We start from the raw sequence: 57,671 nt of genomic DNA on the forward strand, positions 1-57,671 counted from the left end.
GGTCTGTGCATCCAAGGCCTCTATGGCCTTGGTGATAGCATCCGTATCGTCCTGCCCTGCGACCACCACCAATTGGGTCATGGCCGCATCGATCGCCTCACGTTCGGCGGCATCGAGCAAGTCACCGTCTTTATGCAGCGCCGCATTGAGCGACTCCAGCACCCTGGCGGCCTCGACTTGTTGCTCGGCCAGCATGCGCCTGGCGATGTCGTCCTTGGCATGTTGCATCGAATCTTTCAGCATGAGGGCAATTTCCGTGTCGGATAAACCGAACGAAGGCTTGACCTGAATGCTGGCCTGCACCCCGGTGGATTTCTCCATGGCGGTGACGCTCAGCAAGCCGTCGGCATCCACCTGGAAGGTCACTCGGATATGCGCCGCCCCGGCCGCCAGCGGCGGTATGCCCTTGAGGGTAAAACGCGCCAGGGAGCGGCAATCTGCTACCAGCTCACGCTCGCCCTGCACCACATGGAAGGCCATGGCCGTTTGCCCATCCTTGAAGGTGGTAAACTCCTGGGCCCTGGCGACCGGAATGGTGGTGTTGCGCGACACTACCTTTTCCACCAGGCCACCCATGGTCTCTATGCCGAGGGATAAGGGGATCACGTCCAGCAGCAACAGATCGGATTCGGGCTTGTTGCCCACCAGAATGTCGGCCTGAATGGCGGCGCCTATGGCGACAACCTTGTCGGGATCGATCGAGGTCAGAGGCGGCTTGCCGAAGAAGTGCTCGACTTGCTCGCGTACCAAGGGCACCCGGGTCGAGCCGCCCACCAGCACTGTCTCCAGCACTTCATCGGCCGTGACGCCGGCATCGCGCAGCGCGCGCCGACAACTGCCTATGGTCTTCTTCACCAGGGAGGCGATCAGGGTTTCGAAATCCGTCTTGGTCACTGTGTGTTGCAACAGGCTGCCATCGGTCAGGGTCAGGCTGGCGAGCACACTCGTCTCTTGCGTCAGCGCCTCTTTCACCCGGCGCGCCTCTATCAGTAACTGACGCCCCAGCTGTGGACTCAGGCCGGGCAATTGCCAGGCTTGCTGCAGATGGTTCTGCAGCAGATGATCGAAATCATCGCCTCCCAGGGCCGAATCCCCCCCGGTCGCCAACACTTCGAACACGCCGCGATTGAGGCGCAGTATCGAGATGTCGAAGGTGCCGCCGCCCAGATCATAGATGGCGATAACCCCTTCCTGCTTGGAATCCAGGCCGTAGGCGATGGCCGCCGCCGTGGGCTCGTTGAGCAGGCGCAATACCTTCACCCCGAGCAGCGCCGCCGCGTCCTTGGTGCCTTGACGCTGGGCGTCATCGAAATAGGCAGGCACGGTAATCACCACCCCCTGGAGTTCGCCGCCCAGGGTTTGCTCGGCGCGCTGAACCAAGGGTCGCAGGATTTCGGCCGAGACCTGCACAGGATTCACTGTGCCCTGGGCCGTGACAAACAGGGGTAAACCGTTATCGCTGGCAGCAAACTCATAAGCGAAGCTCTGGGGACCAGACTGAATATCCTCCAGGCTACGACCCATGAAACGCTTCACCGAGACTATGGTGTTATGGGGGTCTTGGGCCGAACTCAAGGCGGCCTGATAACCCACTTCGATCGCATCCTGGGTATAGCGCACTATGGAAGGCAGTGAATGCCTGCCCTGCTCATCGGCCAGGGTCGCAGTCTCACCACTGCGAACGGTGGCCACCAGGGAATTTGTGGTGCCGAGATCTATTCCCACCGCGAGTCTGTGTTGATGTGGCGCGGCGCTTTGACCGGGCTCGGCTATCTGCAAAAGGGCCATAGGGTTCCAACTTGATCAAGAGCCGGCTTACTACTCAAGCCGGCGAATTACCGGACAAAATCGCCTCAGTCGAACAGGGCATCTTCGGCCCGGGTCAGCTCGTTATGCAATTTTGCCATAAATTTAAGTTTGCGCACCTGATCCGCCGCCAGCAACCAGTCAGCCTGCAGTTCGCTGTCGAGCAAAGCGGCCAGCAGTTGGGTCAGTTCGGCCTGATAGGCGGCGAAAGACTGGTACAACCCGTCGATCATTGGCTCGGGCACCTGGCTGTGACTTATGTCTTCCAGGGCTTCCCGCCATTCCATCTGCTGCATCAGAAACTGCGTATCTTTGACCGTGGTGGTCTCATGGCTCAAGTCTATCCCCCTGAGCGCCAACATGTGTTCGGCGCGACGGATAGGATCTTTGAGGGTTTGAAAACCATCGTTGATTTGGGCGGTGCGTTGCACAGACAGCAGCTTTTGCTGCTCCGTGTCGTTGGCAAACTTATCTGGGTGCACCGCCCTTTGCAGCTCACGGTAACGCTCGGCAAGCAGGGCGGTGTCGATGGTGAAGGCAGGCGTGAACCTGAACAGCTCGAAATAATTCATGGGTTACTCAGGCCATTAGACGGTGAAACTCTCACCACAACCGCATTCACCCTTGGCATTGGGGTTGTTGAACTGGAAGCCTTCGTTGAGACCTTCCTTGACGAAATCCAGTTCTATGCCCTGCAGATAGATGAAGCTCTTGGCATCTATGATGATATTCACCCCTTCGACTTCATAAACTTCATCGTCGTCGTTGAGGGTGTCAACGAATTCAAGCACATAGGCCATACCCGAGCAGCCAGAGGTTCTCAGTCCCAAACGCAGGCCGAGTCCCTTACCACGGTTCGCCATGAAAGATTTGACTCTGTCAACGGCGGCTGGGGTCATTGTGATTGCCATCTTAACTCCAGGGATTACTGAGCTTGCTTGGATTTGTACTCGTCCAATGCCGCTTTAATGGCGTCTTCGGCCAGAATAGAGCAGTGAATCTTTACCGGCGGCAAGGCTAACTCTTCGGCTATGTCGGTATTTTTAATCGAGGCCGCTTGTTCTACCGTCTTGCCCTTCACCCATTCTGTTACCAGTGAGCTGGAGGCGATGGCGCTGCCGCAACCATAGGTCTTGAACTTGGCGTCTTCTATGATACCGTCGGCACCTATCTTCAGCTGCAACTTCATCACGTCACCACAGGCGGGCGCACCCACCATGCCGGTCACTACTGAAGGATCGTTTTTGTCGAAAGACCCAACATTACGCGGGTTTTCATAGTGGTCTATTACTTTTTCACTGTAAGCCATGATACTGCTCCAAAATGCGCTATCGGTCTTGAGTTAGGTATTAGTGATGAGCCCATTGCACCTGATTAAGGTCGACCCCATCTTTAAACATTTCCCACAGAGGAGACATTTCTCTCAATTTACCAATAGATTGATTAATAGTTTCAATCGCGTGATCTATCTCTTCATCGGTAGTGAAACGGCCGATGGAGAAGCGGATAGAGCTGTGAGCCATCTCGTCGTTCAAGCCCAGCGCCCGCAGCACATAGCTGGGTTCGAGACTGGCCGAGGTACAGGCAGATCCCGAAGAAACCGCCAGGTCTTTGAGTGCCATCATCAGCGACTCACCTTCGACAAAGTTGAAGCTGACGTTGAGGTTGCCGCAATAGCGTTGCTCGGCATCCCCATTGATGTAGGTTTCTTCTATGTTCTTGATGCCATTCCACAGTTTGTCGCATAGGCGACGGATGCGTTCGTTGTCGATTTGCATGTCTGCCTTGGCAATCGCCGCCGCTTCGCCCAGACCGACTATCTGATGGGTCGCCAGGGTGCCGCTGCGCATACCGCGCTCATGACCACCGCCATGCATCTGCGCCTCGAGGCGAATACGCGGCTTGCGACGCACATACAGGGCACCTATGCCCTTGGGGCCATACATCTTATGACCGGAAATGGACATAAGATCCACCTTGGTCGCCTGCACATCGATCGGCAACTTACCGGCGCTCTGAGCCGCATCCACATGGAATATGACCCCCTTGGCGCGGCACAACTCACCTATGGCATCGATATCATGGATGACACCGATTTCGTTGTTAACGTGCATCAGGCTGAGCAATATGGTGTCGGGACGCATCGCCGCTTCCAGCTTATCCAGAGGAATGATGCCGTTGGCCGCAGGCTCGAGATAAGTCACTTCGAAGCCTTCACGCTCCAGTTGACGGCAGGTATCCAACACCGCCTTATGTTCCGTCTTGCTGGTGATGATGTGCTTGCCTTTCTTATTGTAGAAATGCGCAACACCCTTGATCGCCAGGTTATCCGACTCGGTTGCACCCGAGGTAAAGACAATTTCCCTGGGGTCGGCGTTGATCAACTCGGCCACCTGGTTACGGGCGATATCGACAGCTTCTTCAGCCTGCCAGCCGTACCTGTGTGAACGGGATGCCGGATTGCCAAAAATGCCGTCCATTGTCATACATTGGAACATCTTCTCAGCGACCCTGGGGTCGACTGGCGTAGTTGCGGCATAATCTAAATAGATAGGAAGCTTCATAACACACTCCGTACTGAGCAGTCTCTACCGAGGCTACATACAAGGTACATAAATAATTTTATAATTTTAACAAAGAATTACAGCTCAATAGCTAGGCGCTAATCCTTTGTTCCTTCTGTATTTTGTCTTGCTTGAGCGAGATAAACTGCACGTCTCGTTTCTGCATTAAACCGGCAAGACTGATACTATTTAAAAAATCTGAAATCTGCTTACTCAGATCGCCCCACAAAGAGTGAGTTAAACAACGAGTGCCATTCTGGCAATTTGCCTGTCCGTGACAACGGGTCGCTTCCACGGACTCATCGACCGCGTGCACCACCATTCCCACGGAGATTTCATTGGCCTCCAGTCCCAAGCGATATCCACCACCAGGACCGCGCACGCTGGCAACCAGGCCGTGCTTTCTTAATTTTGCGAAGAGTTGTTCTAGATAGGAAAGCGAAATCCCTTGTCTTTCAGAGATATCCGCTAAGGGAACAGGTCCGGATGCAGAATGAATAGCAACATCCAGCATTGCTGTTACCGCATAACGACCTTTAGATGTAAGTTTCATATCGACCACTGCTCCCAAACAGGTATGGGGGAATTTCACCATACCCGAGTAATTTAGTCAAGTATAAAACCAAGTAAAACACTCAAGTATTAGCGGCGAAAGCCGCCTGAATACTCCCACCAATCTGGCGGGGGTATTTAACCTTTTTCCGGCTCAGGATTCAATGCCACGAGGGCAATTAATCGGCGTTTCGGTAAATAAGTGGCGATTTATATGATGGGATCGAATTCATCCAGGGTACTCTGGCGCTTCTCTGCCGCCGCATGCTCGGCCTCGATAAACTCACCCACATCCAACTCGGGCAATTTCTCGGTGCAGACACTGCCGCCCATGGATTGAATCGCCTGGCATAGCTCCTGCACCTTGGAGTCCATCAAGTGCATATGATCCAACATCTGGCCTATGGCATTGGCGACGGGATCCGGATTGTCCGGTGACACCGCATAGGCGTCGAAACCGTATTTCTTGGCCATGGCACTGCGGCGCTCGGTTTTCTCTTTCGAGTGCATGGTGGGCTTGGCCACCACACGCCCGGGAATACCTACTACCGTGGTGTCCTTCTCTATATCTTTGACCACCACAGAGTTAGATCCCACCCGCGCCCCTTCATGCATTGTGATGGGGCCTAGGATCTTGGCCCCGGCGCCCACCACCACATTGTTCTCCAGGGTGGGATGACGCTTGCCCGCCTGCCAGGTAGTACCACCCAGGGTGACCCCATGATAGAGGGTGCAATCGTCACCTATTTCGGCGGTTTCCCCTATCACTACCCCCATGCCATGGTCGATGAAGAAACGTCGTCCTATGGTGGCACCTGGGTGAATTTCGATCCCCGTCAGCCAGCGGGAGAAAGTCGACAGACAACGGGCCGTCAGGCGACAATTTCGCTTCCAGAATTTATGACTGATCCTATGCAGCCAGATGGCATGCATTCCCGGGTAGGTAAGCAGTATTTCAATCGCACTGCGCGCCGCAGGGTCTCGGTGATAAATAGATTCAATGTCTTCTTTTAGCCTAGCTATCACAGCCATGTCTTATTCCACCTTACTTCTGTTTAGGTTCAACCTGTTTGTCTATAGAGGTCAAGATGCCGCGCAGGATATTCATCTCCTGTGCTTCAATTCTGGCACGACTGAACAAACGGCGCAGCTTGGTCATCACCTGTCCCGGATGGTTTTTGATGATGAAACCTGTGCTCAGCAGGGTCTTCTCCAGATGGTCGAAGAACCTTTCCTGATCCGCCGCCAGGGGATACTCGCTCTCAAGCGGCTGGGGCTCGGCGACCAATGCCAGATGGGCGACCCGGGTTTCATAGCAGATGATCTGCACAGCTTGTGCCAAATTGAGTGAACTGTACTCGGGGTTGGCAGGGATAGCCACATGATAGGTACATTGCTGCAGCTCTTCGTTGCTCAGGCCATGGTTCTCGCGACCGAAGACGATAGCCACGGGCCCATTGAGGCTCTCGGTTGCCAGCTTCTGCCCCGCCTCTCTCGGCTCCAGCATGGGCCAGTCCAGGGTGCGACTGCGGGCACTGGTGGCGATCACCAGGCTACAATCTTCGATGGCCTCGGCCAGGGAGTCGACCCGCACCAGATCCTTGAGAATATCCGATGCGCCGGCGGCGAGTGCAATCGAATGGCCGTCGGGTTCAACTCTGGGCTCAGCCAGATACAGGTTTGATAACCCCATGGTTTTCATGGCCCTGGCGGTAGAACCTATATTACCTGGATGGGATGTACCGACTAACACGACACGAATATTACTGAGCATGAAACCACTTAATTTAATTCAAAAAACATGGCAAAGATATTATCACAGCCGAGTGGGAATGCTTATATGAAAATCCGCATTTGATATAACCGGCAAAACCGGTATAATGCGGCTCGCTATTTTATCCGTTCTTTAACATCCAGGGGATTGCAATGCATCCGATGCTGACTATTGCCGTGCGCGCCGCCCGCGCCGCAGGCCAAACTATTATGCGTGCCTATACTGAACTCGACCGTATTGAGGTGAGTGCCAAGGGGATCAATGACTTTGTTACCAGTGTAGACAAGGAAGCGGAAGCAGCTATCACATACCAGATCCGTAAGTCTTACCCTGACCACACCATAGTTGGGGAAGAGAAAGGCGAAAACCGCGGCGATAATAAAGATTATCTCTGGATAGTAGATCCTCTGGATGGCACCAACAACTTCGTTCGGGGCATCCCACATTTCGCCGTTTCTATTGCCATGCAATACAAAGGCAAGACAGAAGTCGCCGTCGTCTATGATCCTGTCCGTGAAGAGCTGTTTACTGCTGTACGTGGTAAAGGTGCCAAACTCAATGATTTCCGCGTCCGTGTCCGCAATGTCAACGACTTGAGCCCTTGCGTGATAGGCACAGGCTTCCCGTTCAAGGCCCGTCAGCACACAGAATCTTATCTGAAAATTTTCGGTGAAGTCTTCAATCAGTGTGCCGATCTGCGCCGCGCCGGCTCTGCCGCCCTGGATCTGGCCTATGTCGCCGCCGGTCGCTTGGACGGCTTCTTCGAAATCGGCCTCAAGCCATGGGACATAGCCGCAGGTGACCTCATCTGCCGCGAAGCCGGTGGCACTGTGACCGACTTCACGGGTAATCATAACTACCTGGCATCGGGCAACATAGTGGCCGGTGCCCCTAAGGTCACCTCTGAAATCGTCAAGATCATGCGTCCACTGCTGAACGAAGGCCTGAAGCGTTAATTCGCCGCAGACCCGACTGAAAACCGCCCTCTGACTACAGAGGGCGGTTTTTTTATGCCTCTCTTGCCCTCCCAGACTTCTCCTCTTTGCCCCAATGCGCCTATCCCCGGCATCAAGTTCTTCGCTTCACAGGAGCAAACCCGCTCTACTATAGTAATGTTATCAGGCTATTCAGTTGGGGAAGAGTGAATGACGGATGACGACTCAGCCAGCTTTGACGAGCAGCGCCGTTCCTTGCGGCTCGACATGGAAGCCGAACCGGTACGGCTCAACTGGTTGGATGCGAACGAGCAAGCCCATGCCAGTGAGGGGCTATGTCTGAATATCGGCCGTCGGGGCATGCTCCTCTGTATGCAACACCCCCTCTCCCTGGGGCAGCTAGTGTACATCACCCTGTCGCCACATACTGAAAGAGAGAATAACCTCAGGGGGCAGGTCGGTCGCTGCAGCGCCGAAGGTAGCTGTCACTTCCGGATAGCGCTGCAACTCTTTTAAGTTCGAAGCCCGGATGGGCTGCGGGCTCGAACCGCCTGTCCTACACTTAATCTCAGGGGTGTGGGCTATGCGGGGACCAGATATGATACTGCTCGTTGGCGGCGAGAGAGACGGCAGCGGCAAGAGCTGTCTCGCCCAGAATCTCGCGGTACAGATCCGCCAGAGTCTCAACGGCGACGTGCTCATGGTCGATTGTGATCCCCAAGGCAGCACCTCGGACTGGGCCCAGCTCCGCAATACCGCACCGCAACTGAGCGCCATGCATTGCATCCAACTCGCAGGCAAGATACGCCATGACTTACTCGGCCTCGAAGACAGGTTCGCGTATGTGATTGTCGACGGTGGCGGCCACGACAAGCTGGCTCTGCAGGCCGCCATGTCGGTGGCCAGCCTGGTCGCGATTCCCCTGCGCCCCAAGCCTGGGGATCTCGACAGCCTGCATCGACTGGGAGACATGCTCGGCATCTGCAGCATGGTCAATCCCCGCATGGTGTCTGCCGTCATCTTGGCTCAGTGTCCTACGGCAGCGACCCAGTACAAACACATAGTGTCCGCCAAGGCGCGGGTGCGGGCCTGCGGGCTCCCAGTGCTCGACAGTGTCAGCTTCAGCCGCCGTATTTATGATGCCAGCGAGGGACGAGGCGCTGCCGTTGTCGAGACGGCACCCAGGAGCAAGGCGGCCGCCGAGATCCGCGCCATCACCCATGAACTCTTGGATTTGACGGCGAGAAAACCACAGAACGCTGACAGCTGAGCGCAGGCCGAAAGCCTTGGCCTCCAAGTCCTGATTCAAAATCCTGATTTCAAAGCCCTGGAGCGTTAGCCGGCCTGGCACAGGGGCTGGGTAAATTATCCCGCTGCGGGGCAGATATTCATCCCAGGCTCTGGCAGAATGGGAGTCACTCTCTCTTAGCCAGCTGCTTGCCCTTATGTCCTTGATCTTGCTCTTAACACAACAGATGTCCCTCTACCTGGTGATAGTCTATCTCCTGAGCAAGACGGCGCTGTTCAAGATCTTTGCCGAGGCGTCGGCCCGCCTGCCCCATAAGATTTTCATCTACCTGGTTTTTTCCGGCTTCTGCATCATGGCCACCTACTTCGGTGAGCACACCAACGACGCGATCGCCAACACCCGGGCCATGGGCGCCGTGCTGGGCGGTTTGCTCGGCGGCCCGGTCACAGGTTTCTTCGTCGGCCTGACCGGCGGGTTGCATAGGTACAGCATGGGGGGCTTTACCGATCTTGCCTGCGCCATATCGACCACACTCGAAGGCTTGTTGGCGGGGATCATAAGCTATCTGCTGCGCAGGGTCGGCAAGAGCGAGCTGATTTTCAACCCGCTGCTGGTCTGCCTGATCACCTTCTGCGCCGAAATGATGCAGATGAGCATCATACTCCTGGTGGCACGCCCCTTGGACGATGCCTGGTCCCTGGTACGGCAGATTGCACCGCCCATGCTGCTGGTCAACTCCATAGGGGCCGCACTGTTCATGAGCATGATCCGCGATCAGAAGACCATGTTCGACAAGTTATCTTCCAGTTTTTCGACCAAGGCGCTCAAGATAGCCGAGCGCAGCGTCGGCCTCTTATCCACTGGCTTCAATCAGCAGAGCAGCAGTGAGGTCGCCAGGATCATCATAGAAGAGACCAAGGTGGGCGCCGTGGCGATCACCGACAGGGACAAGCTGTTGGCTTTCATCGGCATAGGAGACGATCATCACATTCCCGGCACCCAAATCTCTTCACGCATTACCCTGGAGGCCATAGCCCAGAATCGGGTGATGTTCGCCGACGGCGTAGAGACGCCCTACGCCTGCTCCATCGCCAGTCAATGCCGCTTGGGCTCCAGCCTGGTGATCCCGCTGCGCAGTGACAACGAAGTCATAGGCACCATCAAGCTCTATGAGCCGAAGAATAAGTTATTCCTCAATATCAATCGCACCCTGGGTGAAGGCATCGCCAGATTGCTGTCCAACCAGATCCTCCACGGCAGATTCGAGCAACAGCAGAACCTCTTGACCCAGGCCGAACTCAAGTTGTTGCAGGCCCAGGTCAACCCACACTTCCTGTTCAATGCCCTCAATACCATAGGGGCCATCATCAAGCGTGATCCTCAGATGTCCAGGCGCCTGCTGCAGCAATTGGCGCAATTTTTGCGCATCAACCTCAAGCGCACCACAGGCCTCATCAGCCTCGGCGAGGAGCTGGAGCATATAGCAGCCTATCTGGCCATAGAGAAGGCCAGATTCATCGACAGGCTCGAGGTGGAGATCCTCATTCCCAGCGCACTGCATGGGCTCAGGGTGCCGGCCTTTACCCTGCAACCCATAATTGAAAATGCGGTGAAACACGGCACCTCCCACCTGCTGGAGGCGGGTCGGATCCGGGTGACGGGCGAGTTGCAGGGGGAAGAATTGTTGTTGCAGGTGCAAGACAATGCCGGTCTCTATCGCCCGCCACTCGCCGGCTCCGAGGGCCTTGGCATGAACCTGGTGCATAAGCGTATCCAGAATCTGTTCGGCAATCCCTATGGCCTGAGCGTCGACTGCCGGGCCGATGAATTCACCCTTGTCAGCATTCGTCTGCCGGCAACGGCAAACATGAAGGAAAGCTAAGATGATCACCTGTCTCATCGTCGATGACGAGCCGTTTGCCCGCGAGCAACTGGCAGATTTGCTCAAGCCGCTCGCCGACGTTGAGGTTATCGCCCAGGCAGGCAATGCCATAGAGGCCATGCAATGCATCAATAGGGAGAAACCTCAGCTGGTGTTTCTCGACATTCAGATGCCGAAGATCTCGGGAATGGAACTCATCGCCATGCTGGATCCCGAGCAGATGCCGCGCATCGTCTTCGTTACCGCCTTCGATGAATTTGCGCTCAAGGCCTTCGAGCATAATGCCTTCGATTATTTGCTCAAACCCATAGACGAGCTGCGCCTGGCGCAAACCTTGAACAAGGTACGTAAGGATCTGCGGCCTCAGGCGCTGGCGGCCATTACCCCGAGCCAGCTGGAACACCTGCCCTGTTATTCCGGCAGCAAACTCAAGGTGATTGCCACCAAGGAGGTCGAATATGTGTTCAGCGATCTCAGCGGCATACATGTGGCAAGCTGCAAGGGCAAGGCCCACACCCAGTTAACCCTCAAGCTGTTGGAGGAGAAGACCCCGCTGGTGCGCTGCCACAGGCAATATCTGCTGTCGCCCGGCGCCATAGCCGAGATTGAAATACTGGACACAGGCGCCGAAGCCACCATGCATTCCGGCGATAGAGTGCCGGTATCCAGACGCTACCTCAAGAGCCTCAAGACACTGCTGGGGTTTCAATAGCCTCGCCCGCGCCCCGCCGAGCATTGCAGTCGGGCATTAGGCAGCTATGCCTGACCGCTCATGCCGCCATACAACCGCTTAACATTCGATATCTACCTCTGAGATAAATGCGCAGGATCCGTCGACATTTTTCGGCCTACACTGGCGCACACTCAAACTGGGGAGATAATAATAATGATCTGGTTCCTGCTCTGTGTCGGCCTGTTAATCGGCGGATACCTAATCTATGGTGCCTTCGTCGAGAAGATTTTCGGCATCAACAAACAAAGACAAACACCAGCATTCGCCCAGACCGACGGGGTCGATTTCGTGCCCATGTCCAAGGGCAAGGTCTACCTGATCCAACTGCTAAACATAGCAGGGGTCGGGCCCATCTTCGGTCCCATACTCGGGGCGCTCTATGGCCCGGCGGCCATGTTGTGGATTGTCATCGGCTGTATCTTCGCCGGCGCCGTGCATGACTATTTTTCCGGCATGCTGTCCATTCGCAACAGGGGCCAGTCGGTCCCCAACTTGGCGGGTAAATACCTGGGCAAGAGTGCCAAGCATTTCATGAATCTGTTTGCCATAGTCCTGTTGCTCTTGGTCGGAGTGGTCTTCATCTCGGCCCCGGCAGGTTTGCTGGGTAAACTCACGGGCTGGGATGTCAGCATCTTCGTCGGCATCATCTTCGTCTATTACCTGATAGCCACTGTCGTGCCTGTCGACAAGGTCATAGGTCGCCTGTACCCTTTCTTCGGTGCCTTGTTGCTGTTCATGTCTGTCGGTCTGACCCTGGCGCTGGCGGTTTCCAGCGAGTACAGCCTGTTGCCCGGCGTCGAAGTCGGCGACTTCTTCCATAACCTGAATCCGAACGACATGCCGCTGTGGCCGGCGCTGTTCATCACCATAGCCTGCGGCGCGGTATCGGGTTTCCATGCGACTCAGTCGCCGCTGATGGCGCGCTGTGTCGAGAACGAGAGCAATGGCCGGTTCGTGTTTTTCGGTGCCATGATAGGTGAAGGCATCATAGCCCTCATCTGGTGTGCCATCGCCCTGTCTTTCTTCGGGGGCGTTGAGGGGTTGAACCAGGGCATGGCAGGCAACCCGGCCAATGTCGTGTATCAAGCATCGACCGGCCTCTTGGGGGCAGTGGGCGGCTTCATGGCCATTCTCGGGGTGATCATCCTGCCCATCACCTCGGGGGATACCGCCTTCAGATCGGCGCGGCTGATCTTGGCAGAATTCTTCGACATGCCACAGATCTCCTTGCCGAAACGTCTGCTGTTGGCCATCCCCTTGTTTATCTTGGGGGCTATTCTGACTCAGGTCGATTTCGGGGTGATCTGGCGCTACTTCGGCGTCGCCAACCAGACCACTGCGGTATTGATGCTCTGGACCGCCTCGGCCTACCTGCTGCGCCATAATAAGCTGCACTGGATTTGTACCCTGCCGGCCATGTTCATGACGGCGGTCGTCATCAGCTTCCTGCTGAACTCGGCGACCCTGGGTGCCGGCTTGCCCATGACCATCTCGACCCTGGCAGGCGTGATCTCGACCGGCTTCATCACTGCCTTGGTGATCATCAAGAGTAGCGGCAAGGGTGAAGACGATATCGGGGTGAACGAACAGGTCTAGGATAGGTCATCAAGCTCAGAACACGACTAAAAACGCCGTCGGGTCAATGACCCGGCGGCGTTTTTTTATTCCAAATGCCAGGACGCGGACACCAGGGCACGTCACTCCTGCCATCCTCTCTGCCATCACTGCTGTTATCACCCAGGCCGCAGCTGTTATACTTGCCACAAATCTTATTTTCTATCCAGAGTTATGACTCAAGCAAACAATCCCCTGCACGGCATCAAGCTCGAAGCCATCATCAACGACTTGGTCGAACGCTATGGCTGGGAAGAGCTGGGCGTGCGCATCAATATTCGCTGCTTCACCCATGATCCCAGCGTCAAATCCAGTCTGAAATTTTTGCGCAAGACGCCCTGGGCGAGGGATAAGGTCGAATACCTGTACTTGAAGGCCAATAAGCTGCCGTTGCCCAAACCGGCTGGCCATGCCAATGAAAAAGTTGCGGCCAAAACGGCCGGCCCGAGCCAGGCAGTCGGCACCGAAGTCAACGCCCATGTCTGGGGCGCGAAAGAATAATCAAGCTTGGCGGGAGTGGCCCTGACTGGGGAATGGCAGCAACAGCGCGAACCTGGATACAGCATAGATACAACACAGATACGACAAGGGCCCGGCATATGCCGGGCCCTGTTACTTTCTATACTTTCTATACTTTCTATTGGTCGTCATCGGAGAAATGATGCTCAGACATCATGTGTCCCAACTCGGTCGATTTGGTCTTCAAATAGGCCTCGTTATAACGATTCTTGCCTACCTGCAGCGGTACCCGCTCGACAACTTCGATGCCAAACTCTTGCATGGCCTTCACTTTACGCGGATTGTTGGTCATCAGCCTGACTTGGGTGACACCAATTTTCTCCAACATGGGGGCTATCATGTCGTATTTTCGCATGTCGGCGGCGAAACCCAGCTGTTCGTTGGCTTCGACCGTGTTGGCGCCCCTGTCCTGCAACTCATAGGCGCGGATCTTGTTGAGCAAGCCTATGCCGCGTCCTTCCTGACGCAAATACAAGATGAAGCCCTGGCCGTGCTCGGCAATATGCTGCATCGCCGTCTGCAGCTGGAAACCACAGTCACAACGCAGACTGAACAGGGCATCACCCGTTAAACATTCGGAATGAATACGGCCAAGCATGGGACTATCGGCAATCAGGGTGCCGAAGGTTAATGCCACATGTTCTTTGCCCGTCTGAACATCTTCAAAACCATGCATGCTGAACACGCCCCAGGGCGTAGGAAGTTTCGAAGAAGCTATATAGTTAATCGACATGAATCAACCTTAACAACGTGCCCCATATTCCTGAGGCGAATGAAATTCACGTATACAGCAAGCGAGTACAGCATACGTTCCCAATCTCTGCGGACGCCAAAGCCATCGATACCTGGAACATCGGCTTGAGCTAGGATGCGCGCCATGACCCGGACTCGATAGGTTACTCGCTCTCGTTTCAAGCTTGGCCGAGGCAGCTGTTGCCCTGGTCGGCCGCTATGATGCCGGTATTTTACCCCACAGGGTTGGCTCCGGACTCATATCAAACTCGTATAACAAATATCAGAAGGCGCTCGGGGCGTAGCCAGTCACCACAGTCACACCCATTTCACGTCCCAACGCCGTCATGGGATGGACCACTATCAGACCTTTGACCGACTTTTTCAACTTGCCCATGTCGGCCTGCTCGGCTTTGGTCAGGGCCCGGTGGAAAGCCAAGGCCTTCACTTCTGTGCCCTGCTTGCTCAGTACCCGGGTATGCTGGCCTTTCACGCTGGCAATCTGCTTAGTGACGGCGGCAATTTCCCGCTTAAACTGCGCTATGATGGCCGCATCGCCCCGCAGCTCTGCCGCAGCCAATTTGCGACGAAACTTATCTAATTTGTCGTTGAGCTGTTGCAGCTCCTGCTTTAAATTCATGCTGTTACCTTAAATTACCTATGTCAGCCACAGTCATAGTTCGGCACTTGGCCTGAAACTCTGTGTCAAGGTCAGAGATTATAGCAGCAAGTGTGCGATCCTCGTTACCGCTTTTCCTCAAGATAATGAATGATCTGTCGCAAGAACCCTGACCTGGATGACAAGTGCCCCAGGCTGCAGCCTGCGCCCTCTACCCAACTGCGGGGCCCGACTTGAATCGAGCGGCAAGTCGCCAGGTGATCATTCCAAGGCCGCAGCCAATAGATGAGCCACTTCCTTGACCGCCTTCTCCCCCGCGTCAATCGCCTCACCGGCACGGTGGAACTCCATGGTGCCTATGTCGCCCAGGTCCGGCAATATGAAGATGTCCGGCGGATCGCCCATCAGACGCGCACGTTTATGGCGTTGCTCTAAAATCTCCATGGATTGCGACATCACGGCCAGCATGCCGGGGTTCGACTTGGTGCCCAATGAAAACTTGTAGCTCAGATTGGATAGATAGTCCCGCCCGCGGGCCAGCAGATCCATGAAGCCCAAATCCTGCTGCACCTTGGCCAGCACTTCTTCCTCCTCCGAAGGCTTGCTGCTGGTCATGTCTACCGGCAACACCTGCAGGCGACCACGGCGCTGGCCGTTGAGATCCACGGCTATGACGATATCGACCTCCATCGCCCGGCAGACGGAAACAGGAATAGGATTGACGACCGCACCATCGACCAACCAACGCCCGCCCAGTGCAACAGGTGACAAGATGCCCGGCATGGAACAGGAGGCCCTGACGGCCTGGCGCAGATCGCCACGCTGGAACCAAATCTCCTGACCCGAATACAGATCTGTCGCCACCGCGATGAATGGCTTCTTCATCTGTTCGATGGACATTTCCCCCATGCGCTCCTGCAGCATATCGAAGACTTTGTCACCGCCAATAAGCCCCCCCTTGCGCCAACTGAGATCCATCATCCCCAGCACGTCCCAACTGGAAAAGCCGCGCACCCATTGCTCCAAATCCGCCAGCTGGTCGTTGGCATAGGCGGCGCCCACTAAGGCGCCTATGCTGCAACCCGCCACCTTATCCGGCTTGATGCCCAGCTCTGCCAAGCCATTTAACACCCCAATATGCGCCCAGCCTTTGGCGGCACCACTGCCCAGCGCGATCCCGACACTCGGGGAAGCCTTCTTCTTCATTTTCTTTATCCCCTTTCAAACGATACTCGTCTTGGCTGCAATCTGAGGTTCTTGCTCGTCCCAGGTATCAATACGCCCTGGTCATTGCCCCATGGCTCGCCGCCGCACCCGGTAGTAATCAATACCTTAATAACATCCAAAGCGCAGGTTCAGTTAATATACTATAAAAGCTCCCCCTGGTGCCCGGCATGGCTTAACGCCTCATGGCATCTTCCCCGAGGCCGTCACGCAAAATATGGCCGCAACAGACGGCTTATTGGCCAGCTTAAGTCCATTCTGCAGCAAAAGTTGCCCTCTCAGTCACCCAATGCATGGCCGCCGGCCAAAAGCACGCTATAATGGCCGTCCATTTTATCCAGGAGCACTCTCTTTGCAATTTACCGAATTTTCGCTGGACACTCGTCTGTTACAGAGCCTTAAGCACATGGGGATCACTGCCCCGACAGAGATCCAGCAACAGGCGCTGCCCGTCGCATTGGCAGGTAAAGACTTGATGGCCTCGTCCAAGACGGGCTCGGGTAAGACCCTGGCGTTTTTGTTGCCGGCAATGCAAAGAGTGATTTCGACCCGCGCCTTGAGCAAGAGAGATCCCAGGGTATTGATCTTGCTGCCTACCCGGGAACTCGCCCATCAAGTCTACAGCCAATTACGCCTCTTGGTCGCCAACACCCAATACAAGGCCATCAGTGTATTGGGCGGTGAGAACTTCAACGACCAGGCCAAGGCCCTGGCCAGGGAACCGCACTTCATCGTCGCTACGCCCGGACGCATCGCAGATCATTTACAGCAGAAACACTTGTTCCTCAATGGTTTGGAACTGTTAGTCCTGGATGAAGCGGACCGTATGCTGGATCTGGGCTTCGCGCCGCAGTTGAAGGCCATAAGTGAAGCAGCAGATCATAAACGCCGCCAGACCCTGATGTTCTCTGCCACCTTGGATCATGAAGAAATCAACGATATCGCCGCCACCCTGCTGAAAAATCCGGTTCATGTTGCCATTGGCGCCTCCCACGCAGAACATCTGGATATTCATCAACGGATCTTCCTCTGCGATCACTTGGATCATAAGGAAGCCGTCCTCAGCAAGATACTGAGCGATGAACAGCAGAAGCAGGTGATCATCTTCACCGCGACCCGCGCCGATACCGAGCGGCTGGCGACTAAACTGTCGAGTCAGGGCTTTGTGACCGCCGCATTGAGCGGCGATTTGAAACAGACGGCCCGCAACCAGATCATGGATCAGTTCAGCCGGGGCCAACAACAGATCCTGGTCACCACGGACGTGGCATCCAGGGGACTGGACCTGCTCAATGTGTCTCTGGTCGTCAACTTCGACATGCCCAAGTTTGCCGAAGAATATGTCCACAGAATTGGCCGCACAGGTCGCGCCGGCGCCAAGGGCGATGCCATCTCACTGGTCGGCCCTAAAGATTGGGACAACTTCAAGAAGGTACAAGTCTTCTTGCGCAAGACCTTCGAGTTCAGTGTCTTGGAAGGATTGAAAGCCAAGTTCAGCGGTTTGAAAGAGAAAAAATCCGCCAGCGCGAAAAACACGGCTAAAATCCATAAGCCGCTCAAGCAGCCCAAGGCCGCGACCCAAGCCAATAAGGCCGCCCCCTCACGGGACAGACGCTTCATCACCGGGGTCGACGTGGGTGATGCCCCAATGCGCAGAAAGGCCAAGGCCCAACAGGCTTTTCAAGCCGAAGAAGGGCAGGAAAACGACGCCGAGTAGCGGCGCCTCCTGTGGCTGCTGCAGCCTGGGGCCGAGATGAAATTAATTTAACCGCTAAGCAGGGAAACACTGTTCCTCGATGTTTTTCCCGCTACAATAGCGCCATTATCGATATTTTTAAGGTGTAACATGAGAGTCTGTGGTGTTGAATTGAAAGGTGGCGAAGCCATCATCAGCTTGTTGAGCTACGAAGGTGAGACCTTCAACGTGCCCGAGTGCCGTAAGGTCTCCTTCAGCGTTTCCCAGTCTGCCACGACGGAAGCGATGCGTGAATTTCATTTCGCCTTTCATAAGCTGATGCAAGACTACAAGGTCGATGAAATCGTCATCATAGAGCGTGAGCAAAAAGGTAAGCTCGCCGGCAGCGCCACCAGCTTCAAGCTCGAAGCCGCCATTCAACTCACCGAGCTGCCGGTGGCATTGCTCTCACCCGTGGTGATTAAAGAGCAGCTGAAGCGTAATCCGCCTCAGGTCGATTTCGACAGCCTGGACTTGAAGAAGGTCCAGCAAGCCGCCTTCGACGCCGCCTACGCCCATCATAATCGCCGTATTTTCGGCAAAGCATGAGCCGGTGGCACCCGAGGTTCGCCTCGGGTGCTTGGCTTCCCGGTTAATGGCTAATGCCCCACAAGCCAAAGCACTCTCTCGAGCCAAAATGCCTCACAAGCCAAGGCGCCGGGTCGAAGACAGCGACTCAACATACAACTCAAGCCCCCAACTCACGTCCGGACCCAATGCAACCACTCAAATATTTGGCATGCTACAGTAGCGATATAGTGCAACAAGTCCAGAGCCTGGTCGATGCCGGCACCCTGGGGCAAGTGCTGCTGCGGCGCTATCCCAGCCTGCACGACATTCGCTCGGACAAGGCGCTCTATGACTACAGCCAGGCGCTCAAACAGAGTTACCTGCGCCAATCACAACCTGTATCCAAGGTGATTTTCGATGACAAGATCAGCCTGAGTCACCAGGCATTGGGGTTGCACTCCTATGTCGCCAGAATTCAGGGGCGCAAGCTCAAGGCCAAGAATGAAATCCGCATCTCATCCAAGTTGAAACGTGTGCCTGAACCGCTGCTGAAGATGGTGGTAGTGCATGAATTGGCGCACCTCAGAGAGAAGGAACATAATAAGGCGTTCTACCAGCTTTGCACTCATATGCTGCCGGACTATCACCAACTCGAGTTTGACTTGCGTCTCTATCTCACCTGTGTCAACGCGGCTCAGTGTCCCTATCAAGCCATGGCCTGAGTCCCGCGCCTATGCCGCGCAGACAGGCCTGAACCAACATCCCCTTCCCTCTACTTCCATCCCTTATCCTCAAGCCGGTAAGACGCTTGACTGATAATGGTTTTCATTTAGAATATCGACCATTCCCATCACAGCACGAGAAGGCGGCTATGGCCAAGCCCGAGAAACGTCTGCAGCAGCTATGCCGTAAACACGCCAGGAAGGCATGGGTTCGTCAGTGGAAAAAACACCACTCTCAGATGCAAGATGGCATCAAATCGAAACATAAACAAGCCATCAAGCAAGACACCAAGCAGGGGATCAAGGGGCTTTCGGCGGCTATGCTGACGGCTCTGGCCAACGACGCCATTGGCCTTACCCGGCATGAGCTTGGCAAGAAAAAGCGACTCAAGCAGAGACTGAAAGCCTTGGCCAAAGCGCTGCTGAAGCGCCAGTCGGCCCCGAGATTGGAGGCCCGGGTCGCCACCCTGAAGCCCAGGCATAATGGCCGCAGTTTTGCCCTGCTGCCGTTGAAGGCCTCCCCCTGTGGTGCTTGTCCGGCGCTCAGTGGCGGCTTATGCAAGTGTGCCCTCAAGGCTGCGGCCGGCTCCAGGGCGAGCTGATCCATGCGCAATCGAGACTAAAAAGGCCTTTAAGCTTAGCTTAAAGGCCTTTTTAGTCTGTCCCGGGCACCCAACTCAGCCAAGATCCATCATCATGCGGCGACTGCGGATCTGAGATGTAAACTCAGCCAGTTCCTGCCTGGATAACTGGCTCGCCATGGGGATATTGGCCTTCATTGGATCTACAGGTCTGCCGTTGATATGGAATTCATAATGCAGATGGGGTCCGGTCGTGCGCCCCGTGTTGCCGCTCAGGGCGATAACTTGGCCCCGAGCCACCCTCTGGCCCTTGCGCACCAGGCTCTTGGACAAATGCAGATAACGGGTACGGTACTTATTGCCATGCTCTATGACGATATACTTACCCGCATAGGGATGATCTGTGACCAGTACCACCACGCCATCGCCCGGCGCGACCACCTTGGTGCCTATGGGAGTAGCGAAATCTGTGCCGTTATGGGGTGAGGTTCGCCCCGTGACCGGGTGTTTACGATAGGGGTTATAACGCGAGCTCAGACGATATTGCTTCGCCAACGGCGTGCGTTGGAATGCCCTGGCCAGGCTCTGGCCCAGCTCGTCGTAGAAGTTACCGTCCGTGTATTGGAATGCCGTGATGTCGCGACGGCCATTATGAATTTCTATGCCCAAGATTTGGCTGTTGCCTGTCGATTCGCCCTCAACATACTGATCGTTCACCAACACGGAAAACCTGTCACCGGCGCGCAGATCCCGGGAAAAATTCAGCTTCTCCTTGAGCAGGCCTTCGATACGTTGGATCTCGGCGGCATTCAGGCCCATCTTCTGCGCCGAGAGGTAAAATGATCCTTGGATCTCGCCGCTGACGATCCGGCTCTGCCATACGCCATCGACATTGAGCTCCTCGACGTTGAAGCTGCCATCGTCGAAGCGACTGAAAACCACTTGTCTGGCGGCATTGAAATACAGTTCCAGCTGCTGCAGCTGCCCCTGAGGGTCCAGCCAGAAGGTGATGCGGTTGCCGGGTTGCAGGGTATCCAATGCCAGCACATTCAGATCCGCCTCGAGCACCCGGTACATGGTCTGCTGATCGACCCCGGCCTTCTCAAAGAGCCCGCTCAGGGTATCACCGCCGACTATCAGATGCTCCAGATGCGGTCTCGTTTCCGCGCTAATGGGTTCGGCTTGTGCCGACGACTGAGGTAACAGGCTTTCAATATCCAGGGGGACAGGAATGCGTTGCGGTTTCATTTCCCTGGGGGATGGCCATAAGAGTGCGGCAGCGACCAAAAAAACAGTCATCAGCAGGAGTTTTCTATGGAGCAGGGGCAAGTTCTGTAGAGCGGATAGCGACATTCTCTGCGACATGTCGAAGCGTGAAATTTTACTCGTTTGCAAACCTTGCACCCTTATCTCAAGAAATAACCCTATCCGCCCGGCGCCAAGCCAACGCTGTCCCGACAGCCCTCTCAAACCGGGGCCAGCGCCAAGTTATAACAAATAAATTTCCAATCACAAACAAGATTAATCTTCTTTAAGGAAGTTAACATTAATGCACCCAGCCGCCGATATCCGCCACTCACGGTCAATCTCCAGCATATTCGGCTGTAATAGCTTAATTTTATTCAGATTCGGCTCAAGGCAACACCAGGCTTATCTCACTGCCCAGGGAGGTCTTATGTATGTCAATCCGAGTCGCTATCTGTTCCTTCATCTCAGAAACATGGGAAATGACCCCAATCATACGTCCGGACGACTGCAGATCCATCAGGGTGCGAATGGCCAAGTCCAGGGAGTCCTGATCCAGACTGCCGAAGCCTTCATCGATGAACAGGGTATCGAGTTTGATGCCGCCGGCATAGGCCTGCACCACCTCGGATAAGCCCAATGCCATCGACAGGGCCGCCATGAAGCTTTCGCCACCGCTCAGGGTCGCCACCGGCCGCACCTTGGAGGTGTAGGCATCCTCGACCTCCAACTCCAACCCGGAAGCCTTATTCCCCTTGGCCCTGTCCTCCTTGCGCAATAAACGATAGCGGCCCTTGCTCATCAGCTGCAATCTATGGCTGGCTTCGAGCAAGACATCGTCGAGCAGGACGCTGAGCACGAAACGCTGCAAACTGATCTTATTGCCCGTGTTGCCATTGGCGACATCCGCCAGCGTGCCTATGACGCCATATTGATCTTCCAGGATTTTGACCTTGCCATCGGCGATATGCAATTGAGTCTGGGTTTGCTTGAGTAAGCTGCTGCGGGTATGCAGTGCTTGCCAGGCCTGCTCCATCTGCGCCAAGTGCTGCCGGCTCTGCTCGAGTCTGAGTTCCAATTGCGCCACGTCCGGCATCACTCGCTCATCGAGTCTGGCCGTTAACTGGGCCATCTGTGCCCCATTGAGTGCACTCTGCTGCTGGTAAGCGTCAATCTCGCCCGCCAGTGCCTGCATCCCGGCGTCATCCAGCATGGCAGAGTGCAAGGCCTGTTGGTCAGTGAACCCCGCCTCAGTCAGTCGGGCGACCAGGGTTTGTTGCGCTTGGGTTTGCTGTTCATCGGCCGCATCACGCGCTTGCTCCGCCGCGCCCGTCGCCGCCTCGGTGGCGACAAAGTGCTGACTCGCCTGCTGCTGCCCGGCTCTGGTCTGTGCTATTTGCTGTTTCAGGGCCTCGAGCCCTTGCCGGTTTTCGGCTATCGCCACTTCCAGGGCTTCGCGGGTACGAAACTCGAGCGGTACGGTTTTTTCCTTCTGCGCCAACTGGCCCAGCAACGTGTCTACCCGGGAATGTAACTGTTGATATCGATCGCGATCGCGCTCCAGGCTTTCACTCAGCCCCGTCTCTTGCTGCTGCAAGACTTTGATTTGATTTTGCAACTGTTGCAAGCTGCGACTCGCCTGCTCGGCCGCATGCACCGCTTGCTGCAGCCGCTCGGCCTCATGGCTGAGTTCGGCCAGTCCAAGATGCTGCACCTCACCCAATGACTGGGCCAACTCATCGGCCTGTTGTTGCAAGGTCTCCAGCTGTTTCTGCAAGCCCTTGTAATCGGCTCTGGCTTTAGCCAGGGCTTCTTGGGCATGGCTTTGGGCCTGCTCGGCCGCCTGCAATGCTTCCTCGGTCGGCAAGGCCTCATGCCATGTGGCCGGATGCGGATGCAGCTCACTGCCACAGACAGGACATGGCTCTGCGGCGCGCAATTCACGCGCCAAAATTGCCGCCTGGCCTTGGTGCCAAGCCAGCTGCAGCGCTTTATAGCCTGTCTGTGCTTGCCGATGCTGGGCGGCGAGGGTTTGGCCCTCTGCCCCCGCCTGGGTTAGCTGCGCCTGGGTTTGCTCCACTTTCGCCGAGACTTGCTGCCATTGCTGATAACGCGCGAGCAGCTGTTGCTGCTGACTCAGGGCTTGCTGCAAATGCAGCCGGGTGTCGCTTTGTTGCTGCAGTTGAGGCAGTAAGGTTTCATGCTCACCGCGCTGCAGCTGAAGTTTTTCCAGTTCGGCTTTACCCGCCATCCCCTGCGCCTTGGCCTGATCCAACTCGCCTTGCGCCGAAACCAGCCCTTGCTTGAGCTTGGTGAACTCGGCGAGCTCTGACACCAAGGCATTCAAGGACTGTTTTTGCTGCTCATGCTGTAACAACTCTTGCTCTAGTGCCGGCAAATGTTGGGCCCGGGTATCGGCTTCCTGCTTCTGCACCCGAGCCTTTGCCAGTGAATCCCGGCATTGGAGCAGCTTGTCTGCGGCGGCCCTGAATTCAGTTTCCCGAGTGAGGAATAGCTCCCACAGCGGCTTGAGACGCTGCGCCTGTGTGGCCAATGCGAGTTGCTGTGACTTGGCTGTGATGTGCGTCTGCTGCGCCGCCAAACTCTGGGCCTCTTGCTCCAGCTTGGCCAGCTGCTCGAATTCCAGCAGCAGGTGCTGCGCGGCATCAACTGCCTTAGCGACAGCTTGCTGCGCCTCGGTCGCCTGTTCCTTGGCACCCTGGGCCGACAGGAGTTCGGATTCGACAGTGGCGAGCTGAATGAGCAGCTCTTCGGCGGACGTTAACTCAGCACTCTGCAAGATACCATCGCGGCGGCTGCGCTGCTCCCTGACCTGAGTGCGGATCTCCGCGGCCTGAAACTTGAGCTTGTCTTCTATCCTGCGGTAGATCTGGGTTTGGAATAACTGGCTGAATATTTTTTCTCTGTCTTTAGAGTCAGCCATCAAGAGTTCACGGAATTTTCCCTGGGGCAAGACCATGACCTGCCTGAATTGATCTGCATCCAGCCCTGTGAGTTGCTCGATTTCGGCCGTGGCTTCTGAGACCTTGCTGGCGACTAACAGTGTCTCAGTACCCTCGCTGTCGATCTTATACAGCTGGGCCTCGGGCTTGTGCACAGTGTAGCCGTCGCCGCTCTTCTTCAGCCTCGCTTGCTCTGGCACCCGGCGGATCCTATAGCTGCTGGTGCCCAATGCGAAGCTGAAGCTGACCTCCGTCAGCAAGGCATCATCGGCAAGATCGCAGCGCATCTGGCTGCCTTCCCTTTCATCTCCCGTGGTTTTGCCATACAGGGCAAAACAAATGGCATCGAGCAGGCTCGTCTTGCCGGCTCCCGTGGGACCATTGATCAAAAATAGCGGGTTGCTTCCCAGCGCCGAGAAGTCGGTAACCTGGGTGCCGGCGAAGGGGCCGAAGGCCGACATGGACAGAGATAGCGGTCTCATACTTGCTCTCCCTTATGCAATTCATCGATGAAACCCACCATTGACTCACGCTGCGCCTGACTCATGGGCTCGCCGGATACCTGGGAGAAAAAGTCGCTGAACATGTCCAGCTCCCCCTTCTTGATATGCTCGCGGCTCAACTCCAGGTTGGGCTTGTCTGCCATCAGGCCGGTGCGCTCCAGATGCAGCACGTTAGGATAGACGGCGCGCAGCTTACCCATGGCATCGAGGATGGCATGCCGATCCAGCAATCTCACCATGAGATAATCCTCATGATGAGGGTCGCTTTTCCCCGCGGCCAGCAAGGACTCGAGCTCGCCCTCGAGGATGCGTACATCATGCAGCGACGACAGCGGCAACAAGCTGATTTGAGGCCGGTTCTGGTCATCAAACTCGACAAGGGTGACGGATTTCTTCTGCAGCTGTTCGCTGAAAGAGTATTTGAGAATGGAGCCTGAGTACCTGATATGCTCCGCCCCCTTGTACTGGGGGCCATGTAAATGCCCCAGGGCCACATAGTCGAAGCCGGCAAATAGCTGAGGTGAAATCCTGTCTGCTCCGCCTATGCTCAACGGCCGCTCAGACTCAGACTCACTGCCGCCATCGAGGAAACAATGACTGATGACCACCTTGGGCAGGCCTTGGCTGTCATGGGCAGTCACAGCCGCCAGCAACACGCCCATCGCCTCTTCATGGCTGCCGACATCGGCTTGGAATACCTGCCTCACGGTCGCAGGATCTGCATAGGGCAACCCATAGAAAACGGCGCCGCCTCGCTTGCCATCGAGTCGTATCGGGGTTATATCCCTAGCCAGTGGCCCTATGATGTGCAGCCCGCTATCCGCCATCTGCCGCGCAGCGAACGCCAGTCTTTCATGGCCGTCATGGTTGCCGGCAATCATGATCACCGTCACCTTCAAGTCATGCACCAGACGATGAATCACCTCATCGAGCAAGGCGACGGCACTGGCTGGCGGAATGGAGCGATCGTAGATATCACCGGCGATGATCACCGCATCGACCTCATGTTCGGCGGCCAAATCGACCAGCTGCCCCAGGACATGGGCCTGATCATCGAGCAGACTCTGGTTATGCAGCTGGCGACCTATGTGCCAATCCGAGGTGTGGATAAATTTCATCGTGACTCATCTTAGTTAGAGAGAATGCGACTGCCACTAGGGCAACCAAAACCAGAGATCGTACTGACTCGAGAGCAACTTGACACTCATGGACAGCGACATGATAACCACCAGGGGCTTGATGATCTTAGTCCCCTTGGTGATCACTAACCTGGAGCCTAAGGTGGCTCCTATCGCCTGACCGGCCAGCATCAATAATCCCAGCAACCATACCACTTTGCCGCCGAGGGCGAAGAAGACCAGCGAGGCAACATTGGTCGAAAAATTCAGTAACTTGGCATGCGCAGTGGCCTTGGCCAAACCAAATCCTGCCAGCGAGACGAAGGCCAGGGCGAAGAAACTGCCGGTGCCTGGACCGAAGAAGCCATCGTAGAAACCGACACCCAAGGCGGCGGTGAAGGCAAATACCCCGGGCGTGAGCACCCTGTGACGGTCTTCCTCACTGATTTTCTTCGAGAACAGGAAATAGCAGCCTATGGCCAATATGAGAAAGGGCAGCAGGAATTCCAGCACCTTCACATCTATCCGCTGTACCAGCACAGTGCCGAGGGCCGCTCCGAGGAAAGCACAGCTCAAGGCCAGTTTGATCTGCTTGAGATCCACCAATCCCTTGCGGACAAAATAGAGGCTGGCGAAGAAGCTGCCACCACAGGCCTGTAACTTATTGGTCCCAAGTGCCGCCGTGGGGGTCAGCCCCGCCCACATGAGGGCGGGTATGGTCAAGAGACCTCCGCCGCCGGCGATGGCATCGATAAACCCCGCCACCAGGGCGACAGCGAAGAGGATCAGCGCAAGCTGTAGTGTGAGTTCAAATAGCATAGGATTATTTTCAAGGGTAACGAGTAACGGCATTAAACGCTCTTTGCCACTCAATTGCAAAGACCTGAAGCCTACAAGTGTTTATTAAATATGACTTAAGCCGGCTGATGCAACCCATCTGCCGGCTATCGGCAAGGAGCGGCCTGGGCTGAGGGGTACACGCTTGGCGCCAACATAAAAAAACCACCCTGGGGTGGTTTTCAGCGAATGGCTATCAGTGCTGACAGCTGTCGTCGCAATCTTCGCCATGTTCATGGTCGGCGAACTCGTCATCACCTTCTTGATGTTGCATCACGCCCCAGCCATCTGTCATGCCATCAAACTCGGCGGCGAAATCATTCAGGCGGGTCTCCTCGGCCACAATGGCAGCATACTCGGGCACCATGTTCAGGCTGACGATCAGTTCCCACTTGCCGAGTTCCTCACTGAAGTTGATTTCCAGCTCACCCTCAGGCTCAGAGCCTGACAGGGCTTCGAGGGCGGATTCGGCATCACGCTGATCATCGAACACCAAAAAGAAATCGACATCCAGTGCCTGGCTGAGATCGATACCCGCATCGGCCATGGCCGCCAGCATTTGACCGTTATCATCATCTGGGAATTGCATTGTTTGCTCCATATACTCTGGCTTATTCAGCCGCTACTATTTGCACTGACTCGCCATTGAAGGCAACCAGATCACCTGGGATAAGTTTCTTGCGCTTACGGGTTTCGACTTCGCCATTGACTGTGACCAAACCTTCGGCAATCACATGTTTAGCCTCACCGCCGCCGTTACTCATGCCCTGCACTTTCAATACTTTGTATAACTCTACATATTCGTCCCCGGCATGCAGGGGAAATAACGGGACTTGCTTTGTCACTTGAGTGGTCACTGGTTTAACGCCTGTTAAAGAAAACTCCGGTCATTATACCAGTAAGTTTGGCTGCATGAGGAAGATAAATAGCTTCAGAGCAACCTTTCCTCGGCCAACAGACCGTAGGCGCAATCGTCTATCCAGACATCGCCTATCTTGAAGTTATGCCTCAGAATACCTTCCAGTTGAAAACCGCATTTCTCCAGCACCCGCGCCGACGCCTTATTGTCTTGGGCACAATGACCGATAAACTTATGCACATCGAACGACAGACAAGCCCAATCTATCACGGCCCTGAGACTCTCGGTCGCATAGCCCTTGCCATAGGCCTGTGGCAGTAACAGGTAGCCTACTTCGGCATGAGCCAGGGCGAAGTCCTGGCAGTATAGTCCTGTGAAACCTATTATTTGCTGCGAATTTATCTCTTCAATCACCAGGGTTAACCATTCACCGGCCCCATAAACCCAGGGTTGACTGCGCTGCTCGAACTTGCTCCTGATGTTGGCGTCGGTTTCCGGTTGGCGCACATAACGATTGATGTCCGGATCTTGGTGGACATAGAGAAACGCCGGCCAATCCTCATCCCGCAAACATCTGAGTCTTAATCTGTCACTGTAGAGTTCAATCATGACGCCTCCTGCACTCCTCCTGCAATGAAAAACGGCAGCCTCGGCTGCCGTGTCATCATACTGAGTCAACTCAGTCCCGGCTGGTCACTTCCAGCAAGTGATAACCAAACTGGGTCTTCACCGGTCCCTGAACCTGATTCAGAGGTGCACTGAACACCACCTCGTCAAATTCCTTCACCATCATCCCTGGGCCGAAAGAGCCTAATTCGCCGCCTTGGGCACCGGATGGACACGATGAGTGTGCCTTGGCAAGTTGCGCAAAATCGGCGCCATCGGCTATCTGCAACTTTAACTCTTCACATTGTTCCTGAGTGCTCACTAACAAATGTCTTGCGGTTGCCTGAACCATGGTATTACTCCTGTATTAACCCGGACTCGTTTCCTTAAGTATTAATCCACAGCCAGAGACTCTTGGATTAACGAGTTACGAGTATAAAAAAAATTCATTAAATAACAAAGCCCAAAAACCGCCAATGCAGGCGGTTAAATAACGATTAGGCTTGGGTCTTGGCAATCCAACGGTCGATCTTCTTCTCCATCACGGCCAAAGGCAGAGAGCCAGAGGTTAAGATCTCGTCGTGGAATGCCTTAATATCGAACTTGTCCCCCAGCGCCGCTTCGGCTCTGGCACGCAACGCCAATATCTTCAACTGCCCCACCTTGTATGAGAGCGCCTGCCCGGGTATCGCCATGTAGCGCTCAACCTCGGCTATGATGTCGCTCTCGGCCATGGGGGAGTTATCTTTCATGTACTGGATCGCCTGCTCACGACTCCAGCCCTTGGCATGCAAACCTGTGTCCACTACCAGACGCATCGCCCGCAGCATCTCATCGGATAACTTACCAAAATACTGGTATGGATCGCTGAACAATCCCATTTCGATGCCCAGATACTCTGAATATAGGGCCCAGCCTTCCTCAAACGCGGTATAACCACTGAAACGCTGGAACTCAGGCACCCCGGTGAGCTCTTGCTTGATGGCTATCTGGAAGTGATGTCCAGGCGCCGCTTCGTGCAATGACAGGGTGGTCATGCCCCACTTAGGCTGTGCCTTCAAGTTGAAAGTATTGATATAGAAGACACCCGGACGTGAACCGTCCACCGCCGGTGATTCGTATGATGCCCCAGCGGCAGACTGCTCGCGGAAACTCTCGACCGGTTTAACCACATAATCGGCTTTCGGCATCGCGTTGAAATACTTGGGCAGAACACGATTAATCTTGTCTTTAAGCTGCATGTAGCCGTCGATCAAGCCTTGACGGTCAGCGAAGAAATATTGTGGTTCGGATGACAATGAAGCGAAAAACGCCTTCAAATCCCCTTGAAACCCGACCTGCTGACGGACCTTATCCATTTCACTCCGAATTCGGGACACTTCACCCAGGCCGATCTGATGTATTTCATCGACCGGCATCTTCGTGGTGGTATGGGAGTTGGCCAGCTGCTGATACCAAGCCTTGCCATTGGGCAAACCGGACCAGCCATCTGTGGCACGCGCTTCGGCTAAGTAGGTATTCTTGAAGTAATCCCTCAACTGCGCCAACGCGGGAAGGAGACGCTCGCCGATCATCTTTTGATACTGACTGGTTAGCGTTTGCTTATCTTGCTCGGAAAAGTCCTCTGGGAAGGCCTTGATGGGAGAATAAAAAATGCTTTCGGTCGGTGTTGCCACCAACTGGGCCTCCAACTGAGGGATGATACGTTCGACCAATACCCGAGGCAACACCACTTTACTGGCAATGCCTTCATTCATCCGTTGTTGAGATAAGGCAATCCATCCGATAAAGCCGTCGACCCGTGATTCCCAGTTATCATAATCCGTCACAGTCTTGAACGGCTGGGCACTTTCGCCACTGCCCAGTTGTATCATGGTGATCACTGTGCTGTAGAACTGGTTCATGGGCATGAAGCGCGCAGGATAGGTCTCATCGATTAGCGCCATGTCCCTGTCATAGCTGAACATATCGTAGCTTAACTGCAAGGCTTCAGGCAGCTGCCGGTAATCTATCTTTCTCACTTGATCGAAATAGTGCTGATTCAGCTCGTGGCGAGCCTTGAGATAGGCCTCGGTTAAATCACCGCCGAATTGATCGTTATAATCATTCACCCCGACGAAGGTGGCATACAGGGGCTCCAGCTTCAAATAATCCTTGAAATAGTCATCGACCAGCGTCAGATAAGCTTGCTCGGCCGACGGCTGCTGAGCCACTGAACTCTCAGCTGAAGCTGAAGCTGCATCCTCATGGCGAACCTGTGTATTGGTGTCGGTTTTAGAGCAGCCCTGCAGCCCTAATATCAAGGTCAAGGTTCCAGCCAATAAGCCTATCTTCATTATTTTAATTCTCCGTTCTGATGCTGACAGTGCGTGCTCTCGTCACTATGCTATCTCGTTAGTCTGTTTGAGTTCAGATCTCAATGTTTGCAAGCCACCTTCCTCAAGCATTTGCAGCACACTCGAGATTAAGAACAAACCTCTGAGCTGCCAAGATACCCAATAACCGATGCTGAGCGGTATTGTATCCGCCAGCCCCTATTCAGGAAACAGCAAAACACATGCGGTTGCATTTTTTGACCAAGTGCAAACAGTGCGACAAGCCAGTCGAGTACAAATTGGATACAAAGCAGAAAAATTTAAGTAAAAAAAAGCCCCTTACGGGGCTTTTCATCGAAGAGCATGACTCAAAGGGTCACATTGTGAATCCGAGCTTTCTCTTTAATATAAGAGATATAGCTCTTGGCACTACGTGCAGTCTTGCTATCATCGGCCGCTTTTTGGGCCCTATGATAAGCAGACTTATACTGTTTCAGACTCAGATGAGCCAATGCCAGTTCGAAATGCGCTTCACCTGGATGTTCCAATCCTGCGTCGAGCGCCTTTTCCAATACTGGAATGGCAGCAGAATATTTTTGATCCAGAGCCAACAAACGCCCTTGCTTCAGGTACAGCTTGCCGTCGTTATTAATCGCGGCAGCCTTACCGTAATACTCGGCAGCTTCTTTCAACTCTTTGGCATTATGGTAAAAACCAGCGAGTATTTCGAAACTTTTGGCATCTTCTTTGATCAAGCCAGACTGCAGATGCTTTTCATAGATCTTGGCGGCTTTGTAAGGCGAGCCTTTCTGGGCCAGCAACTGAGATAAACGTGTGATGTTTGCTCCAGTTTCCAAGAAACCATTCTTATAAGCCAAGTCATAGGTCGCCAGTGACTTGTCATAGTCTTCTGTCATCAGATAGAACTGAGCCAGCTGTACCCAGAGACGCTTATCATCCTGGAATAACGGCACCATGACTTCGAGCACTTTAACTGCATCTTTATACTTCTTCTGATTGAAGTAAGCAGTCAGCTTCATCTGGTACAGGCCCTTATCAGGAGACTCGGCCAAAGAAATACCTTTATTGGCTACTTCCAGGACTTTATCCCACTGTTTCAGCTCTGTATAAGCAATGCCTATGCGGCGAAAGATCTGTGCATCCGACTTACAAGTGAATTCCATCCACTTGTAATAATAAGGAATAGCTTCCTTAAACTTCTTTTCTTGCAGCAATAAATCTGCGTACAAACGAAGTGTCGCACCATGATCCGTACCGCCTAAAATATCGGCATCGACGGCTTGCTTGAGATACTTAACCGCCGTACCCATCTGACCTTTTTCGGCATAGAAATTACCCAACATACGGGCAATATACGCCTTGTCGAAGTCATTTCTGGCATTGGCCTCGAGCAAAATGGCTATCGCCTCGTCCAGCTGTCCTTCTGTGTAGGCTGCGAAAGCCTTCTGCACCTTCTTAGCCGCACTCTCACCCACAGCCTTGGATTGGCGCTGATCGATCGGACATTTTTCTGCCGCATTGGCAGCGGAAACCGCTACCAATGCGCCACCACAGACAGAGAGCAATAATGCCGTTGCGATATGATTAACTTTACGCATCTTTATCTGCCTCCTTTGTCTAAGGTGAAGTCCAATTGAACTGTCATACCAGGTTGCTTCAGTGGCTTGCCATCAACGATCTTTGGCTTGTACTTCCACTTCTTGAGGGCTCGAATGGCTTCCCTATCGAATAACCGCTTAGGTTCGGCTTTAATGACTTCTACGTCATCGACCCCACCCATTTCATTGATGGTGAAGCGCAACTGTACATAGCCTTCTTTACCGTCACGTGCCGCAGCAATTGGATACTGGGGCTCGATACGAACGATAGGCGTTGCATCACCGTCGCGCGTCATCATGCTACCCAGCTTAAAGCCTGTGCTCACACCGCCGGCTTGCACGCCACCCATGTTAAACGACATACCAGTGTCGATATTGGACGACGTATCTGGAGGTGTCGTATCAGGCTTAGGCGGTTGCTCCGGTGGTGGTGGTGGCTTAGGCACTACTCGTGGCTTGTTCTGTGCTTTTGAATCCTGTCTGTCCATGGTTATTTCTATCGTTGGCGTTTCGGTTGAGGTGTCGCCACGTTGTGCGCCACCTCCAACCAAAAATGCCATAAACCAGAACAGACCAAAAGTCACAGCAGCACCAATAATGATAGATACTAGTGCTCTTGGCATATTACTCGTTCCCCGCTGAAACCGAAATCTTATCGATACCCGCAGCCTTAACTTGATCCAACACCTTAACAACTAAGCCGTGGAGAGCCTCTTTGTCTGCCTGGATCAAGACTGCCGCTTCAGGTGCTTCAGCCAACATACGTTCGACGTTTGCTGTTACACGCTCGATATCAACCTGACGGTTTTCCATCATGATGACGCCTGTCTTGCTCACGCCAATAAAGATGTTTGCCGATGGTTTTGACGTCGCTTGTGAGGCCTTAGGTTTGTTATAGTCCAAACCAGATGGCTTAACAAAGGATGTCGTTACAATGAAGAAGATCAGCATGATAAACACGATGTCGAGCATCGGAGTCATATCAATTTGCGCTTCCTCGTCTACACTGGAATGCTTTTTACGTGCCATGTTCAATCTCTCTCTAGTGGTGCGGCATGCTGTCTTTTAGCTTTTCTAAACTGATTTTCATTTTCGCATCCAAACGAGTACTGAAAAATACTCCGGATAACGCTGCAACCATTCCCGCCATAGTGGGCATGGTTGCCATTGAAATACCAGCCGCCATCAAACGAGCATTACTCGTCCCCTGAACTGCCATCACATCGAATACTGAAATCATACCTGTTACAGTACCCAGCAGACCTATCATGGGACAAATTGCCACTAAGGTCTTAATGATCAGCATACGTGCATTCAAATCTTGTCTAGCCTGGGATACCCAAGCTTCACGGATGCGGTGCGCATACCAAGAGGTTGTGTCCTCTCTGGTTTCCCACTCGGATATAATTGCTTGATGTTGCTTTGGTGATATCCAATTCAGATACCAGTAGCGCTCAAGCATCAATACCCACATAAGAAACAGCACTGCCGCGACAAGCCAGAGGACATCGCCTCCGGAGGCCATGAAGCCCCTGACGGAATCCCAAACATCCATCAGGAATAGCATCATTAGTTAGCCCTCTTCTCAGCATGAGCGGCTATGATACCCGCGCTCTGCTCTTCCAGCACCTGGACGATAGACTTGCTGCGCGCGACTACGATTGCATGAAGCAACATCAATGGCAGTGCAGCAACCAGACCTTGAACTGTGGTGATCAGCGCCATAGAGATACCACCGGCCATCAGTTTTGGATCGCCAGTACCGAACAATTGAATCGATTGGAAGGTGGCAATCATACCTGTTACCGTACCCAACAGACCCATCATAGGCGCAATGGCAGCCAGTACTTTGATGATAGAGATGCGTGATTCCAGCGCTGGCGTTTCTTTCAGAATCGCTTCGTCAAGCTTCAGCTCTAAGGTTTCAACGTCGACATCTTTGTTGTCCTGATAGACTTTCAGAATGCGACCCAAGGCGTTGTTACCTGGGTTATTGACGTTCTTACGTTGGCTGTTCACTTTGCCACCGATGATAGTCAGAGTCACCAGACGCTCAAGGGCAATCAGGGCACCCAAAGCAAGCAAGGCAATAATGATATAACCGATAGTGCCACCGGCTTCCACACGTTCTTCGAAGCTGGCTTTGTTGGTGAAGATGTTCAGCAACACACCACGGGCAGGGTCAACATAAAACTTCTCATTCCCCGAAGTAATACCTTCCCAATCGCCAACCGCACTAACCTGATAACCGTCTGGCTGTTGTGACAATTGCTGTACTAAGCCTAAATCAGCATTGTAAACAACGTACTTGCCATCGGCAGTCAAGTTGAACGTGCCTATGCGGTGGATAGTAGTGTTGACTACGTTGCCATCGATGTCGGTAACAGAACCTTCAAATTTAACCACTTTGCCAGATTCAGCCATTTCGAACAGCTGCTCCTGCCAAAAACGTTCCAGCTCATTAATCTTGGGTAACTGCTTACGTGCACCCAAATCAGCGATGAACTTGTCACGGCCAGGGTACTGAGCACTGATGTTCGAAGCGTACAGTTTGCCGGCAAAGTCACCTGCTTCACCTTTAACCACACCAAACATCTCACCCAAGTCACCTTGAGCCGTTTTCAGATCTTCTTCCAACTGAGCAATCTTACGCTCGTTATCCAAGAAAGCCTGGTTCAGATCTTTACCGCGTTGTTTTTCAGCGGCCAGGGCATTCTTTTCTTTTTGCAGCAGAGCTGCCTTATCGCCACGCTCATTCTGGAATTCGCGTTCACGCTTTGCATTAGTCTTGCTCTCGTTAGCACGATCGACTTTAACTTGCTGCAGCAATTGGTCGATAGACTTGGGCGCATCGGCCGCACTTACCATACCGGCAGTTAAAGAGAAACTTGCAGCCAACACAGCTGTAGTGATTAACTTCTTCATTATTGTGCAGTCTCCGCAGCAGGAATTGGTAACGCGAATAGATCCAGAGCACCCTGTTTACGGGCTATACGAATACCCTTGGTGATGTCACGCAGATAGCTACTGTCCAGCTCATCCCAACCTTTAGTTTCTGTGCTGTACATCCAGGCAGTCTTCTGATCCAGACTTTGGGCATATAAGGCAACACGGCCTAAGTTAAAGAAGTCAACCAGCACTTCTTTACCATCCAGGTTCAGCTTACCTGTGTTCACTGCAACGAAGTTACCGTATTCACGCTCTATGCTGTAAGCATCCAAGATTAGACGGTATTTTTCGGCCAAAGTGACTTCGGCGGTATTGAGCAGGTTCTTCAAATTCTCGACACGTTCGGTACGCACCTGAGTGTTAAACGGCAGATCCAGCTTAACGAACTGTTCAAGCGTATCTACCATCTTGAACATCAAAGGCACAACGCCCTGACGCAGCTTATCGACACCGTTGATATCGTCTTGAATTGACTTCATTGACAACTCTTGGTCTGCAACCAACTTAGCGACATAGTCGTTGTATGATTTCAGCGACTCGCGTTCGTCGGCAACTGAACCATACTCGAAGAGCATGTCTTGTGCTTGGTCAAAATACTTATCGACTTTCTTCTGCGACGCTGCAGCATCAGCATGGATCATACTATCCGCTTTCTGCACGTCGGTAAGAGGATCCGCCATCACTAAGTTGCTGCCGGCTAACGCCAGCGCGCCAACAAGTGCAGTAGCGATTTTTGTTCTATTGCTTACCTTGGACATAGTTCCCAACCAATTTGAAGTGAATTAAAAAGGCTTAACTTACCAGCAACAGGCCTCAAGGTTAGATTAACCCGAAAACCCAGTACAGTAAGTCCATCTTTCTCTTGTGATTGTTAGTTTTTACCTTCCCTTTTCTATACCCTTTCAGGCATAGACCCGCTGGCATCATTTCACAAATTGTTGACCTGTGTCAACAATTCAGCGGGGCAAAAACTGCTTGGACCAGAAGGAAAAAGCACTGGGAACAGACGATCGACTCATTTTCGAACAATGCTATTGCTAATCGACCAATCCCGATAAAATCGGGTTAGGCAATCCTATTACGAATGATAAAAACCACCTCACGGCATGTTCTCATTTTCCATCGTCTGTCTACACAACAATACTAGCGTAATACCGCCTGCCATGCGCCACAGATCCATTCTGCTGACATTTCCAATTACGCTGGTAACCAGGAGATCTGACCATGAAGAAGAAACGTTTTACGGAAGAGCAAACCATTGGTGCCCTCAAGGAGCATGAATCCGGTTGCAAGGTCGAAGACATTTGCCGGCGTTACGCCATTGCCCAAGGCACCTTTTATCGCTGGAAATCCAAATACGGTGGCATGGAGGTGAGCGACGCCAAGCGCCTGAATGAACTGGAAAGCGAAAACAGCCAGCTGAAAAAACTCTTGGCTGAAGCCATGTTGGATAATGCCGTGTTGAAAGATGTCGTCTCAAAAAAGTGGTGACACCAGCGGCTAAAAAAGCCGTGGTTAGTCTGGCGAAGACAATACACAACATGAGTGAGAGACGGGCCTACCTGCTATTTTGCATCAGCAGGACGGCTACGCGTTATGTGGGTATTTTTCGGGATGATGAGGCAGTGAAATCCCGCTTGAAAGAGTTGGCAGTGCGCTATCCGCGCTATGGTTATTTGCTGCTGCATGGTTTGCTCAAGGCGGAAGGCCTGGTCGACAACAAGAAGCGTACCTACCGGTTGTATACCGAATTGGGCCTCCAGGTTCGTACCAAGCAACGTAAGAAGCTGATACGCCCCCGCATTCCCATATCGTTACCCAATGGTATCAACGAACGCTGGTCGATGGGCTTCGTTTCAGATCAACTGGCAAGTGGCAGACGCTTCCGGGTACTTAATATCGTCGATGACTACAGTCGTGAATGTATCGGGCAGCTTGCCGACGTGTCACTCTCTGGTGAGCAGGTATCACGTTTCTTGAAGCAACTGATAGCACAGCGTCAACGCCCGCAATCGATAGTCTATGATAGGCCCGCATAACTCACTGAATTATCTGTCACCCAGTGAATTTGCAAAACGGGTGACATGATGAAGGATTTTTCACAGTATGACTGGTACTAATAACCCAGAAGAAAGGTCACTAGATAGTATAAGTATTTGACAGGAGAAACTGATGAACTGAATTTGATCAGACAGCCACCTACCGAATCGGCCACTGTCAGATCAAGCCTGAGCCAGTACAACTAATACAAATCTGAAAAATGCTTTCAGAATTCTATTGGGTACTAGTTTGTGTTTGTCCTCTTTGCCAAGCCTCTCGCAAGTCTTCCTTACTCTCCTTGCGTAGTTCTTCTGCCAACACTCTTGTCATACAAGTGCGCCTCTTCATATTGCTACCTGTTTTTGCAACATACTCACATACAAGATCATGCTCTTTTTCCATTGCTGCTGTATCGACAGCAGACTTTGACGAGCAACCAACTATGAGTGCAATAAAAGTAAAAACCAAAAGTTTACGCATAAATTATCTCCGTATAATTTTCTAAAAAGTTATTACAGTATAAATATTAAAAAAGCATGACCCAGAACTGAGTCATGCTTTAAGTTACCAAAACTAAATGGTTAACTCAACGTTAGAACTTGACACCCACACCCACGTACAAGTGTCTGCCTGTAGTAGAGTAAGTACGAGGATCGGTATTATCATTGAAACCGGTGTCCGCATATGGTGGATCTTCATCGAATACGTTGCTCACGCCGAGAGTCGCACTCACGTTATTGAAGTAATACGTGAATCTCGCATCGTGAATAACCTGACTATCGATGGTACGGTTATCGCTCAAGTCGCTGAGATCTGGTGATTGATCCTCATCGCTGTTATCAGCATCGAACGGCTCGAGAACTTCACCGATATAACGCACTTTCCAAGAAGCTGACCAATCGTCGTTAGTCAACTGCACTGAGAAGTTTGTCTTCCATTCTGGGAAGTTACCGTCACCACCGTTACGACGGAACCAGCCGGCATTCTCAACAACAGAACCATCGGCCTGAGTGATATCGTAAGTCTGGTAATAGGTTGTATCCAAGTTAAAGCTCAGGGAACCTATCTGAGTATCCATGCTATATTGCGCATTGAAATCATAACCTTGAGACTTAACACCACCTACGTTCACATTACGGTTATCGATATCTTTCGAGTTACCGGCTAATGCACCAGAAGTGTAGCGAGTGATTTTATCACAAAACACCCCTTCGGTAGCACATTTATCCAGAATAAGCTGCTCGCCTATGGTGGTAATTGCATTATCCAACTGGATATCCCAATAATCGACAGTCATAGACAGACCATCGATAAAGTCTGGGCTATACACAATACCAACTGTGAAGGTATCTGCTTCTTCCGGCGTTAGATTTTTGTTACCACCTAAGGTCGAAGACAACTGGTCACCAATAGGCTCGAAGCCGGCTGCTGGCACGCCATCGGCGATACAGAATGCGGTTGGGTTGGTTGCACACTTATCTTTAACCGTTGGGCTGTTATCAGTATTACCCAGGAACAGGTCGCTGGTAGAAGGGGCACGGAACGCAGTAGAAACTGTGCTTCTGACCATCAAGCCATCGAATGGCATCCAGCGTAAACCTAACTTGTAGTTGGTTGTTTCACCGAAGTTATCATAGTCTGAATAACGCAGAGCACCATCAATTTCCAAACTTTCCGCACCAACGACGCCAGACAACAGAGGGAAGTTCATTTCGGTATAAAGTTCATCGACTGTATATTCGCCCTCTGTGCTCTGACGGCTTGAGCCTGAAGTAATGCCCAGGGCGATTAATGCATCAGGGAGATCTGCGCCATATTCTTCTCTATGTTCAGCGCCGAACACCATACCGATAGGACCGGCAGGTAAGTCAAATACATCGCCGAATACAGATGCGCTCAGTACAGACTGAGTATTTTCACCAAGGTCATGCGCCTCGAATGAAATGTAATCCAGCATTTCCTGGCTTATTTGGCTATCGGTACCTGGAATACCAAAAGTATTCAAAGATACGCAATCGGCAATTGGAGCATCGACGGTACCACAAACCACTTGGCCGTCAGCATTCATGAATGATGGACCAACAGCTGCAGAAACTTTTTCGAAGTTCACACCGCCGGCAGCATTAGTGAACGAACGATTTGAGCCGTAAACATAGGAGACTTCATAGCCCCAGCTATCGGCGAACTCACCGTTGATGCCGAACACGCCTCTGACAGTATCGACACCAAATGTTGAATCACGGCCACCGGTTTCGACGATACGACGACGCCAATCGGCGATATCTACACTGTTGCCTGAGGCATCTTTAGGACCAAACTGCTGGTTATAGTAGTTGTCAGCCGAATAAGTGGCATCTTCCCAACCGAAGAAGGCCAAAGGCGCCAATGGAATTGGAGCTAACTTAGTCTTGGAGGTACGACGGTTGAATGACAATTCGGAGAAGAAGCGCACGCCATCGGCGATTTCATAATCGCCCGCAGCGAAGAAACCATAACGTTCCTGAGGGGTCAGGTGATAGTTGCCAGGGGCATAGTTGTAGTTATCTTTACCCGCATAGCAATCATAACCTGTAGGGTTAGAAAATTGCGTGGGATCAAACTGGCCTGGGCCATTGGCTGCGCCGTGGGTAAATGATGAACATCCGTCGACATCGGCATCGAAACCGAGATAACGTCCCCAAGGTGTCGCAGAAGAGCCACCCTTGTTGAATTCACCCGTTTCAGAATCGAGATCCAGTTCAAATTCAGACCAACTTCTATCGCCAGACATCTGCTCAGTCTGCTCTGTGAAGTAGGCGCTAATGACGGCGTTACCCTTTTCAGAGTTAAAGCCCATAGTCATGTCTACTGTTTTGGTTTCGCCATCCCAGTTTTCTGTTGAACCATCATAAGAAACGTTTGCTTCGAAGCCCTCGAAGTCGTTGCGCGTAATGATGTTTACCACGCCTGCGACAGCATCTGAACCATATACAGCTGAAGCACCATCTTTGAGCACTTCAACACGTTTGATGACAGCTACTGGAATGGTACTCAAATCGGCAGAAGCATCGGCACCTGTACCTGAGTTCACCAGACGACGGCCGTTGATCAGAACCAGAGTTCTGTTACTACCCAGCCCACGTAAAGAGACACGAACTGCACCTGAACCACCGTTGTTGATTGCAGTGTTTGTAGCAGCACCAGCTACAGCAGGAATTTCTTGCAATATATCGCCAATGTTAGATATACCGGCTTCAACCAGATCTTCGCGAGTAATGAGCTGGACTGGGTTTGCGCCTTCCATATCTGCACGTTTGATACGTGAACCAGTAACTTCGATACGTTCAACTTTTGCGCCATCTTCGGCAGCGAATGCTGCAGGTGCAGTCAGCGCAGCTGCCGCACCGCCAATCAGTGCGAAGCGCACCGATTTAGCTAAAAAACTATTGTTTAACATTGTCTATCTCCCTGGACATTGACTGTCTTTCTTATTTTCTACCCTACATTCAATGCAGAGTAGTTAGATGTAATAAAGTGGCCTTTCTGGTTACACAAATTACACTTGCAGGCGCAATAAAATCACATTTAAAACACTTAATCAACATTTGGTGTAAAAATAACTAGGCGTCAGTCGCATACACTGCTCCTATGTTGTTAAATATATTGAACACGGCCTAGCCATACAGAGTAAATTTAACCATTAATCATTAAAAAACAAGGTGATAGGGAAATGTTGGTTTTGATGTATGTATTCGCTCAACAAGTGCACAAATATTAACCACAAATGAGCAGGCTAGACTCTTGCAAAAACATAGTGAAATCCAGCTTGGTATTGTTCCCTCGGAATTGAGCTCATGCGTGAATAGAACTCTCCCGGAGTACAGAAACCTCGAGGAAGGATTAAGAGCCCACGCTATATCAAAACTCAGATCCTGAGAAAATGAAAAATGGTCTTGCATTCTGGTAACAAGTACAGTTTCCATGATTAAATGACACTGTGTAGCCAACTGCGGACAGTAGCGTATCGTACTCACCAAAGGAAAAAAGTATTACCATGAGTCATCAGCAGCTGGCTAAGTATCAAAACTACCGGATTTCAGTCCTTTCTCGCTTATCGCTATCCACTGTTGCCATGCCAAGAAAAGTCAAAACATTGCTTGTGCCTGTAACCATGTCATGGAGCTTTGCAACCGAACTGAAAGTGTTTCACTGTCGTTAATACTAGTGAACATATAAGGGCGGGGAAATTGGTAGGGTTCTCGGTAAATGAAAGAGCAGGTTCTACCTGATGAGAAAAGTCAGCGCTAAGACAGCCGCTGAGGTCTGTACAGCAATCATTGAATACTGTATTCCGCATTTTTCATACGCCAACTACGACAGTGCATTGCGAAGGAAACGCACTTACGACCGGTAACTAAGACTATGCTCCCAGAACGCAACCCCGACTAAACAAGTCATCGAGAGAATGTTTTTCCAGGCTGGTTAGACGAGTCTTGCACTTCGGAGTTAAATGCTTGAGCAGTTTAATACTTCAGAGTCGGCCACAGTAGCAACACCGCCTTTGAGAGCCGGATTAACAAACTTGCCAACATATGAATAGTAATTAAGCAGAAAAAAAAAGCACCTGACTAAGGTGCTTTGGATGCCAAAAAACACTTATAAGCTGTAACGGATCCCTATCGCGATGCCGTCATCTTCGGAGAGAGACATTCTGGCTTCCTGTTCTTTATCGGCACTGGTGAAATCACTCAGATCTCTTCGCGCTTCGACATATAAGACGGTGTTCAGATCCCAAACATAGTGAAGACCTACTACCAGGAATTGACGTTTAAAGACGTCATTCTTGTCCGTGTTGTTAGGCTGAATAACGTAATCCTTGCCGGCATCCAGGATGTTATAAGCGACGAATGGGCGGAAACCATTTTCAAATTTATAGGAAACCAGAGACTCTATGCCATAGGCATCCCTGATCAGCCGACCTATGTTATCCGTGTCGTGGTTTTCATTCTTGTTGAAATTGGCGGAAAAATAGAGTCCATCGTTATCGAACCCGCCCCAGGTAACACCTGCGCCATAGATGAGATCGACGGCGGTGATCTGGGCCCCAGTGCCATAGCTAACATCGAACTCGCCACGGTTGACACCCGCGGTCAGCGTCAGCATATCAGTGGCCTTATAGGTCACAGAACCACCATAGGTCTGATTGAATTCGACTTGTTGCGCATCTGCAGCCCCGCCTTCCCACTGGGCTTGACATCTGTCTTGGTTGACTTCGGTATCACAGGTGTAGAAGGCATTGTTTTTGAGTTGCGCCTGCAGGGTAAAGCTAAGATCACCGAAGGCATTGCGGTATTGAACCAGCTTGTCACCACGACCGACGCCGTTTACCGCACCATCGTCTTTGTTATAGGTATAAACACCGGCAGTATTGCCATCCCATACGAAGCTATAGTTGGTACCATAAACCACGTCGTACCAGGCGCCCCATTGCTTGCCTATGCTGATGCTGCCGTACTTGTCGTGGGAAAGGCCGGCGTAACCCAAGCGGTTATAAAAGAATTCATCCTGTACCGACTCGAAGCGATTGCTGTAGACAATATCGCTGCTGCCGACAGGGTTGACGCCCCATTCCAGCTTAGCAAAGGCACTCCAGCCGTCGCTCAACTTACGATCGAAGCCGAAGTTTATCCGGGATGCGCCGTTGACCACTTCCGTCTTGCCTTGGGTCGCGATCACCCTTGCATCGATGAAACCGCCGATAGACACGGCGTGCTTATCATCCTTGTAAATTTCGATTGCCGATACCGACGGAACCATCAACACTGCCGTCAACGCGGCTGCCACTAGAGTCTTGTTCATTTTGGGTTTGACCTTACATTTTTGTTTACAACATTTCGTTGCTTTATTTCTATTGCGTTATTGCGAAGATTAACACAAGGCGCTATGTAAACGGGAAGCAGGAAGAGGCGAAAGGCAGGACTTTTTCATTTAAAAACACCAAAACAACCTATACAGCAAGGCCTGAAAACCTTATTGCAACACAGGCACCAAAGGCTGATACAGGGTAAACACTAAATTAACATGAGTTGATTGGATGCTATCGAACTGTAACTTTCTTTCATTATGGTAAAGACAGGCTCGGCTATCGGCTTGATCTGCTTATCCAGATAGTATTGATAATCAATTGGAGATTGCCTGAAACGGCTCGGCTCGGGTCCGTTGAGGGTGATCAGATAATCAATTTGAGCGCCTCGGCGGCCAAAACCCGGATCTTGGGTGTGAGTGCATAACAACTGCGCTGCCTTGACGTGAGGCGATGACTTGGCGGTATAGTCTTCGATGTTACGGCGCAGGCGCTTGCTGAATACCAGCTCGGCATCCAGCTTCCCCTGGTGCAATTCCTCAATCACGGACTTCAGGTAATCGACTATGTCGAGACGATTGAACATGCGTTGGTAGAGATCGAACTGTACCCGTCTCGCCAACGGGCTCCAGTCGCTACGAACCTGCTCCATGCCCTTGAAGACCAACGCCAATTCACCGGCGGCATTTCTGCTGGCACCCACATAACGCTTCTTGCTGCCTTCGTCCGAGCCCCTCAGGGTCGGCATGAAGAATTGCTCGTAATGACATTCGAACTCGAGTTCCAGAAAGCTCTCAAGGGCAAAGGTTTCCTTGAGACGTTGCTGCCAAAGCCGAGTGATCTTATCTGCCAACTCCCGCCCCAAGGCATCTATATCAGCCACCTGGGGCGCTTCTCCCAACCAGACGAAGGTGGAGTCTGTGTCCCCATAGATGACTCTGTAACCCATGGCTTCGATCCAGGCCCGGGTTTGCTTCATGATTTCATGGCCCCTGAGGGTGATGGAGCTGGCCAAGCGAGCGTCATGAAACACGCATCCCCGCGACCCCAGCACACCGTAGAGGGAATTCATGATGATTTTTATCGCCTGTGACAACGGTGCATTCTTGTCTGCCTTGGCCTTTTCCCGCTGGGCCGCCAGGGTGCCGATCAACTTAGGCAATATGGGGGCGTTGCGACTGAAGCGGGCGCCGAGAAAGCCGGCGGCACACAGCTCATCGGCCAAGGCCTCCCCTTCTATCAACCCCTTGGGATCTATGAGAAAGGTGCGGATGATGGATGGATACAGGCTCTTGAAATCCAGCACTAAGATGTGCCGATAGAGGCCGGGAATGGAGTCCATCACATAGCCGCCTGGGCTCTCTAGGCCGTCACTGGCCGCCAGCGCCGGCGCCACAAAGCCGGCGCGATGCAGATACGGCAGGTACAAGTTGTTGAAGGCGGCCACAGAAGCACCGACCCGGCCAAACTCCAGCCCTGTGAGCCTGGCCCTCTCAATGGCGAAATCCAGCAGCTGGGTCTTGGCGAATATGTCCCACACCAGGCGGCTGTCGTTCAGGTTATAGTGCGCCAGCGCAGGTTTATCCTGGCGAAAAAGCAGCGCTATTTCCTCCAGCCTATTATCGACATCGTGAATCGCCTTCCCCTCCCCCAGCAATGCCTGGGCGACGTTTTCCAGGGAGAAGCTGTCGAAACGGTAGAAGGCGGCCTTGAGCCAATCTATGCCATCGAGCACCACACGCCCGGGCAGAGACAAGGTTTCGGGGCGATACTTGCCCTCGATCTTCCAGCCGAGTGGCGTAGCGGCTCTGCCTAGCGTCAGCTCAATGCCATGCAAACCGGCGCGGCGCGATAACAATGCCAAGTCGAAAGTCACCACGGCCCAACCGATGATCACATCGGGATCATAATCGGCAAACCAGTGAATGAGGCGCTGGATCAATGCCGCTTCATCGGCCACCCACTCGAGATAAGCTGCGCTATGCGCCTGCTCGGCGCCGACCATGATGACTTTCTGATAGTCCTTGCCATAGAGGCCGACCGAGTAGAGTTCGCCCTCGGCGCTGCATTCAAAATCCAGTGAGATAAGCTTGAGCCCTTGGCTCAGTTCGGTGCGCCTGGCTCTTTGCGCCTTGAACAGGGGGATCTCGGCACCGAGACCGGCGCGCAGCCCGGCTGAAGGCTCGGCCTCGTGCTGCCGCGCCGTTTGGGCGGGCGCCATCACCCCCTGAAATTCGGCGTCCAGGGCAATGAAGCGCTCTATGAGGAACCGGCTCTCGGCCTTGATATCTGCCTCGAACAGGGGCACATCCGTATCCTTGGCGACCCTGATGACTTGCCTGTGTGCCTGGGCTGTCCTGGCGTATAACCCGCTGACGCTCTGGTGCGCGAAGCTCTTCAGGGCCAGGGGTTGGCTCCTGACATCCGAGCGTCCGACCCCGGCCAGCAGCCTGGCGCTGTCTGTCTGGTGACAGAAGCTCAGGTGCTCGACCCGCTCCACTTCCACCAGCACGGGACCGGACTCGGTCGCGAGGAAATATTGCAACACCAGTGCGCCATGACGATGAATGGCATGGCGCGTCAGCACCCGTCCCTTCAGGCGGGTTGGTGCGCTTGTGGCTGTACTCATGGCGACGGGTTCCAATAAAAATGCAAATCTAGGCCGGAAAAGGTTCTTAGGCTAAGAGAACACTGTTATTATGTACAGCATTAATTATTCACTGGCCGACCCATGTTACCGGACAAAGTAAAAACTCAGATCCGCGGCATCTATAAAGACATAGCCGCAGCCCTGCCTAATTTTCGCTCCAGGCGCGAGCAGAACTATATGGTGGCTGAAATATCTAAGACACTTGCCGGTGAATATGACAAGCATAGACGCATTATCGTCGTCGAGGCAGGCACTGGCATAGGCAAGTCCTTGTCCTACATTCTTGGCAGCATCCCGCTCGCCCTGACGAGCAAGAAGAAGGTCTGTATCGCCACAGCGACGGTCGCACTGCAAGAGCAGTTGTTGCATAAGGACCTGCCCTTCTTCCTGCAGCAATCTGGGCTGAATTTTCGTTTCGGTCTGGTCAAGGGCCGGCAGCGGTATGTCTGTCTCGCCAAGCTGGAACTGCTGATAGGGGCGGACAATGGCGCCCAGATGGCCATGTGGCAGACCAAACCGGATCAGAGCCAGGTTGCCATGCTGCATAGCCTGCATAAGGACTATCATGCAGGCCGTTGGAACGGCGAGCTCGACACCCTGACAACACCGCTTCCGGACCATTTATGGCAACAAATCGCCTGCGACAAGCACAGCTGTCACCGCCAGGTTGCCAGCCACAGAAATTGCCCTTTTCACAAGGCCCGTGAGGACGTGGATACCTGGGATGTGTTGATCGCCAACCACAGCCTGCTGTTTGCCGATCTGGAACTCGGTGGCGGCGTGATACTGCCGGATCCCGAGGAGATGTTTTACGTCATAGACGAAGCGCACCACCTGCCCGTAGTCGCCCGCGACTTCTCCAGCGCACAGGCGACACTCAGGGGCGCCGGCGACTGGCTGGAAAAAATCGCTAAACTAACGACCAAACTACAGAATCAAATCAAGAGCAATAACATAATAGCGCCGGCACAGGCGATGCAGGATCACTTGCAGGATCTCATCGGCCTGCTCAACCAAGTGGCGCACTATTGCGATACCCAGACCAAGTTATTCGACAATCCGGAAAATCGCTTGCGCTTCGAGCATGGCAAGCTGCCACCGGCCCTGTTGATCCAAGCCGAGAACCTGGCCACCGCCTCGGGCTCGGCGCTGAAACAATTCAACAAGATGTCGACCCTGCTGAGCGAAGCCATCAAGGACGGCGAGATCCCCAAGCATCAGGCCGAAGCCCTGCTATCGGAAACCGGCTTCATGCTGCAACGGCTGGAAAATCTGCATAAGCTGTGGAAGATGATGGCCAAGGAAGACAAGCACAAAGGCGCCCCCATGGCGCGCTGGGTAGAGTTACTCAGCGGTAAGCAGATAGATTACCTGTTCAGCGCCTCGCCCATCGAAGTCGGCTTCATGCTCGAGTCCATGCTGTGGCAGAAGGCCGCCGGTGTGGTGTTATGCAGCGCCACCCTGAGGGCACTGAACAGTTTCGATCATTTCACCCACCAGGTGGGCCTGTCGGTCAAGGATGGCAGCCGCTATCTGGCGCTGCAGTCGCCTTTCGATTACGCGAATAATGCCACCCTCTACCTGCCCAGGATGCGCACCGAGCCGACGGAAGACGCCTATACCCCGGAGCTTGCCGAACAAATTTTAACGCTGGTCGACGGCGAGATGGCGACCCTGGTGCTGTTCGCTTCCTATTGGCAGATGGAGAAAGTCGTCGACTTGCTCGATGGCAAGATAACCACAGAATTGCTGATACAGGGCAATGCCCCGCGGCAGCAGTTGCTCGAGACACATAAGGCCCGTTGCGACAAGGGCGAGCCCAGTATCATCTTCGGTACCGGCAGCTTCTCCGAAGGTCTGGACTTGCCAGGCGATTACCTGACCAACCTGATCGTCACCAAGTTGCCCTTTGCCGTGCCCACCTCACCGGTCGAGCAGGCCCATGCCGAATACATCAAGGTAAAGGGCGGTAATCCCTTCCTGCAACTGACCATTCCCGATGCCTCGCGCAAGCTGATACAGAGTTGTGGTAGATTATTACGTAAGGAACAGGACTATGGTCGGGTTACCATACTGGACCGGCGCCTGGTCTCCAAACGCTACGGCAAATCCTTGCTCGATGCATTGCCACCCTTTCGACGGGTAATTGAATAGGAAACGCCTTGGAGCTGTTACTCACGCCCGGCGATTGGGCCTTGTTGGCCGGGTTGGGCCTCATAGCGGGATTTATCGACGCCGTCGTGGGTGGCGGTGGCTTGTTATCCATTCCGGCACTCTTGACCTTGGGGCTGCCCCCCCATCTGGCACTCGGCACCAATAAGTTGGCCGCCTGCTTCGGCTCCTCCATGGCCGCCTTCACCTATTACCACCAGCGGCTGTTTACCCCCGCCTTCTGGTATCACGCCTTCATCGCCACCTTCATCGGCGCCGTGGCCGGCAGCGGCCTGGTGTATCTGATCGACAATCTGTGGCTGGAAAAACTCCTGCCGCTGCTGATCATCGCCATTGCCCTTTATACCTTGCTCAATCCCGCCGCCATGGGCAATGCCCAGAGCCTGACGCCAAGCAAACCCGGGGCTAAACCGACTCAGTGGCTGCAGGGCCTGGCCCTGGGCGGCTACGATGGCTTCGCCGGCCCAGGCATAGGGGCATTCTGGACTGTCTCCTCGGCCCGTTTGTATAGGCTGCCACTGCTGCATAGTTGCGGCTTGGCCCGCGCCATGACATTCACCAGCAACCTGAGCGCGCTGCTCATCTTCAGCCTCTTGGGGCAAGTGCAGCTGCATGTCGGCCTCTGGCTTGGGCTCTGCATGATGTTAGGATCTTTCATAGGTGCCCACACGGCCATCAAATTTGGTTTGCCTTTTATCCGGCCGCTGTTCATGCTTATGGTCATGCTGATCACGGCCAAGTTAATCTGGAGTGCCTGGTTTTGAATACGACGCAATTGCTCGAGATGCTCAAGCGACAGCTGAAAGCCCTGGAGCAGGAAGTACTGCAACACGACAGCCGGCTGCCGGCGGCACAACGCAAAATCATGCAGGATACCGAAAGGTTTAACCAGGCACTCTTCATTCAGCATGGGGCCCAACTGGCCCCCTGCGTCGAGCAGCTGGCCAAGAGTATCGCCCAACTGGAAAAACAGCTCAAACTCAGACTGGCCCCCCATGTGGTGGAACTCAGCTGCGAACGCATCCAAGACAGATTTACCGCGGTAAAACGGGCCATGCTCACCACAGGCATCAATCTCAAGGCGGCCGAGCAACATAAGGCCAGCAACAGAGCCCGCTTCGCCAAACGCCAACAAAGCGCCCACGCCGACAGCGGTTTTGGCTGGATTGCCAATAATGTGATGCAAAATAGCCATGAGCTCTATGAAGAACTGAATAAGCATCTGAACTGGGAAAAGAAAATCGCGCAAAAAATCGAGTTATTGGAGGCTAATCTTGAAAACTGTCATAGTGTTGACAAAATCAAGTTGCAAAATGACATCCTTTTAATGCATCGTCGTCTGGGTAAATGCCGACAGGCTATCAGCTATATCGAAGATCGTATTCAGACCTTTGAGCGTCCGCATCAAAGGAACAATCGTTAAGGAGTCACAATGAAATCATTCATGCCAATCGGCGCCCTGCTGGCGCTACTTGGATCCTCGTCTGTATTTGCCGCTAATCTCAACATCCCCATGGCATTCGAATTTCTGGCGCTCGATGGTCAAAAGGTAGAATCGAGTCTGTTCAACCATAAATCGGATTTATCCCTGAGCCAGGGCGTGCATAAGATAGCCATACGTTACAGCGACATGATTGAAGATGAATTCAGCGACAGCCAAAGCTTCGTCAAGTCTGCGCCTTTCATCCTGACCCTGACGGTCGAGGCCGAGCAAGAGTATCGACTCAAACCGGCCGGCGGCGATGTTATCAAGCGGCCCAAAGCCTTCGCCAAGGCCCCCAAAGTCCTCATCAGTCGCGGCGATGAGGGCAAGGTAGATTACCGGATCACATTGACGGACATAGAGGAGGAGTCTTTTGTCTCCAGGCTCTTCAGCGGCAATAAAGTGCAAGACATAGAAGCCGCAGCTGCCGCCGCGACAGATGCCGCTCAGGGCCAACATAAGCCGGTGTTAAATGCCCCTGTGAGCCAAACCCATGCCGCCGCGGCGATGGCCCCAAAAAATGCGCCCCAGGCAGCAGAGGCGGCTAACCAGCCACAGCAGATGCTGCAATACTGGTGGTTACAGGCAGACGAAAAGACTCGTAAAGAGTTCATGGGTTGGGCGATACAGCAACTCTGAGGCTGAGCTCCCGACTCGACCACTCCCTAGGCGACCGCCGCCGAGGGAGTGGTCAAACCCCAGTCTCCTACCTCTTGCCATCCCACCCCCTCCCCGTTCGTTAGCACCAGCCGTTAGCACCAGCACAAGACGGCCCCGATACAGTTAACCCTCTATGACTGGAGATAAGGACTAGAGACTAGTACTAGAGACTATGGCTAGAGACTGGGATTGCAGAAATTGTGGCTAAAGTTCGAGACCCGAGTCTATAGTGAAGGGGCCTATGGCATTCGAAGCGGGCAATAAACAATAAAAGGCAAATGGAGAGCCGGCTATGCAACTGGAAATACGCAATTACTATGAAGTGCTGCTGATGGAAATGCTGTCTGATGAGGGACTGCTGGACGAATTACCCCAAGCCTATCTGGCCGATCTTTGCTGCCTGACGCTGAATCAGCTGCCGGTCAGGTACATCAGACACTTGGTCGATACTTACTTCTTCGAAGAAGAGGGGGAGCTGGATAAGATGCGCCAACGTATTCAGGCGGCACTGGAAAAATCCCATCAGTTCTTAAGGACCAATCCAAGCACTTAATCTTAAAGGAGTATTAACGAGGCAAAACGGTTTAAAGGGGGAAACGCCGGGCTCACAGCACGAAAGAAATAGCTCGAGAGAAGAAATAGCACGAAGAGGTGAGATTGGAGGTTCCCCTAGAGCCAACACCCCGGCACACGAGTCGCTTGCTGCGGTTGCTCCCTTCCGGGCCTGGCCGAGTTCACAAGTTATCATTGCGGGGGGACCCTAGGGTCACCATAACTTCCTATGTATGACTATATCATAGGACGGCGTGGATTATCCCCCAAGGCCTGGAATGGATCAAGGGCTAATGCCCAAGATAGCGCCAGGACATCACTGACTGGACAATCTATATACAAAAGCCTGCGACTGCAGGCTTTTTCTTGGCTCGGGCGGGGAACCAGACCCTATGCCAGCGAAGAGTCAGGCCTCCGGCTGGCCTAGGCTGCTAGAAGAGTATCATGCCCATATTCTGTTCTATGAGTTTAGGGCCGATCCCTGAGACATTCGCCAATTCCTGTGCCGACTTGAAATTACCATGCTTCTCACGGTAAGCAATGATCGCCTTGGCCTTGACTTCGCCTATGCCTTTGAGGCCCTGCAGCTCGTCGACCGATGCGGTATTGATATTCACCTTGGCGCTATGCGCCATGGCCTCGGCCTGCGGTTTAGCCTGGTTTTTGAGCTTGGTTTCCGTCTGTGCTTTAACCTGGGGTTGAGCGTCGGCTTGGCTCGGCTTGTCGGCGGCTACCGGCAGAGCCAACAGGGCCGTGGCGATTAAGCCGGGCAATAGGTAGGGTTTCATCTTGTACTCTCCTTAGATCCATTAAATTGGCCTTAGTCCATTTCCTTGGCCATAGATCAAAGGTAGTTCAGCCCCAACAAATTGCCAAGCGGCCTCCAAAGCGGCACAGGCCAAACGAGCAGCCTGTGCCCTGCTTAAGTGCTCCCTAGATGGCGTCCAGCGCCTGACGCAAATCGGCAATCAAGTCGTCCACATCTTCCAGCCCGACCGAGATCCGCAGCAGGCTGTCACTGATCCCGCCTTCGATGCGTGCCTCAGGGGTGTAGGGTGAATGTGTCATGGATGCCGGATGCTGGATCAAAGATTCGGCATCCCCCAGGCTCACGGCTATGGTAAACAACTGCAAGCTGTCGACGAAGGCGATGGAGGCATCGAAGCTGGCATCCAACTCGAAGGCGATCACGCCACCGGCACGCTTCATCTGAGTACCGATGAAGTCATGTCCCGGATGGGATGCCAGTCCCGGATAATAGACCCGGGCGACTCTGGCATGCCCCTCGAGAAACGTCGCTAAACGCTCGGCGTTATCACAGTGACGCTGCAACCTGACATCCAAGGTCTTTAGCCCCCTCAAGATGAGCCAGGCATCATGGGGCGATATCACAGCGCCTATGTCCTTGAGGATCTCGAATTTGACCTTGTCCAACATGGCCTTGGTGCCACAGACTATGCCGGCGATCACATCACCATGACCATTGAGATACTTAGTGGCACTGTGCACCACCATGTCTATGCCCATGGCCAAGGGTTTTTGCAGCAACGGCGTCATAAAGGTGTTGTCTACTATGCTCACCAGCCCATGCTCTTTGGCTATGGCTGCCATCATGCGCAGATCGAACACCTGCAGGTGCGGGTTCACCGGCGTCTCGCAGAAGAGTACCTTGGTGTTGGGTCTGATCGCCGCACGTATCGCCTGTTCGTCGCTGAAGTCGACCAGGGTTACCTCTATGCCAAAACGGACAAATTGACTGGTCATCAGCGCATAGGTGCAACCATAGACGGTTTTGGAGGCCAACAGATGATCGCCCTGCTCCAGATTGGCCAGCAAGGCGGCCGAGACGGCCCCCATGCCAGATCCTGTGGCGGCAGCGGCCTCGGCGCCTTCGAGCACCGCCATCTTGCGCTCCAGCTCTGCCGTCGTCGGATTACCCAAACGGGTATAGATGTAGCCGGCTTCGTCGCCGGCAAATCTCGCCCCACCCTGGGCGGCATTATCGAATACGAAGGTCGCACTCTGATATAAGGGCGTTACCAGGGCGCCAAAGGCCTCGGTCTGGTGCCCTGCATGTATGACTTGGGTTGCGCTTTTCCATAGCTCTTGATCTTGCATTTACTTCTCCCCTGCACCACGCATTTTATTGAAGGTTGGTGTGTTTGTGATGCCAGGAATTAACATACAGGGAGTTAGGCGTCAGCCAAGACTCAGGGCGCAAATAACTAATCTGTTGATGTAAAATCTTTGTTACGAAGCTCGGATTTCCCCTTCGCCGCCTTGCTTAATACCTGGCTGGAGAAGGAGGTCAACTCGGCTAACAACTCCCGGTGGATCTTGGTGAGTTTCGGCTTATTGTCGGCGCCGAAATCCAGTGGCCGACATAGGGCCATCGCCTGATAGCCCAAGCGGGCGGTCAATATGCCGCCGCCCAATCCCTGCGCCAAACGGGCCGACAGCTTGCCGGTCATTTCCACCGACAACAGCTGAGTGCCGAGATCTGTCACCAACTCACTGGTGCCGGCATAGAGTATGTTGATCACTATGCTGCGGATGAGTCTTATCCGGCTCCAATAACCCAGCTCTATGCCATAGCAACGGGCGACATCACGGATCATGCTCTGATTACGCCAGAGAATGATCGCCATATCCAGCAACGCCAGCGGACTGGCCGCCAACAAGAGCGCCGACTGGGCGGCGTATCGGCGCACAATTTTCTTGGCGAGCCTGTCCCGTTCTGAGAGGACCAAGGTGTCGAACAGCTGCAAGCACTCGGCATCGTTATGCTCTTCGCTCAATGCCGCCTTGAACTTCTCCTGCCCAGGGCTAGGTGGATACTGGCTCAGCAGCGGCGCGATAAAGCCTTCGGCCTCCCCCATCTGCATGCTCTGCTGCAACCTGCGGCCGCTCGCCTGGCTATCCGCCACCCGTTTCAGGCGTTTGAGTTTACGCCATTCACTCACTACCCCGACGGCGGCCCAGCTTGTGATGATGGCAAGCACCCCGGCATAGAGGCCAAACAACCAGGGACTGTCGAGCCAGGCAGCATGCAGGGCGAGCAGGGTTTGAGTGACCAACAGCAACAGGATGGCCGCAAGGGACAAACGTGCCAGCCGGGAAAAGCCGCTACCCGCACCCGGCATCATGGCCTTGGCATCATATTCCTGCTCATGCTGCGCCAGCTCGAGCTCGAGCAATTCGGCAGCGGGATCCAATTGCTGCGCCCCCTTGAGGCTGGCTTGCGCCGCGGTGTCCTGTTGCCGGGCATCGAAGCGGCGTTGGGGCTTCAAGTCAGTCTTGTTGTGTTCGCTGGAGGGTTCGGACATACAGATCTTATCTTCCATCAATTCAGCTTATCTGCCAGTAGAAACTGCAGCAAATGATCCAGGCGTATGTGCTCGAACCCGGCGGAGTGATGAGCGGCGGGCGGCGGGGCAAACTCAACAAACTGAAACCCCTGTTGTTGCCAGAAGTCCTTGCCCGGTAAACGCGTGGGCACTTCCCCCGGGTAGATTACCAGCGGCTGGCCATCCAGGCCTGTCCCCTGGACCACTTCTATGCTGCCTTCATCCGTGCTCACCATGCCATGACGGGTCGCCTTGATCGCACTTATCGCCATGATTTCGACTTCACAACCCTCGAAACCGGCAAAATGCTGGCTCTGCCTGAGCATATCGCTGAGCAGCGACAACACGTGTCCCTGTTGATCCCGGGTGACATGATCGACCTTGCTGGCGGCAAACAGGAGTTTATCTATTCTGGGGGCAAACAAGCGGCGCAACAGCCCGGATTTACCGAACTGAAAGCTTTCCATTATGGCGTTGAGCGCCGCCCCCATATCCTCGAACTGGGCCCTGCCATGGTTGAGGGCACTGAAGCAGTCGACCAACACCAACTGGCGATCGAAGCCGGCAAAATGATCGCGATAGAAAGGCTGCACCACCTTAGTGACATATTCATGATAGCGCCGCTTCAACACCCGATAGGCACTGTCTTTGCCACCGAGTTCGAGCGCCGAAAACCTGGCCTCATCGTCGGTCAACAGGGGGAAAAAGGTCAGCAACGGCGTATCGGCAAACTCGCCGGGCAGCAACATACGCCCGGGCTGGGCCTGATAATAGCCCTGCACTTCGACCAAATCCTTGAGCAAATTTTGGTATAAGGCGGCTATCCGCCGCAGCTCCTGCTCGTCGGCAACGGCGTCCAGTTGCAGTGCGCCGAGCGCTTGCTCGAAGGCGGCAAAGTGCGGCGAGCGGCTCAAGCTGGCCTTTCTGGCATATTGTGCCCGGCACCAGTGGCTGAAGTCCTGACGCAACATGGGCAAGTCGAGCAGCCACTCCCCTGGGTAGTCTATGATGTCCAGATAGAGGGTCGCAGTGTCGGCCAGTTTGGCCAACAGCCCCCGTTGCGGCCGGTACTTGATCGCCAGCCGCAATTCTGTGATGTTTTGCGTCGATGCCGGCCAGTGGCCAGGCGAGCTTGTCAGCTCGGCCATGGCACCTTGATAGTCGAAACTGGCGATGCCGAGATCCGGCTGCATGCAGCGCTTGACCCCAATCAACCTTTCCTGACTGCTGACTTGCCATAGGGGAAGGCCATTGTGCTTGCCACCCGAGCCCTTGGCCTCGAGCAACTGATTGACCAAGCCCGTGATGAAGGCCGTCTTTCCTGCACCGGCCAGACCGGTCACGGCCAGCCTCAGCTGCCTGTCGGCGCTGCGATGCAGCAGTGCCTGACCCTTTTGACTCACCTTATGCAGAGATCGTGCGATGATGCCCATGAAACTCCTTGCCGCAAGAAGCCAACAAGGGCGGAAGGCCGCCCATTGGAAGAATTAAAGACTGTTAATTTGCCGCTTGAGGTCGAAATGATCCGAGGTGACATATTTTTCCAGTTGCTGCAACCTGACTTCCAGGTCGCAAAACTGACGATTGACATCACTCAGTGCTTGTTTTGCCGGCTCCCCCGCCTGCCAGACTTTCTTCTTCAGCTCTATTTCCCTGTGGCTGTCTTTGTCATGGGGAGCGACAGGGGCGACGTCCAAAATCATCCACAGGGCGACATAGAGGATCAGGACTATCCCTGTGCCGCCGAGCAGAAAGATGGAGATAGCCACCACTCTCACCAGCCAGGTCTCTATGTTGAAGAACTCGGCTATTCCGGCACAGACCCCGGCAATCTTCCCTGAACGGGGATTACGGTATAAGGTGCGTCCACTACGCTCGCTCATGTTTACTCCTCCATTCGGGAGAATCAGTGTCCAGAATCGCTTCCAATGTTTCTATGCGCTGGCTCATTTTCTCGGCCTTGGCAATCAAACCATTGAGCATGGCAAACTCTTCCTCAGTGAGTCCCTGGCTCACTTGTCGCTTGCTGCGATAATGAAGCACCAACCATATGGGGGCCACCACTACCATGAAGATAATAATTGGGGCCATCAATATGTCCATATCCATAACTCACCTCTCGAAGGTTATTCTTTCGACTTAGCTTTTGCTTTTCCCTGAACCTTGGCCTTAAGCGCCGCCAGTTCGGCATTCACTGAGTCTTCCGCTTCCAGCGCCGCAAACTCGTCCGCCAACGTCTTCTTGGTGCCGAGATCGTATGACTCGACCTGAGCCTCCAGGCCTTCGACCCTGCGCTCATACTGCTCGAATTTGAGCATGGCGTCGTCTATCTTGCTCGAGTCCAGCTGACGTTTCACATCCAATCGTGAAGAGGCTGTCTGGGTGCGCATTATGATGGTTTTCTGGCGCGCCTTGGCATCGATGAGTTTTTCCTGCAGCAGGCTCACTTCTTCCTTCAGGCGGCCTATATGCTCTTCGATGACATCCAGTTCCTGCCCCAGGGTGTCGGCGAGGCCGGCGGCCTTCTGCTTCTCGACCAGGGCCGCCTTGGCGAGGTCTTCCCTGTCTTTGGACAATGCCAACTCGGCCTTATCCTGCCAATCTTGTACCTGTTCCTGTACCCTGGCGATACGGCGCAACAGCTCTTTCTTCTCGGCCAGCACCTTGGCCGAGGTGGAACGCACTTCAACCAGCGTATCTTCCATTTCCTGAATGATCAGGCGCACCATTTTTTCCGGATCTTCGGCCTTGTCCAGCAAGGCACTGATATTGGAGTTTATGATGTCTGCAAAGCGAGAGAAAATTCCCATAATCCTATCCTCAATAAATGTTGGTTTCGTAAAAGGTAATACACTAAGTGTGCCAACATTCAAAAACCGCTGTAAAACATTAAGTTAAACATAAATTTAACTTTATCTTTATTTTCTATACCAAGCCACCTATCATGATTTCCACCAAATAATAGCGTGAAAGACTAAAAATTACTGTGGACAATCAATTCCAACAAGACAATCTCATAGGCCAATCCAACGCCCTGCTCGAAGTCCTGGAGCATGTCTCTCAAATCGCCCCCCTGTCCAAGCCTGTGCTCATCATAGGCGAACGCGGTACGGGCAAGGAGCTCATTGCCGAACGGTTACATTATCTGTCCAAGCGCTGGGATCAAAGTTTTATTAAGTTAAATTGCTCTTCCCTGAGTGAAAATTTACTCGAAAGTGAGTTGTTTGGCCATGAGTCGGGTGCCTTTACCGGCGCCAAGGGCAAACATGAGGGACGCTTCGAACGCGCCGATGGCGGCACCCTGTTTCTCGATGAGTTAGCCAATACCTCTGGGCTGATCCAGGAGAAGCTGCTCAGGGTGATAGAATACGGTGAGTTTGAGCGGGTCGGTGGCAGCAAGACGGTACAAACGGATGTACGCCTGATCTGTGCCGCCAACGAGGACCTGCCGGCGCTGGCCGAGATAGGCGAGTTTCGCGCCGACTTGCTCGACCGCCTGGCCTTCGATGTGATCACCCTGCCACCTCTCAGGTGTCGCCGGGAAGACATAATGCCGATGGCGGAATACTTTGCCATCAGCATGGCCAGACAGCTCAAGCTCGAACTCTTCAGTGGCTTTGCCCCGAGTGCCATAGAACAGCTGATGGAATATGCCTGGCCCGGTAATGTGCGGGAACTCAAGAACGTGATAGAGCGCAGCGTCTATCGCAATGGTGGCGAGGCCACAGAAATAGAAAATATAGTCCTGGATCCCTTCGCCTCCCCCTACCGGCCGACGACCAGGGTCAAGACAGTGTCACGCCAGCAAGCCAATCTGAACCCGGCGCCCGCCCCGACGGACTCGGGTATGGCACCCGTTTCCCAGGCACCACTTTTTCAGACGGCAGCGCCGGCTAAAACGAGCGGCGGCTCAGCGGCAACATTCGACTTCCCAATTGATTTTAAAGAACAAACCGAAAAGTTTGAGGTCGAACTTATCCAACAGGCGCTGGCCGCCAGCCAGTTCAACCAGAAGAAGACTGCCGAGATGCTCGGCCTCAGCTATCACCAGCTCAGGGGCATACTGAAAAAGTACAATTTACTCGATAAGGCATAAGCCGATTGCCCATGGCGGAATAGCACTGCTAAAATAGCCTCTTAACGCAGATAAAATAATGATT

54 protein-coding genes, 1 other RNA gene and 1 pseudogene (1 of these 56 cut by a window edge) are annotated in these 57,671 nt (G+C 53.4%); 18 read left to right on the forward strand and 38 right to left on the reverse strand.

Going from position 1 to position 57,671, the window contains the following annotated elements:
• The 8 genes from hscA to trmJ all read right to left on the reverse strand — a co-directional run.
• Nucleotides 1-1,788, reverse strand: partial view of a Fe-S protein assembly chaperone HscA gene (hscA, locus tag HC757_RS04265; RefSeq protein WP_169563063.1) — the 5' portion only. Its footprint begins 75 nt before the window's first position; only the first 1,788 of its 1,863 coding nucleotides appear in the window; it begins with the start codon at nucleotides 1,786-1,788; its stop codon lies off the left edge, out of view.
• A 65-nt stretch (nucleotides 1,789-1,853) separates the two neighbouring features.
• Complete coding sequence (hscB, locus tag HC757_RS04270) at nucleotides 1,854-2,378, reverse strand: co-chaperone HscB (protein ID WP_169563064.1); 525 nt, start codon at nucleotides 2,376-2,378, stop codon at nucleotides 1,854-1,856.
• A 15-nt stretch (nucleotides 2,379-2,393) separates the two neighbouring features.
• Entirely contained in the window at nucleotides 2,394-2,717 is a 324-nt protein-coding gene (iscA, locus tag HC757_RS04275; RefSeq protein ID WP_169563065.1) for an iron-sulfur cluster assembly protein IscA, read from the reverse strand.
• 14 nt (nucleotides 2,718-2,731) lie between these two features.
• Complete coding sequence (gene iscU, locus HC757_RS04280) at nucleotides 2,732-3,115, reverse strand: Fe-S cluster assembly scaffold IscU (protein ID WP_169563066.1); 384 nt, start codon at nucleotides 3,113-3,115, stop codon at nucleotides 2,732-2,734.
• 40 nt (nucleotides 3,116-3,155) lie between these two features.
• Complete coding sequence (locus HC757_RS04285; protein ID WP_169563067.1) at nucleotides 3,156-4,370, reverse strand: IscS subfamily cysteine desulfurase; 1,215 nt, start codon at nucleotides 4,368-4,370, stop codon at nucleotides 3,156-3,158.
• A 91-nt stretch (nucleotides 4,371-4,461) separates the two neighbouring features.
• Nucleotides 4,462-4,923, reverse strand: a complete 462-nt coding sequence (gene iscR, locus HC757_RS04290; RefSeq protein WP_169563068.1) for a Fe-S cluster assembly transcriptional regulator IscR — start codon at nucleotides 4,921-4,923, stop codon at nucleotides 4,462-4,464.
• A 209-nt stretch (nucleotides 4,924-5,132) separates the two neighbouring features.
• On the reverse strand, nucleotides 5,133-5,954 hold the full coding sequence (gene cysE / locus HC757_RS04295; protein ID WP_169563069.1) for a serine O-acetyltransferase: 822 nt from the start codon (nucleotides 5,952-5,954) through the stop codon (nucleotides 5,133-5,135).
• A 13-nt stretch (nucleotides 5,955-5,967) separates the two neighbouring features.
• Nucleotides 5,968-6,696: a tRNA (cytosine(32)/uridine(32)-2'-O)-methyltransferase TrmJ gene (gene trmJ / locus HC757_RS04300; RefSeq protein WP_169563070.1), complete on the reverse strand. Its 729-nt coding sequence runs from the start codon at nucleotides 6,694-6,696 to the stop codon at nucleotides 5,968-5,970.
• A gap of 152 nt (nucleotides 6,697-6,848) precedes the next feature.
• On the opposite strand from trmJ, the gene suhB reads away from it, so the two are divergent.
• The 7 genes from suhB (at nucleotide 6,849) to HC757_RS04335 (ending at nucleotide 13,610) form a co-directional block, all read left to right on the forward strand.
• Entirely contained in the window at nucleotides 6,849-7,652 is an 804-nt protein-coding gene (suhB, locus tag HC757_RS04305) for an inositol-1-monophosphatase (protein ID WP_169563071.1), read from the forward strand.
• A gap of 189 nt (nucleotides 7,653-7,841) precedes the next feature.
• Nucleotides 7,842-8,147 (forward strand): PilZ domain-containing protein, encoded by a 306-nt coding sequence (locus HC757_RS04310; protein ID WP_169563072.1) that lies wholly within the window; start codon nucleotides 7,842-7,844, stop codon nucleotides 8,145-8,147.
• A gap of 82 nt (nucleotides 8,148-8,229) precedes the next feature.
• Nucleotides 8,230-8,901 (forward strand): nucleotide-binding protein, encoded by a 672-nt coding sequence (locus HC757_RS04315; RefSeq protein ID WP_169563331.1) that lies wholly within the window; start codon nucleotides 8,230-8,232, stop codon nucleotides 8,899-8,901.
• A 175-nt stretch (nucleotides 8,902-9,076) separates the two neighbouring features.
• Entirely contained in the window at nucleotides 9,077-10,762 is a 1,686-nt protein-coding gene (locus tag HC757_RS04320) for a sensor histidine kinase (protein WP_169563073.1), read from the forward strand.
• A gap of 1 nt (nucleotide 10,763) precedes the next feature.
• The gene (gene btsR / locus HC757_RS04325) at nucleotides 10,764-11,474 is read left to right on the forward strand and encodes a two-component system response regulator BtsR (RefSeq protein ID WP_169563074.1); all 711 of its coding nucleotides are present in this window, start codon (nucleotides 10,764-10,766) and stop codon (nucleotides 11,472-11,474) included.
• A gap of 174 nt (nucleotides 11,475-11,648) precedes the next feature.
• Entirely contained in the window at nucleotides 11,649-13,091 is a 1,443-nt protein-coding gene (locus HC757_RS04330) for a carbon starvation CstA family protein (protein ID WP_169563075.1), read from the forward strand.
• A 192-nt stretch (nucleotides 13,092-13,283) separates the two neighbouring features.
• The gene (locus tag HC757_RS04335) at nucleotides 13,284-13,610 is read left to right on the forward strand and encodes a VF530 family protein (RefSeq protein WP_169563076.1); all 327 of its coding nucleotides are present in this window, start codon (nucleotides 13,284-13,286) and stop codon (nucleotides 13,608-13,610) included.
• 136 nt (nucleotides 13,611-13,746) lie between these two features.
• On the opposite strand, the gene ribA is transcribed toward HC757_RS04335, so the two are convergent.
• From ribA to rssA, 3 genes are all read right to left on the reverse strand, one after another.
• Nucleotides 13,747-14,361 (reverse strand): GTP cyclohydrolase II, encoded by a 615-nt coding sequence (ribA, locus tag HC757_RS04340; RefSeq protein WP_169563077.1) that lies wholly within the window; start codon nucleotides 14,359-14,361, stop codon nucleotides 13,747-13,749.
• Between the two features lie 282 nt (nucleotides 14,362-14,643).
• Complete coding sequence (locus tag HC757_RS04345) at nucleotides 14,644-15,000, reverse strand: YibL family ribosome-associated protein (protein ID WP_169563078.1); 357 nt, start codon at nucleotides 14,998-15,000, stop codon at nucleotides 14,644-14,646.
• 240 nt (nucleotides 15,001-15,240) lie between these two features.
• Nucleotides 15,241-16,185: a patatin-like phospholipase RssA gene (gene rssA, locus HC757_RS04350; RefSeq protein WP_169563079.1), complete on the reverse strand. Its 945-nt coding sequence runs from the start codon at nucleotides 16,183-16,185 to the stop codon at nucleotides 15,241-15,243.
• Between the two features lie 370 nt (nucleotides 16,186-16,555).
• On the opposite strand from rssA, the gene HC757_RS04355 reads away from it, so the two are divergent.
• From HC757_RS04355 to HC757_RS04370, 4 genes are all read left to right on the forward strand, one after another.
• A complete protein-coding gene (locus HC757_RS04355) occupies nucleotides 16,556-17,920 on the forward strand; it encodes a DEAD/DEAH box helicase (RefSeq protein WP_169563080.1) in 1,365 nt (454 codons plus the stop codon).
• A gap of 129 nt (nucleotides 17,921-18,049) precedes the next feature.
• Complete coding sequence (locus tag HC757_RS04360) at nucleotides 18,050-18,487, forward strand: DUF3010 family protein (RefSeq protein ID WP_169563081.1); 438 nt, start codon at nucleotides 18,050-18,052, stop codon at nucleotides 18,485-18,487.
• A gap of 167 nt (nucleotides 18,488-18,654) precedes the next feature.
• Nucleotides 18,655-19,170: a M48 metallopeptidase family protein gene (locus tag HC757_RS04365; protein ID WP_169563082.1), complete on the forward strand. Its 516-nt coding sequence runs from the start codon at nucleotides 18,655-18,657 to the stop codon at nucleotides 19,168-19,170.
• A 149-nt stretch (nucleotides 19,171-19,319) separates the two neighbouring features.
• Nucleotides 19,320-19,772 carry a hypothetical protein gene (locus HC757_RS04370; RefSeq protein ID WP_169563083.1) on the forward strand — a complete coding sequence of 151 codons (453 nt, stop codon included), beginning with the start codon at nucleotides 19,320-19,322 and terminating at the stop codon, nucleotides 19,770-19,772.
• Nucleotides 19,773-19,847: 75 nt separating this feature from the next.
• Here HC757_RS04370 and HC757_RS04375 read toward each other — a convergent pair whose 3' ends face one another.
• From HC757_RS04375 to HC757_RS04445, 15 genes are all read right to left on the reverse strand, one after another.
• Nucleotides 19,848-21,146, reverse strand: a complete 1,299-nt coding sequence (locus HC757_RS04375; protein ID WP_425313947.1) for a peptidoglycan DD-metalloendopeptidase family protein — start codon at nucleotides 21,144-21,146, stop codon at nucleotides 19,848-19,850.
• A 238-nt stretch (nucleotides 21,147-21,384) separates the two neighbouring features.
• Nucleotides 21,385-24,441: an SbcC/MukB-like Walker B domain-containing protein gene (locus tag HC757_RS04380; protein WP_169563084.1), complete on the reverse strand. Its 3,057-nt coding sequence runs from the start codon at nucleotides 24,439-24,441 to the stop codon at nucleotides 21,385-21,387.
• Entirely contained in the window at nucleotides 24,438-25,580 is a 1,143-nt protein-coding gene (locus tag HC757_RS04385) for an exonuclease SbcCD subunit D (protein ID WP_169563085.1), read from the reverse strand. The genes HC757_RS04380 and HC757_RS04385 overlap by 4 nt, the downstream gene beginning before the upstream one ends.
• 36 nt (nucleotides 25,581-25,616) lie before the next feature.
• Nucleotides 25,617-26,399: a TSUP family transporter gene (locus HC757_RS04390; RefSeq protein WP_169563333.1), complete on the reverse strand. Its 783-nt coding sequence runs from the start codon at nucleotides 26,397-26,399 to the stop codon at nucleotides 25,617-25,619.
• A 214-nt stretch (nucleotides 26,400-26,613) separates the two neighbouring features.
• Entirely contained in the window at nucleotides 26,614-27,006 is a 393-nt protein-coding gene (locus tag HC757_RS04395; protein ID WP_169563086.1) for a ribonuclease E inhibitor RraB, read from the reverse strand.
• 22 nt (nucleotides 27,007-27,028) lie between these two features.
• The gene (locus HC757_RS04400) at nucleotides 27,029-27,262 is read right to left on the reverse strand and encodes an RNA-binding S4 domain-containing protein (RefSeq protein ID WP_342343037.1); all 234 of its coding nucleotides are present in this window, start codon (nucleotides 27,260-27,262) and stop codon (nucleotides 27,029-27,031) included.
• Nucleotides 27,263-27,348: 86 nt separating this feature from the next.
• A complete protein-coding gene (locus tag HC757_RS04405) occupies nucleotides 27,349-27,885 on the reverse strand; it encodes a GNAT family N-acetyltransferase (RefSeq protein WP_169563087.1) in 537 nt (178 codons plus the stop codon).
• A gap of 70 nt (nucleotides 27,886-27,955) precedes the next feature.
• Complete coding sequence (locus HC757_RS04410) at nucleotides 27,956-28,234, reverse strand: peptidylprolyl isomerase (RefSeq protein ID WP_169563088.1); 279 nt, start codon at nucleotides 28,232-28,234, stop codon at nucleotides 27,956-27,958.
• Between the two features lie 145 nt (nucleotides 28,235-28,379).
• On the reverse strand, nucleotides 28,380-30,218 hold the full coding sequence (locus HC757_RS04415; RefSeq protein ID WP_169563089.1) for a DUF885 domain-containing protein: 1,839 nt from the start codon (nucleotides 30,216-30,218) through the stop codon (nucleotides 28,380-28,382).
• 347 nt (nucleotides 30,219-30,565) lie between these two features.
• The gene (locus tag HC757_RS04420; RefSeq protein WP_169563090.1) at nucleotides 30,566-31,816 is read right to left on the reverse strand and encodes a tetratricopeptide repeat protein; all 1,251 of its coding nucleotides are present in this window, start codon (nucleotides 31,814-31,816) and stop codon (nucleotides 30,566-30,568) included.
• A gap of 2 nt (nucleotides 31,817-31,818) precedes the next feature.
• Complete coding sequence (locus HC757_RS04425; RefSeq protein WP_169563091.1) at nucleotides 31,819-32,439, reverse strand: energy transducer TonB; 621 nt, start codon at nucleotides 32,437-32,439, stop codon at nucleotides 31,819-31,821.
• A 1-nt stretch (nucleotide 32,440) separates the two neighbouring features.
• Nucleotides 32,441-32,845, reverse strand: a complete 405-nt coding sequence (locus HC757_RS04430) for an ExbD/TolR family protein (protein ID WP_169563092.1) — start codon at nucleotides 32,843-32,845, stop codon at nucleotides 32,441-32,443.
• Nucleotides 32,846-32,858: 13 nt separating this feature from the next.
• Nucleotides 32,859-33,386 (reverse strand): MotA/TolQ/ExbB proton channel family protein, encoded by a 528-nt coding sequence (locus tag HC757_RS04435; RefSeq protein WP_169563093.1) that lies wholly within the window; start codon nucleotides 33,384-33,386, stop codon nucleotides 32,859-32,861.
• A complete protein-coding gene (locus tag HC757_RS04440) occupies nucleotides 33,386-34,741 on the reverse strand; it encodes a MotA/TolQ/ExbB proton channel family protein (protein ID WP_169563094.1) in 1,356 nt (451 codons plus the stop codon). The genes HC757_RS04435 and HC757_RS04440 overlap by 1 nt, the downstream gene beginning before the upstream one ends.
• The gene (locus HC757_RS04445; RefSeq protein WP_169563095.1) at nucleotides 34,741-35,523 is read right to left on the reverse strand and encodes a DUF3450 domain-containing protein; all 783 of its coding nucleotides are present in this window, start codon (nucleotides 35,521-35,523) and stop codon (nucleotides 34,741-34,743) included. The genes HC757_RS04440 and HC757_RS04445 overlap by 1 nt, the downstream gene beginning before the upstream one ends.
• Before the next feature lie 466 nt (nucleotides 35,524-35,989).
• On the opposite strand from HC757_RS04445, the pseudogene HC757_RS19015 reads away from it, so the two are divergent.
• Nucleotides 35,990-36,792: pseudogene (locus HC757_RS19015) on the forward strand (transposase); the annotation flags it as partial.
• A 247-nt stretch (nucleotides 36,793-37,039) separates the two neighbouring features.
• Here HC757_RS19015 and HC757_RS04460 read toward each other — a convergent pair.
• The 4 genes from HC757_RS04460 to HC757_RS04475 all read right to left on the reverse strand — a co-directional run bounded on the left by HC757_RS04460 (nucleotide 37,040) and on the right by HC757_RS04475 (nucleotide 45,276).
• Nucleotides 37,040-37,285 (reverse strand): hypothetical protein, encoded by a 246-nt coding sequence (locus tag HC757_RS04460; RefSeq protein WP_169563098.1) that lies wholly within the window; start codon nucleotides 37,283-37,285, stop codon nucleotides 37,040-37,042.
• Nucleotides 37,286-37,397: 112 nt separating this feature from the next.
• The gene (locus HC757_RS04465; protein WP_169563099.1) at nucleotides 37,398-40,241 is read right to left on the reverse strand and encodes a TonB-dependent receptor; all 2,844 of its coding nucleotides are present in this window, start codon (nucleotides 40,239-40,241) and stop codon (nucleotides 37,398-37,400) included.
• Between the two features lie 1,199 nt (nucleotides 40,242-41,440).
• A complete protein-coding gene (locus HC757_RS04470; protein WP_169563100.1) occupies nucleotides 41,441-42,643 on the reverse strand; it encodes a porin in 1,203 nt (400 codons plus the stop codon).
• Nucleotides 42,644-42,855: 212 nt separating this feature from the next.
• Nucleotides 42,856-45,276, reverse strand: coding sequence for a DNA polymerase II (locus HC757_RS04475; protein WP_169563101.1), 2,421 nt, complete (start codon nucleotides 45,274-45,276; stop codon nucleotides 42,856-42,858).
• A gap of 102 nt (nucleotides 45,277-45,378) precedes the next feature.
• Between HC757_RS04475 and dinG the strand changes: the two genes are divergently transcribed.
• The 5 genes from dinG (at nucleotide 45,379) to HC757_RS04500 (ending at nucleotide 50,165) form a co-directional block, all read left to right on the forward strand.
• Complete coding sequence (dinG, locus tag HC757_RS04480; protein WP_169563102.1) at nucleotides 45,379-47,451, forward strand: ATP-dependent DNA helicase DinG; 2,073 nt, start codon at nucleotides 45,379-45,381, stop codon at nucleotides 47,449-47,451.
• Between the two features lie 8 nt (nucleotides 47,452-47,459).
• On the forward strand, nucleotides 47,460-48,233 hold the full coding sequence (locus HC757_RS04485) for a sulfite exporter TauE/SafE family protein (protein WP_169563103.1): 774 nt from the start codon (nucleotides 47,460-47,462) through the stop codon (nucleotides 48,231-48,233).
• Nucleotides 48,230-48,892, forward strand: coding sequence for a primosomal replication protein (locus HC757_RS04490; RefSeq protein WP_169563104.1), 663 nt, complete (start codon nucleotides 48,230-48,232; stop codon nucleotides 48,890-48,892). Before HC757_RS04485 ends, HC757_RS04490 begins: the two co-directional genes overlap by 4 nt.
• 9 nt (nucleotides 48,893-48,901) lie before the next feature.
• Nucleotides 48,902-49,591, forward strand: coding sequence for a DUF2057 domain-containing protein (locus HC757_RS04495; protein WP_169563105.1), 690 nt, complete (start codon nucleotides 48,902-48,904; stop codon nucleotides 49,589-49,591).
• A 313-nt stretch (nucleotides 49,592-49,904) separates the two neighbouring features.
• Nucleotides 49,905-50,165, forward strand: coding sequence for a late competence development ComFB family protein (locus HC757_RS04500; RefSeq protein WP_169563106.1), 261 nt, complete (start codon nucleotides 49,905-49,907; stop codon nucleotides 50,163-50,165).
• A 113-nt stretch (nucleotides 50,166-50,278) separates the two neighbouring features.
• Here the strand turns inward: HC757_RS04500 and ffs are convergent.
• The 8 genes from ffs to pspA form a co-directional block, all read right to left on the reverse strand.
• Nucleotides 50,279-50,376, reverse strand: an RNA gene (gene ffs, locus HC757_RS04505) — signal recognition particle sRNA small type.
• A 219-nt stretch (nucleotides 50,377-50,595) separates the two neighbouring features.
• Nucleotides 50,596-50,952: a ComEA family DNA-binding protein gene (locus HC757_RS04510; protein ID WP_169563107.1), complete on the reverse strand. Its 357-nt coding sequence runs from the start codon at nucleotides 50,950-50,952 to the stop codon at nucleotides 50,596-50,598.
• Nucleotides 50,953-51,097: 145 nt separating this feature from the next.
• On the reverse strand, nucleotides 51,098-52,282 hold the full coding sequence (gene megL, locus HC757_RS04515) for a methionine gamma-lyase (RefSeq protein ID WP_169563108.1): 1,185 nt from the start codon (nucleotides 52,280-52,282) through the stop codon (nucleotides 51,098-51,100).
• A gap of 107 nt (nucleotides 52,283-52,389) precedes the next feature.
• Nucleotides 52,390-53,508 (reverse strand): TIGR01620 family protein, encoded by a 1,119-nt coding sequence (locus tag HC757_RS04520; protein WP_169563109.1) that lies wholly within the window; start codon nucleotides 53,506-53,508, stop codon nucleotides 52,390-52,392.
• Nucleotides 53,508-54,944, reverse strand: a complete 1,437-nt coding sequence (locus HC757_RS04525; RefSeq protein ID WP_169563110.1) for a YcjX family GTP-binding protein — start codon at nucleotides 54,942-54,944, stop codon at nucleotides 53,508-53,510. Before HC757_RS04525 ends, HC757_RS04520 begins: the two co-directional genes overlap by 1 nt.
• A 54-nt stretch (nucleotides 54,945-54,998) precedes the next feature.
• Nucleotides 54,999-55,394 carry an envelope stress response membrane protein PspC gene (gene pspC, locus HC757_RS04530; RefSeq protein ID WP_169563111.1) on the reverse strand — a complete coding sequence of 132 codons (396 nt, stop codon included), beginning with the start codon at nucleotides 55,392-55,394 and terminating at the stop codon, nucleotides 54,999-55,001.
• Nucleotides 55,381-55,620 (reverse strand): envelope stress response membrane protein PspB, encoded by a 240-nt coding sequence (gene pspB / locus HC757_RS04535; RefSeq protein ID WP_211164268.1) that lies wholly within the window; start codon nucleotides 55,618-55,620, stop codon nucleotides 55,381-55,383. Before pspB ends, pspC begins: the two co-directional genes overlap by 14 nt.
• A gap of 17 nt (nucleotides 55,621-55,637) precedes the next feature.
• A complete protein-coding gene (gene pspA, locus HC757_RS04540; RefSeq protein WP_169563112.1) occupies nucleotides 55,638-56,321 on the reverse strand; it encodes a phage shock protein PspA in 684 nt (227 codons plus the stop codon).
• Nucleotides 56,322-56,497: 176 nt separating this feature from the next.
• On the opposite strand from pspA, the gene pspF reads away from it, so the two are divergent.
• Nucleotides 56,498-57,607: a phage shock protein operon transcriptional activator gene (gene pspF / locus HC757_RS04545; RefSeq protein ID WP_169563113.1), complete on the forward strand. Its 1,110-nt coding sequence runs from the start codon at nucleotides 56,498-56,500 to the stop codon at nucleotides 57,605-57,607.
• Nucleotides 57,608-57,671: the final 64 nt, after the last annotated feature.

The organism is Shewanella salipaludis (genome assembly GCF_012911865.1).
Taxonomy (GTDB): Bacteria; Pseudomonadota; Gammaproteobacteria; order Enterobacterales; family Shewanellaceae; genus Shewanella; species Shewanella salipaludis.

What these genes read in the sequence shown, in the direction of transcription:
- HC757_RS04315 (WP_169563331.1), top strand. Translation starts at nt 8,230, where the DNA reads ATGATACTGCTCGTTGGCGGCGAGAGAGACGGCAGCGGCAAGAGCTGT.
- HC757_RS04345 (WP_169563078.1), bottom strand. Translation starts at nt 15,000, where the DNA reads ATGAATTTAAAGCAGGAGCTGCAACAGCTCAACGACAAATTAGATAAG.
- rssA (WP_169563079.1), bottom strand. Translation starts at nt 16,185, where the DNA reads ATGAAGAAGAAGGCTTCCCCGAGTGTCGGGATCGCGCTGGGCAGTGGT.
- HC757_RS04285 (WP_169563067.1), bottom strand. Translation starts at nt 4,370, where the DNA reads ATGAAGCTTCCTATCTATTTAGATTATGCCGCAACTACGCCAGTCGAC.
- HC757_RS04380 (WP_169563084.1), bottom strand. Translation starts at nt 24,441, where the DNA reads ATGAGACCGCTATCTCTGTCCATGTCGGCCTTCGGCCCCTTCGCCGGC.
- HC757_RS04360 (WP_169563081.1), top strand. Translation starts at nt 18,050, where the DNA reads ATGAGAGTCTGTGGTGTTGAATTGAAAGGTGGCGAAGCCATCATCAGC.
- btsR (WP_169563074.1), top strand. Translation starts at nt 10,764, where the DNA reads ATGATCACCTGTCTCATCGTCGATGACGAGCCGTTTGCCCGCGAGCAA.
- HC757_RS04425 (WP_169563091.1), bottom strand. Translation starts at nt 32,439, where the DNA reads ATGCCAAGAGCACTAGTATCTATCATTATTGGTGCTGCTGTGACTTTT.
- HC757_RS04365 (WP_169563082.1), top strand. Translation starts at nt 18,655, where the DNA reads ATGCAACCACTCAAATATTTGGCATGCTACAGTAGCGATATAGTGCAA.
- HC757_RS04460 (WP_169563098.1), bottom strand. Translation starts at nt 37,285, where the DNA reads ATGCGTAAACTTTTGGTTTTTACTTTTATTGCACTCATAGTTGGTTGC.
- pspB (WP_211164268.1), bottom strand. Translation starts at nt 55,620, where the DNA reads ATGGATATGGACATATTGATGGCCCCAATTATTATCTTCATGGTAGTG.
- HC757_RS04525 (WP_169563110.1), bottom strand. Translation starts at nt 54,944, where the DNA reads ATGGGCATCATCGCACGATCTCTGCATAAGGTGAGTCAAAAGGGTCAG.
- HC757_RS04390 (WP_169563333.1), bottom strand. Translation starts at nt 26,399, where the DNA reads ATGCTATTTGAACTCACACTACAGCTTGCGCTGATCCTCTTCGCTGTC.
- HC757_RS04420 (WP_169563090.1), bottom strand. Translation starts at nt 31,816, where the DNA reads ATGCGTAAAGTTAATCATATCGCAACGGCATTATTGCTCTCTGTCTGT.
- HC757_RS04510 (WP_169563107.1), bottom strand. Translation starts at nt 50,952, where the DNA reads ATGAAACCCTACCTATTGCCCGGCTTAATCGCCACGGCCCTGTTGGCT.
- pspA (WP_169563112.1), bottom strand. Translation starts at nt 56,321, where the DNA reads ATGGGAATTTTCTCTCGCTTTGCAGACATCATAAACTCCAATATCAGT.
- HC757_RS04405 (WP_169563087.1), bottom strand. Translation starts at nt 27,885, where the DNA reads ATGATTGAACTCTACAGTGACAGATTAAGACTCAGATGTTTGCGGGAT.
- HC757_RS04410 (WP_169563088.1), bottom strand. Translation starts at nt 28,234, where the DNA reads ATGGTTCAGGCAACCGCAAGACATTTGTTAGTGAGCACTCAGGAACAA.
- HC757_RS04330 (WP_169563075.1), top strand. Translation starts at nt 11,649, where the DNA reads ATGATCTGGTTCCTGCTCTGTGTCGGCCTGTTAATCGGCGGATACCTA.
- HC757_RS04435 (WP_169563093.1), bottom strand. Translation starts at nt 33,386, where the DNA reads ATGATGCTATTCCTGATGGATGTTTGGGATTCCGTCAGGGGCTTCATG.
- pspC (WP_169563111.1), bottom strand. Translation starts at nt 55,394, where the DNA reads ATGAGCGAGCGTAGTGGACGCACCTTATACCGTAATCCCCGTTCAGGG.
- cysE (WP_169563069.1), bottom strand. Translation starts at nt 5,954, where the DNA reads ATGGCTGTGATAGCTAGGCTAAAAGAAGACATTGAATCTATTTATCAC.
- trmJ (WP_169563070.1), bottom strand. Translation starts at nt 6,696, where the DNA reads ATGCTCAGTAATATTCGTGTCGTGTTAGTCGGTACATCCCATCCAGGT.
- megL (WP_169563108.1), bottom strand. Translation starts at nt 52,282, where the DNA reads ATGCAAGATCAAGAGCTATGGAAAAGCGCAACCCAAGTCATACATGCA.
- iscA (WP_169563065.1), bottom strand. Translation starts at nt 2,717, where the DNA reads ATGGCAATCACAATGACCCCAGCCGCCGTTGACAGAGTCAAATCTTTC.
- ribA (WP_169563077.1), bottom strand. Translation starts at nt 14,361, where the DNA reads ATGTCGATTAACTATATAGCTTCTTCGAAACTTCCTACGCCCTGGGGC.
- HC757_RS04310 (WP_169563072.1), top strand. Translation starts at nt 7,842, where the DNA reads ATGACGGATGACGACTCAGCCAGCTTTGACGAGCAGCGCCGTTCCTTG.
- HC757_RS04500 (WP_169563106.1), top strand. Translation starts at nt 49,905, where the DNA reads ATGCAACTGGAAATACGCAATTACTATGAAGTGCTGCTGATGGAAATG.
- suhB (WP_169563071.1), top strand. Translation starts at nt 6,849, where the DNA reads ATGCATCCGATGCTGACTATTGCCGTGCGCGCCGCCCGCGCCGCAGGC.
- iscU (WP_169563066.1), bottom strand. Translation starts at nt 3,115, where the DNA reads ATGGCTTACAGTGAAAAAGTAATAGACCACTATGAAAACCCGCGTAAT.
- HC757_RS04385 (WP_169563085.1), bottom strand. Translation starts at nt 25,580, where the DNA reads ATGAAATTTATCCACACCTCGGATTGGCACATAGGTCGCCAGCTGCAT.
- HC757_RS04445 (WP_169563095.1), bottom strand. Translation starts at nt 35,523, where the DNA reads ATGTCCAAGGTAAGCAATAGAACAAAAATCGCTACTGCACTTGTTGGC.
- hscB (WP_169563064.1), bottom strand. Translation starts at nt 2,378, where the DNA reads ATGAATTATTTCGAGCTGTTCAGGTTCACGCCTGCCTTCACCATCGAC.
- HC757_RS04335 (WP_169563076.1), top strand. Translation starts at nt 13,284, where the DNA reads ATGACTCAAGCAAACAATCCCCTGCACGGCATCAAGCTCGAAGCCATC.
- HC757_RS04415 (WP_169563089.1), bottom strand. Translation starts at nt 30,218, where the DNA reads ATGAAGATAGGCTTATTGGCTGGAACCTTGACCTTGATATTAGGGCTG.
- HC757_RS04470 (WP_169563100.1), bottom strand. Translation starts at nt 42,643, where the DNA reads ATGAACAAGACTCTAGTGGCAGCCGCGTTGACGGCAGTGTTGATGGTT.
- HC757_RS04475 (WP_169563101.1), bottom strand. Translation starts at nt 45,276, where the DNA reads ATGAGTACAGCCACAAGCGCACCAACCCGCCTGAAGGGACGGGTGCTG.
- iscR (WP_169563068.1), bottom strand. Translation starts at nt 4,923, where the DNA reads ATGAAACTTACATCTAAAGGTCGTTATGCGGTAACAGCAATGCTGGAT.
- HC757_RS04465 (WP_169563099.1), bottom strand. Translation starts at nt 40,241, where the DNA reads ATGTTAAACAATAGTTTTTTAGCTAAATCGGTGCGCTTCGCACTGATT.
- HC757_RS04370 (WP_169563083.1), top strand. Translation starts at nt 19,320, where the DNA reads ATGGCCAAGCCCGAGAAACGTCTGCAGCAGCTATGCCGTAAACACGCC.
- HC757_RS04320 (WP_169563073.1), top strand. Translation starts at nt 9,077, where the DNA reads ATGTCCTTGATCTTGCTCTTAACACAACAGATGTCCCTCTACCTGGTG.
- HC757_RS04495 (WP_169563105.1), top strand. Translation starts at nt 48,902, where the DNA reads ATGAAATCATTCATGCCAATCGGCGCCCTGCTGGCGCTACTTGGATCC.
- HC757_RS04395 (WP_169563086.1), bottom strand. Translation starts at nt 27,006, where the DNA reads ATGCAATTCCCAGATGATGATAACGGTCAAATGCTGGCGGCCATGGCC.
- dinG (WP_169563102.1), top strand. Translation starts at nt 45,379, where the DNA reads ATGTTACCGGACAAAGTAAAAACTCAGATCCGCGGCATCTATAAAGAC.
- HC757_RS04430 (WP_169563092.1), bottom strand. Translation starts at nt 32,845, where the DNA reads ATGGCACGTAAAAAGCATTCCAGTGTAGACGAGGAAGCGCAAATTGAT.
- HC757_RS04440 (WP_169563094.1), bottom strand. Translation starts at nt 34,741, where the DNA reads ATGAAGAAGTTAATCACTACAGCTGTGTTGGCTGCAAGTTTCTCTTTA.
- HC757_RS04520 (WP_169563109.1), bottom strand. Translation starts at nt 53,508, where the DNA reads ATGGAAGATAAGATCTGTATGTCCGAACCCTCCAGCGAACACAACAAG.